Source organism: Streptococcus infantarius subsp. infantarius ATCC BAA-102 (assembly GCF_000154985.1).
GTDB classification, from domain to species: Bacteria; Bacillota; Bacilli; order Lactobacillales; family Streptococcaceae; genus Streptococcus; species Streptococcus infantarius.
The window spans coordinates 1-57,671 of sequence record NZ_DS572691.1 but is presented as its reverse complement, the minus strand read 5'-3'; the positions used below and the strand labels follow the sequence as shown (position 1 = coordinate 57,671).

The 57,671-nt window shown below is 37.5% G+C and carries 60 protein-coding genes, 2 tRNA genes and 3 pseudogenes (1 of these 65 running past the window's edge); 7 read left to right on the top strand and 58 right to left on the bottom strand.

Translation table 11 applies throughout. The features are described 5' to 3' along the window. On the top strand, positions 1-1,280 hold the 3' portion of the coding sequence (rnjA, locus tag STRINF_RS04810) for a ribonuclease J1 (RefSeq protein ID WP_006531913.1). Its footprint begins 403 nt before the window's first position; the window shows 1,280 of its 1,683 coding nt (coding positions 404-1,683); its start codon lies beyond the left edge, outside the window; it ends in the stop codon at positions 1,278-1,280. Positions 1,281-1,376: 96 nt separating this feature from the next. Here the strand turns inward: rnjA and STRINF_RS04805 are convergent. From STRINF_RS04805 to rsgA, 17 genes and pseudogenes are all read right to left on the bottom strand, one after another. Then, a pseudogene (locus STRINF_RS04805) lies at positions 1,377-2,039 on the bottom strand (CHAP domain-containing protein). Positions 2,040-2,225: 186 nt separating this feature from the next. Next, on the bottom strand, positions 2,226-3,665 hold the full coding sequence (locus STRINF_RS04800) for a glutamate synthase subunit beta (protein ID WP_006531910.1): 1,440 nt from the start codon (positions 3,663-3,665) through the stop codon (positions 2,226-2,228). 1 nt (position 3,666) lies between these two features. Beyond that, positions 3,667-8,184, bottom strand: coding sequence for a glutamate synthase large subunit (gltB, locus tag STRINF_RS04795; protein WP_043878347.1), 4,518 nt, complete (start codon positions 8,182-8,184; stop codon positions 3,667-3,669). 192 nt (positions 8,185-8,376) lie between these two features. After that, positions 8,377-9,723, bottom strand: a complete 1,347-nt coding sequence (glnA, locus tag STRINF_RS04790; RefSeq protein ID WP_006531908.1) for a type I glutamate--ammonia ligase — start codon at positions 9,721-9,723, stop codon at positions 8,377-8,379. A gap of 46 nt (positions 9,724-9,769) precedes the next feature. Beyond that, positions 9,770-10,141, bottom strand: coding sequence for a MerR family transcriptional regulator (locus STRINF_RS04785; RefSeq protein ID WP_015695674.1), 372 nt, complete (start codon positions 10,139-10,141; stop codon positions 9,770-9,772). Positions 10,142-10,222: 81 nt separating this feature from the next. Next, positions 10,223-10,768 carry an FUSC family protein gene (locus tag STRINF_RS04780; protein WP_006531906.1) on the bottom strand — a complete coding sequence of 182 codons (546 nt, stop codon included), beginning with the start codon at positions 10,766-10,768 and terminating at the stop codon, positions 10,223-10,225. 133 nt (positions 10,769-10,901) lie between these two features. Then, positions 10,902-12,098: a phosphoglycerate kinase gene (locus tag STRINF_RS04775; protein ID WP_006531905.1), complete on the bottom strand. Its 1,197-nt coding sequence runs from the start codon at positions 12,096-12,098 to the stop codon at positions 10,902-10,904. A 182-nt stretch (positions 12,099-12,280) separates the two neighbouring features. Continuing rightward, positions 12,281-13,291, bottom strand: a complete 1,011-nt coding sequence (gap, locus tag STRINF_RS04770) for a type I glyceraldehyde-3-phosphate dehydrogenase (protein WP_006531904.1) — start codon at positions 13,289-13,291, stop codon at positions 12,281-12,283. A 199-nt stretch (positions 13,292-13,490) separates the two neighbouring features. Beyond that, positions 13,491-15,569, bottom strand: coding sequence for an elongation factor G (gene fusA / locus STRINF_RS04765; protein ID WP_006531903.1), 2,079 nt, complete (start codon positions 15,567-15,569; stop codon positions 13,491-13,493). A 201-nt stretch (positions 15,570-15,770) separates the two neighbouring features. After that, a complete protein-coding gene (rpsG, locus tag STRINF_RS04760; RefSeq protein WP_004233289.1) occupies positions 15,771-16,241 on the bottom strand; it encodes a 30S ribosomal protein S7 in 471 nt (156 codons plus the stop codon). 21 nt (positions 16,242-16,262) lie between these two features. Further along, the gene (gene rpsL, locus STRINF_RS04755; RefSeq protein ID WP_003066537.1) at positions 16,263-16,676 is read right to left on the bottom strand and encodes a 30S ribosomal protein S12; all 414 of its coding nucleotides are present in this window, start codon (positions 16,674-16,676) and stop codon (positions 16,263-16,265) included. 245 nt (positions 16,677-16,921) lie between these two features. After that, positions 16,922-17,737, bottom strand: coding sequence for a pur operon repressor (purR, locus tag STRINF_RS04750; RefSeq protein WP_006531901.1), 816 nt, complete (start codon positions 17,735-17,737; stop codon positions 16,922-16,924). Between the two features lie 909 nt (positions 17,738-18,646). After that, a complete protein-coding gene (locus STRINF_RS04745; protein ID WP_006531898.1) occupies positions 18,647-19,585 on the bottom strand; it encodes a 3'-5' exoribonuclease YhaM family protein in 939 nt (312 codons plus the stop codon). Next, complete coding sequence (locus tag STRINF_RS04740; protein WP_006531897.1) at positions 19,575-20,849, bottom strand: DNA recombination protein RmuC; 1,275 nt, start codon at positions 20,847-20,849, stop codon at positions 19,575-19,577. The genes STRINF_RS04745 and STRINF_RS04740 overlap by 11 nt, the downstream gene beginning before the upstream one ends. 1 nt (position 20,850) lies before the next feature. Then, on the bottom strand, positions 20,851-21,483 hold the full coding sequence (locus STRINF_RS04735) for a thiamine diphosphokinase (protein WP_006531896.1): 633 nt from the start codon (positions 21,481-21,483) through the stop codon (positions 20,851-20,853). Then, a complete protein-coding gene (rpe, locus tag STRINF_RS04730) occupies positions 21,476-22,138 on the bottom strand; it encodes a ribulose-phosphate 3-epimerase (protein ID WP_006531895.1) in 663 nt (220 codons plus the stop codon). Before rpe ends, STRINF_RS04735 begins: the two co-directional genes overlap by 8 nt. A 6-nt stretch (positions 22,139-22,144) precedes the next feature. Continuing rightward, entirely contained in the window at positions 22,145-23,017 is an 873-nt protein-coding gene (gene rsgA / locus STRINF_RS04725; RefSeq protein ID WP_006531894.1) for a ribosome small subunit-dependent GTPase A, read from the bottom strand. Between the two features lie 127 nt (positions 23,018-23,144). Between rsgA and STRINF_RS04720 the strand changes: the two genes are divergently transcribed. From STRINF_RS04720 to STRINF_RS04710, 3 genes are all read left to right on the top strand, one after another. After that, positions 23,145-23,228: transfer RNA gene (locus STRINF_RS04720), tRNA-Leu, on the top strand. 56 nt (positions 23,229-23,284) lie between these two features. Beyond that, positions 23,285-23,373: transfer RNA gene (locus STRINF_RS04715), tRNA-Ser, on the top strand. A 269-nt stretch (positions 23,374-23,642) separates the two neighbouring features. Further along, positions 23,643-23,792, top strand: coding sequence for a ComC/BlpC family leader-containing pheromone/bacteriocin (locus STRINF_RS04710; RefSeq protein ID WP_006531893.1), 150 nt, complete (start codon positions 23,643-23,645; stop codon positions 23,790-23,792). A gap of 20 nt (positions 23,793-23,812) precedes the next feature. Here the strand turns inward: STRINF_RS04710 and STRINF_RS04705 are convergent, their stop codons facing one another. The 25 genes and pseudogenes from STRINF_RS04705 to STRINF_RS04595 form a co-directional block, all read right to left on the bottom strand. Then, on the bottom strand, positions 23,813-25,132 hold the full coding sequence (locus STRINF_RS04705; protein WP_006531892.1) for a sensor histidine kinase: 1,320 nt from the start codon (positions 25,130-25,132) through the stop codon (positions 23,813-23,815). A 12-nt stretch (positions 25,133-25,144) separates the two neighbouring features. Next, positions 25,145-25,870, bottom strand: coding sequence for a LytR/AlgR family response regulator transcription factor (locus STRINF_RS04700; RefSeq protein WP_006531891.1), 726 nt, complete (start codon positions 25,868-25,870; stop codon positions 25,145-25,147). A gap of 186 nt (positions 25,871-26,056) precedes the next feature. Continuing rightward, positions 26,057-26,722, bottom strand: a complete 666-nt coding sequence (locus STRINF_RS04695; RefSeq protein ID WP_006531890.1) for a DUF6261 family protein — start codon at positions 26,720-26,722, stop codon at positions 26,057-26,059. Between the two features lie 504 nt (positions 26,723-27,226). Beyond that, positions 27,227-28,273, bottom strand: a complete 1,047-nt coding sequence (locus STRINF_RS04690) for a thioredoxin fold domain-containing protein (protein ID WP_006531888.1) — start codon at positions 28,271-28,273, stop codon at positions 27,227-27,229. A gap of 180 nt (positions 28,274-28,453) precedes the next feature. Continuing rightward, entirely contained in the window at positions 28,454-28,858 is a 405-nt protein-coding gene (locus STRINF_RS04685; protein WP_018364981.1) for a hypothetical protein, read from the bottom strand. A gap of 57 nt (positions 28,859-28,915) precedes the next feature. Continuing rightward, a pseudogene (locus tag STRINF_RS04680) lies at positions 28,916-29,008 on the bottom strand (Blp family class II bacteriocin); the annotation flags it as partial. 213 nt (positions 29,009-29,221) lie between these two features. Then, positions 29,222-29,533, bottom strand: coding sequence for a hypothetical protein (locus tag STRINF_RS04675; protein ID WP_003066586.1), 312 nt, complete (start codon positions 29,531-29,533; stop codon positions 29,222-29,224). Between the two features lie 88 nt (positions 29,534-29,621). After that, on the bottom strand, positions 29,622-29,852 hold the full coding sequence (locus STRINF_RS04670; protein WP_043878356.1) for a bacteriocin: 231 nt from the start codon (positions 29,850-29,852) through the stop codon (positions 29,622-29,624). Positions 29,853-30,469: 617 nt separating this feature from the next. Continuing rightward, entirely contained in the window at positions 30,470-30,652 is a 183-nt protein-coding gene (locus STRINF_RS04665) for a Blp family class II bacteriocin (protein ID WP_006531883.1), read from the bottom strand. 25 nt (positions 30,653-30,677) lie between these two features. Further along, entirely contained in the window at positions 30,678-30,878 is a 201-nt protein-coding gene (locus tag STRINF_RS04660) for a bacteriocin class II family protein (RefSeq protein WP_006531882.1), read from the bottom strand. A 189-nt stretch (positions 30,879-31,067) separates the two neighbouring features. Then, positions 31,068-31,301: a Blp family class II bacteriocin gene (locus STRINF_RS04650; RefSeq protein WP_006531880.1), complete on the bottom strand. Its 234-nt coding sequence runs from the start codon at positions 31,299-31,301 to the stop codon at positions 31,068-31,070. A 168-nt stretch (positions 31,302-31,469) separates the two neighbouring features. After that, positions 31,470-31,766 (bottom strand): bacteriocin immunity protein, encoded by a 297-nt coding sequence (locus tag STRINF_RS04645; protein ID WP_006531879.1) that lies wholly within the window; start codon positions 31,764-31,766, stop codon positions 31,470-31,472. Beyond that, positions 31,766-31,984 carry a Blp family class II bacteriocin gene (locus STRINF_RS04640; RefSeq protein WP_006531878.1) on the bottom strand — a complete coding sequence of 73 codons (219 nt, stop codon included), beginning with the start codon at positions 31,982-31,984 and terminating at the stop codon, positions 31,766-31,768. Before STRINF_RS04640 ends, STRINF_RS04645 begins: the two co-directional genes overlap by 1 nt. Before the next feature lie 749 nt (positions 31,985-32,733). Further along, positions 32,734-32,922, bottom strand: a complete 189-nt coding sequence (locus STRINF_RS04635; protein ID WP_006531876.1) for a class IIb bacteriocin, lactobin A/cerein 7B family — start codon at positions 32,920-32,922, stop codon at positions 32,734-32,736. A 19-nt stretch (positions 32,923-32,941) separates the two neighbouring features. Continuing rightward, entirely contained in the window at positions 32,942-33,175 is a 234-nt protein-coding gene (locus tag STRINF_RS04630) for a Blp family class II bacteriocin (RefSeq protein ID WP_006531875.1), read from the bottom strand. 157 nt (positions 33,176-33,332) lie between these two features. After that, complete coding sequence (locus STRINF_RS04625; RefSeq protein WP_006531874.1) at positions 33,333-33,635, bottom strand: bacteriocin immunity protein; 303 nt, start codon at positions 33,633-33,635, stop codon at positions 33,333-33,335. Positions 33,636-33,646: 11 nt separating this feature from the next. After that, positions 33,647-33,850: a garvicin Q family class II bacteriocin gene (locus tag STRINF_RS09920; protein WP_081442276.1), complete on the bottom strand. Its 204-nt coding sequence runs from the start codon at positions 33,848-33,850 to the stop codon at positions 33,647-33,649. A 78-nt stretch (positions 33,851-33,928) separates the two neighbouring features. Then, entirely contained in the window at positions 33,929-34,231 is a 303-nt protein-coding gene (locus STRINF_RS04620; protein ID WP_006531872.1) for a hypothetical protein, read from the bottom strand. Between the two features lie 340 nt (positions 34,232-34,571). Continuing rightward, positions 34,572-35,246, bottom strand: coding sequence for a CPBP family intramembrane glutamic endopeptidase (locus STRINF_RS04615; protein WP_006531871.1), 675 nt, complete (start codon positions 35,244-35,246; stop codon positions 34,572-34,574). A 39-nt stretch (positions 35,247-35,285) separates the two neighbouring features. Further along, positions 35,286-35,441, bottom strand: coding sequence for a bacteriocin (locus tag STRINF_RS09915; protein ID WP_006531870.1), 156 nt, complete (start codon positions 35,439-35,441; stop codon positions 35,286-35,288). Positions 35,442-35,468: 27 nt separating this feature from the next. Further along, positions 35,469-35,627, bottom strand: a complete 159-nt coding sequence (locus tag STRINF_RS09910) for a ComC/BlpC family leader-containing pheromone/bacteriocin (protein ID WP_006531869.1) — start codon at positions 35,625-35,627, stop codon at positions 35,469-35,471. A gap of 468 nt (positions 35,628-36,095) precedes the next feature. Further along, positions 36,096-36,284, bottom strand: coding sequence for a class IIb bacteriocin, lactobin A/cerein 7B family (locus STRINF_RS04610; protein WP_115283782.1), 189 nt, complete (start codon positions 36,282-36,284; stop codon positions 36,096-36,098). 1 nt (position 36,285) lies between these two features. Beyond that, entirely contained in the window at positions 36,286-36,513 is a 228-nt protein-coding gene (locus STRINF_RS04605) for a Blp family class II bacteriocin (protein ID WP_006531867.1), read from the bottom strand. 195 nt (positions 36,514-36,708) lie between these two features. Then, positions 36,709-36,903, bottom strand: coding sequence for a class IIb bacteriocin, lactobin A/cerein 7B family (locus STRINF_RS04600; protein WP_043878345.1), 195 nt, complete (start codon positions 36,901-36,903; stop codon positions 36,709-36,711). A 17-nt stretch (positions 36,904-36,920) separates the two neighbouring features. Further along, positions 36,921-37,178 (bottom strand): bacteriocin class II family protein, encoded by a 258-nt coding sequence (locus STRINF_RS04595; protein WP_006531864.1) that lies wholly within the window; start codon positions 37,176-37,178, stop codon positions 36,921-36,923. A gap of 274 nt (positions 37,179-37,452) precedes the next feature. Between STRINF_RS04595 and STRINF_RS04590 the strand changes: the two genes are divergently transcribed. Further along, positions 37,453-39,600, top strand: coding sequence for a peptide cleavage/export ABC transporter (locus tag STRINF_RS04590; protein WP_043878344.1), 2,148 nt, complete (start codon positions 37,453-37,455; stop codon positions 39,598-39,600). Positions 39,601-39,611: 11 nt separating this feature from the next. After that, positions 39,612-41,006, top strand: a complete 1,395-nt coding sequence (locus STRINF_RS04585; protein WP_006531862.1) for a bacteriocin secretion accessory protein — start codon at positions 39,612-39,614, stop codon at positions 41,004-41,006. A 133-nt stretch (positions 41,007-41,139) separates the two neighbouring features. Here STRINF_RS04585 and rsmA read toward each other — a convergent pair whose 3' ends face one another. The 10 genes from rsmA to STRINF_RS04555 all read right to left on the bottom strand — a co-directional run bounded on the left by rsmA (position 41,140) and on the right by STRINF_RS04555 (position 48,305). Then, the gene (gene rsmA, locus STRINF_RS04580) at positions 41,140-42,012 is read right to left on the bottom strand and encodes a 16S rRNA (adenine(1518)-N(6)/adenine(1519)-N(6))-dimethyltransferase RsmA (protein WP_006531861.1); all 873 of its coding nucleotides are present in this window, start codon (positions 42,010-42,012) and stop codon (positions 41,140-41,142) included. Positions 42,013-42,100: 88 nt separating this feature from the next. After that, positions 42,101-42,625 (bottom strand): DUF1697 domain-containing protein, encoded by a 525-nt coding sequence (locus STRINF_RS04575; RefSeq protein WP_043878343.1) that lies wholly within the window; start codon positions 42,623-42,625, stop codon positions 42,101-42,103. Further along, a complete protein-coding gene (rnmV, locus tag STRINF_RS04570; protein WP_006531859.1) occupies positions 42,622-43,212 on the bottom strand; it encodes a ribonuclease M5 in 591 nt (196 codons plus the stop codon). The genes STRINF_RS04575 and rnmV overlap by 4 nt, the downstream gene beginning before the upstream one ends. Then, positions 43,184-43,954, bottom strand: coding sequence for a TatD family hydrolase (locus STRINF_RS04565; RefSeq protein ID WP_006531858.1), 771 nt, complete (start codon positions 43,952-43,954; stop codon positions 43,184-43,186). The genes rnmV and STRINF_RS04565 overlap by 29 nt, the downstream gene beginning before the upstream one ends. A 136-nt stretch (positions 43,955-44,090) precedes the next feature. Continuing rightward, a complete protein-coding gene (locus STRINF_RS10515; protein ID WP_223903583.1) occupies positions 44,091-44,168 on the bottom strand; it encodes a hypothetical protein in 78 nt (25 codons plus the stop codon). Between the two features lie 2 nt (positions 44,169-44,170). Beyond that, positions 44,171-44,761 (bottom strand): SpaA isopeptide-forming pilin-related protein, encoded by a 591-nt coding sequence (locus tag STRINF_RS10510; protein WP_006531857.1) that lies wholly within the window; start codon positions 44,759-44,761, stop codon positions 44,171-44,173. Further along, positions 44,758-44,853 (bottom strand): hypothetical protein, encoded by a 96-nt coding sequence (locus STRINF_RS10505; RefSeq protein ID WP_223903577.1) that lies wholly within the window; start codon positions 44,851-44,853, stop codon positions 44,758-44,760. Before STRINF_RS10505 ends, STRINF_RS10510 begins: the two co-directional genes overlap by 4 nt. Next, a complete protein-coding gene (locus STRINF_RS10875; RefSeq protein ID WP_223903576.1) occupies positions 44,850-45,722 on the bottom strand; it encodes a Cna B-type domain-containing protein in 873 nt (290 codons plus the stop codon). Before STRINF_RS10875 ends, STRINF_RS10505 begins: the two co-directional genes overlap by 4 nt. A 24-nt stretch (positions 45,723-45,746) precedes the next feature. Continuing rightward, positions 45,747-46,424, bottom strand: coding sequence for a thioester-forming surface-anchored protein (locus STRINF_RS10495; protein ID WP_223903575.1), 678 nt, complete (start codon positions 46,422-46,424; stop codon positions 45,747-45,749). 84 nt (positions 46,425-46,508) lie between these two features. Beyond that, a complete protein-coding gene (locus STRINF_RS04555) occupies positions 46,509-48,305 on the bottom strand; it encodes a heavy metal translocating P-type ATPase (RefSeq protein WP_043878341.1) in 1,797 nt (598 codons plus the stop codon). Positions 48,306-48,498: 193 nt separating this feature from the next. On the opposite strand from STRINF_RS04555, the pseudogene STRINF_RS09905 reads away from it, so the two are divergent. Continuing rightward, a pseudogene (locus STRINF_RS09905) lies at positions 48,499-48,869 on the top strand (transposase); the annotation flags it as partial. A 54-nt stretch (positions 48,870-48,923) separates the two neighbouring features. On the opposite strand, the gene STRINF_RS04550 reads toward STRINF_RS09905, so the two are convergent. From STRINF_RS04550 to STRINF_RS10490, 6 genes are all read right to left on the bottom strand, one after another. Then, on the bottom strand, positions 48,924-49,862 hold the full coding sequence (locus tag STRINF_RS04550; protein WP_006531852.1) for a class C sortase: 939 nt from the start codon (positions 49,860-49,862) through the stop codon (positions 48,924-48,926). Between the two features lie 144 nt (positions 49,863-50,006). Continuing rightward, on the bottom strand, positions 50,007-51,443 hold the full coding sequence (locus tag STRINF_RS04545) for a SpaH/EbpB family LPXTG-anchored major pilin (protein ID WP_043878340.1): 1,437 nt from the start codon (positions 51,441-51,443) through the stop codon (positions 50,007-50,009). A 90-nt stretch (positions 51,444-51,533) separates the two neighbouring features. Continuing rightward, entirely contained in the window at positions 51,534-56,591 is a 5,058-nt protein-coding gene (locus STRINF_RS04540; RefSeq protein ID WP_006531850.1) for an InlB B-repeat-containing protein, read from the bottom strand. Between the two features lie 40 nt (positions 56,592-56,631). Continuing rightward, positions 56,632-57,225 (bottom strand): signal peptidase I, encoded by a 594-nt coding sequence (gene lepB, locus STRINF_RS04535; RefSeq protein WP_012962534.1) that lies wholly within the window; start codon positions 57,223-57,225, stop codon positions 56,632-56,634. Continuing rightward, the gene (locus STRINF_RS04530) at positions 57,212-57,469 is read right to left on the bottom strand and encodes a hypothetical protein (RefSeq protein ID WP_012962535.1); all 258 of its coding nucleotides are present in this window, start codon (positions 57,467-57,469) and stop codon (positions 57,212-57,214) included. Before STRINF_RS04530 ends, lepB begins: the two co-directional genes overlap by 14 nt. A 16-nt stretch (positions 57,470-57,485) precedes the next feature. Further along, on the bottom strand, positions 57,486-57,671 hold a 186-nt coding region (locus STRINF_RS10490; RefSeq protein WP_006531847.1), incomplete at its 5' end, for a hypothetical protein.

Below are 57,671 nucleotides of genomic sequence, written 5' to 3'. Positions count from 1 at the left end.
TTAGCGTTACTTTCTTCCGCACAACCCACTCAATTCCAGAACCTCTTGGAATCGTTATCCACACACCACAAGGTAAAATTGTCTGCACAGGGGACTTCAAATTTGACTGGACACCAGTTGGTGAGCCAGCAGATATCCACCGCATGGCTGCCCTTGGTGAAGATGGCGTTCTCTGTTTATTATCAGACTCAACCAATGCTGAAATTCCAACCTTTACAAATTCAGAAAAAGTCGTTGGACAATCTATCATGAAGATTATTGAAGGCATTCATGGACGTATTATTTTTGCGTCATTTGCTTCAAATATCTACCGTCTCCAACAAGCTGCCGAAGCTGCCGTTAAAACAGGACGTAAAATTGTTGTTTTCGGACGTTCAATGGAAAAAGCCATTGTAAACGGTATTGAACTTGGTTACATCAAAGTTCCAAAAGGAACATTTATCGAACCAAGCGAAATCAAAGACTACCACGCTAGTGAAATCTTGATTATGTGTACAGGTAGCCAAGGTGAATCAATGGCTGCGCTAGCACGTATTGCTAATGGTACACACCGTCAAGTTACACTACAACCTGGCGATACTGTTATCTTCTCTTCTAGCCCAATTCCTGGTAATACAACAAGTGTTAACAAACTTATCAACACTATCCAAGAAGCTGGTGTAGAAGTTATCCACGGAAAAGTTAACAATATCCACACATCTGGTCACGGTGGACAACAAGAGCAAAAACTTATGCTCCGCTTGATGAAACCAAAATTCTTCATGCCAGTTCACGGTGAATACCGCATGCTTAAAATCCACGCTGGTTTAGCGGTGGACACAGGTGTGCCAAAAGACAATATCTTTATCATGGAAAATGGTGATGTGCTAGCTCTTACAGCCAACTCAGCTCGTCGTGCTGGACACTTTAACGCCCAGGATATCTATGTTGATGGTAATGGTATCGGAGATATCGGTGCTGCCGTACTTCGTGACCGCCGTGATTTATCTGAAGACGGTGTTGTTCTTGCCGTTGCTACTGTTGACTTTGATAGCCAAATGATTTTGGCGGGTCCAGACATTCTTAGTCGTGGATTTATCTACATGCGTGAATCTGGTAACCTTATTCGCGAAAGTCAACGTGTTCTCTTCAATGCTATCCGCATTGCTTTGAAAAACAAAGATGCAAGTATCCAATCTGTTAACGGTGCTATCGTTAACGCGCTTCGTCCATTCCTATACGAAAAAACTGAACGTGAACCAATCATTATTCCAATGATTCTCACACCAGATGATAAATAATCAAAAAGCTAGTTGATCACATCAACTAGCTTTTTATCAACAACTTATCCACAGAAATAAAAAAGCCTGGAATTTTTCCAGACTTATTCTATCTTGTTAATAACTTTCTGGATAGATATAGCTGACTGTTCCAGCAGTGTTACTCTTTGTTGGATCAAACCAACCACGATAATTATCAATCCATTGTTTATTGCCATAATTAGATTCTGAAACTTGAATTTGCCCACTAGCATTTACAGCTGTCACGTAAGCCACATGCCCATAACTATCTGGATCAGTCCAACAGACAATAGCTCCTACTTCAGCTTATGTCCCAATCACATAACCTTGTGAAGCGGCATTGGCTGCCCAGTCGCTAGCATTTCCCCACCAATTACTTGCCCAAGTAGCTACCTGCTTAACACCCCAAGTGCATTGCCCAACAGGGTAAGTATTAGTCGAGCTGTCCTGCTTTGATGCTGGCACATCAGTTTGGCTTGCCTCAGAATTCCTACTTGATGTTAACAAATTAGTCACAAATGGATCAATTGGTGTCTTATCAGGTATCTGTAGCACTTGCCCAGGAACAATAGTGTCATAAATCGACATACCATTTAAGGCTGCTAAATCATAAGCACTCAGTCCATACATCTGCGCCACACTATAAAATGAATCAGCACTTTGCAAGGTATAAGTATCTGCTTTTACATTTACTTGTGAAAATAGCAAAGCACCTGACAATGTCGCCGTAGCTAGAACTAATTTTGTTTTATAATTCATAAAAATCTTCCTCCCTTTATGAACACTAGTACAGCAAGCCAATATTACAAATGATATAAAGGATTGTAAGCGTTATATTTCACGAAATCTCAATTTGCAAAATGAACGTTACAAAAAAAACTGCCCAATGGACAGTTTTTTTATGATTGAAAACAAGAAAGTGTGTTAAACGCTTAGATTAATTCATTATTGAGCAACCATGACACGAAGGCCTTGGTCGATTTGTTCAGCAGCCTTACGTCCTTCACGGATTCCCCAAATGACAAGACTTGGACCACGACGAGCATCACCAGCAACAAAGACACGATCGTTGTTAGTTGAATAATCATCATAAACACTTTGGACACCAAATTGTTCAAAAAGTGATTTTTCAGCACCAGTGAATCCCATTGCTAACAAGACAAGGTCAGCTTTAATCGTTTCTTCGGTACCTTCGATTGGTTTGAAACCAGGACCAACTTTAACAGTTTTAGCAGCAATAACTTGCCCTCGATCAGCACCAATAAACTCAGTTGTTGAGGTTGCATAAGCTGTCAGTTCTGTATCTTGAACATAGTCGGCTTCCTCTTGCCCATAACCGACGCGTTTAATCATTGGATACTGAGGCCATGGATTTGTTGGTAAGCGTTTTTCTGGCGGTTCTGGAGTGATTTCAAGTTGTTTAACACTAGCCGCTCCCAAACGAACAGCAGTTCCGATACAGTCATTACCAGTATCTCCGCCACCGATAACAAGAACATGCTTACCTTCTAAGGTGCGACCAAGTTTTTTATTGCCTGAAGCAAGAACATTTTTTGTTGTCTCTGTTAAAAAATCAACAGCGAAACGAACACCACTAAGGTGACGACCCGGAACTTCCAAATCACGAGGCACACTAGCACCAGTTGCTAAAATCACACGATCATATTGCTCCAAAAGTTCGTCAGCAGTAATATCGCGACCAATTTCAGTATTTGCGACAAAGTTAACTCCCAACTTAGACATGACATCAATACGACGTTGAACAATTTCCTTATCCAATTTCATATTTGGGATACCGTACATGAGAAGACCACCAAATCTGTCACCACGCTCATAAACAGTCACACTATGACCAAGTTTATTAAGTCTCCATGCTGCCGATAAGCCAGCCGGACCTGAACCAACCACAGCAATTTTAAAACCTGTACGCTGAGAAGGACGACCCGATTCTTCGACCCAACCATTTTCAAAAGCAGTATCAATGATAAATCGTTCATTGTCATGAATGGTAACACCTGAGCCATTTAATCCTTCTGTACACCCTTTTTCACATGGTGCAGGACAGACACGACCTGTCATCTCAGGAAGTGGGTTGGTACGGCTCAATCGCTCAAAGGCACGCTTGAAGTCTCCTTTGTAAACCAAATCATTCCACTCAGGAATCAGGTTATCGTTAGGACATCCTGATACTGCTCGGCCTCCACCATAAAAGGCACCTGAATGACAGAAAGGAATCCCACAAGCCATACAACGTGCGGCTTGTTTTTGACGGTCCTCTTCTGACAACGGAACTTGTAATTCCTCAAAGTCCAAGATGCGTTCAGCAACAGGACGAAACGGATTATCTTTACGTTCATATTTCAAAAATCCAAATGGATCAGCCATTTTACTTACCTCCTGTTACTTGTGCGAGAAGTTCTTCTTTCTCGGCAGCAGTTTCTGCACCACCTGTGGCAATTTCGAAGGTACGCAATTCAAGTTCATCACCTTCTAAGCCAGTATTGGCAAGTGCGTATTCAATATTGTTAATTTCATGGAATTCAGTTGGATAAACTTTAATGAATTTATCAACTTCTTGTGCCCAGTTGTCAAGCAAGCGTTTTGCTTTAGCGCTACCTGTGTATTCATAGTGTTTTTGAATCATATCAACCAAGACATCATCCCCACGAGTTTCACCGACTTTGTAAAGATCAACCATTTCTTGGTTAACTTTTTCGGCAAAATCACCGTCCACATCATAAACATAGGCAATACCACCACTCATACCAGCAGCGAAGTTACGTCCTGTTGTTCCAAGGATAACAGCAACACCACCTGTCATATATTCACAACCGTGTGCTCCAACACCTTCAACAACAACTTTAGCACCAGAATTACGAACACAGAAACGTTCACCTGCGCGACCAGCGAAATAAGCTTCACCCTTAACCGCACCAAAGAGAGCAACGTTACCAACGATTGGTGAATTTTCAACATCATAAGCGGCATCATGTGGCGGCTTAACAATCAAACGTCCACCTGACATTGATTTGGCAATGTAGTCATTTGCTTCACCAACTAGTGTTAATTCCATACCTTGTGTGATAAAGCTTGCAAATGATTGACCAGCAATACCAGTATATTCATATTTAATCAAACCTGGTTCAACGGTATCATTTCCATAACGTTCAGCCATCCAGCCTGCCATTCGAGCACCGACTGCACGTTGAACATTGTTAATTGATTCTTTAACCGTCACGCTTGCGCCATTATCAACAGCAGCTTTGGCAAATCCGTCCAATTCTTTCCATTGACGTGCTTCAGCAAATGGATCTTCTGTCTTGCGGTCAATTGGATAAGCTGTACCAAGCATACGTGAAAAATCAAGCGATTTTGCTTTACCTTTTGGAATGAATTTCGCTTTCAAGATTTCTGAATGACCAACCATTTCGTCAACAGAACGGAAACCAAGTTCAGCCATATATTCACGCAATTCTTCTGCCATAAACATCATCATGTTAATCACATGTTCAGGTTTACCTGCAAAATGTTTACGAAGTTCTGGATTTTGAGTTGCTACACCAACAGGACAAGTATTCAATGAGCAAACACGCATCATCACACAACCAATAGAAATCAATGCTAGACTTGCAAATGAATATTCTTCCGCTCCAAGAAGAGTGGCAATGGCAACATCGCGACCAGTCATTAATTTACCATCAGTTTCAAGGGTCATACGTTGACGAAGGCGATTAAGTGACAATGTTTGATGAGCTTCAGCCAATCCCATTTCCCATGGAAGACCAGCATCACGAACAGAGTTACGAGGAGAAGCTCCTGTACCACCATCATAACCAGAGATAACAACCTTATCAGCACCAGCTTTTACACAACCTGTAGCGATTGTACCAACACCAGTACTTGAAACCAATTTAACATTGATTTTAGCATAAGGATTAATAGCTTTAAGGTCATAAATCAATTGAGCCAAATCTTCGATTGAGTAGATATCATGGTGAGGTGGTGGTGAAATCAAACGCACACCAGGGGTTGCACCACGAATTTCAGCAACCCATGGGAAGACTTTTTGACCAGGCAACTGACCACCTTCACCAGGTTTTGCACCTTGTGCCAACTTGATTTGGATTTCTTCAGCAGACATAAGGTATTCAGCATTGACACCAAAACGTCCTGAAGCGACTTGTTTAATCTTAGAGTTCAAGTTACGACCATCTGGTTGCACTTTGAAACGATTACGGTTTTCGCCACCTTCACCAGAGTTAGATTTAGCTCCAATTGAGTTCATTGCTTCAGCGATTGTTTCATGCGCTTCTTTAGAAAGTGAACCAAAACTCATGGCACCAACTTTGAAACGTTTAACAATTGCTTCTGCTGGTTCAACCTCAGAAAGGTCAACTTTTGGACGATCTGATTTAAATTCCCAGATTGAACGAAGTGTCGTCGGAGTTGACAAGGCTTCTTTATCCAATTCAGCAGTGTATTCTTTGAAGAGTTTGTAATCTCCTTTACGAACAGCTTGTTGGAAATTGTAGATTGTATGTGGATTGAAGAGGTGATATTCACCATCAGCTTTAAATTGATAAATACCGCCACTTTGCAAATAGTCTCCACGACGAGGTCCAAAGGCATCTTCCATACGTTGAAGATATTCTTTTTCAATTTGGTCAAGAGACAATCCACCGATACGTGTTACTGTACCTGTAAAGTATTTGTTAACAACTGAGTCTGAAAGACCAACTGCTTCAAATAATTGAGCCCCTTTGTAACCAAGGATTGTCGAAATCCCCATACGGCTCATAACTTTAACGATACCTTTTTCAGCTGCTTTACGATATTTTTCAAAGGTAGTTGCATCTTTTCCATATTCTTTCAATGTTGCATAAGCACCATAAGGGTGAACGGCTGCAGCACCATAACCAACCAAAGTAGCAAAATGATGAACTTCAATTGCTTCTGCCGTATCCACAACGATTGAGAATTGACTAGCTTTTCCTTTGACAACCATGTAGTTATTCAAACCAGAAACAGCCAAAAGCATTGGGATTGTTGTTTGGTTTTCTTTTACATTGCGGTCTGAAAGGATAATAATCTTGCTACCATTATCAACAGCTTTTTCAGCCGCTTTGAAAAGATTTTCTAACGCACGTTGCAAACGATTATGTGATGGTTCAACAACATCGTAAACTGTTGAGAGAGTTGTTGCACGATAACGTTCGTCTTGCAAGTTAGCGATTTTGGCAAAATCTTCGCTTGAAAGAACTGGACTATCAATTTTAAGTTTGACACAGTTATCAGCACCATCAGCTTTGAAGTTCCCATCACCACCAAGGTAAACACTTGTTGAAACGACAATTTGTTCACGAATCGCATCGATTGGTGGGTTTGTAACTTGGGCAAATTGTTGTTTAAAGAAAGTGAAAAGAGATTGACTCTTATTAGAAAGAACTGCTAGTGGGCTATCAAATCCCATAGAAATAACAGGTTCTTCACCTTTTTCAGACATTGGGAGGATAACTGTACGAATAACTTCTTCATTATATCCGTAAGCTTTCCACATTGTTTCAATGTCATTTGTTTCTTGAGTTAATTCTGAAGCTTCAAAGTCATTAAGATGTGCAATATTTTCTTCAACCCATTCTTTGTATGGATGTTGTGCAGCATAGTAGGCTTTGACTTCTTCATTACGCATCAATTTACCAGAAATTGTGTCAATCAACATCATGTTACCAGGTCCAAGCACACCTTTTTCGATAACGCGACTTGGTTCAAGGTCAACAACACCAGATTCACTTGAACAGATTAAGAAATTATCTTTTGTCAATGAGTAGCGGCTAGGACGCAAACCATTACGGTCCAAACGAGCACCAACCATGTCACCATCTGTAAAGACAAGAGCAGCTGGACCATCCCATGGAGCTACAAAACTTGATGCATATTCATAAAATGCTTTAAGGTCATCAGGAAGACCTGACTCGTTACCCCAAGCTTCTGGTACCATCATCAATAGACTTTGTGGAATATCACGACCATTACGATAAAGGTACTCTAAACAGTTTTCCAACTTGGCAGAATCTGAGTTTTCTTCATTATAAACTTCAATCTGGTGGCTGTGCATCCAGTTTTCTGCACCACGAAGGGTATTGATTTCACCATTGTGTGCCAAGAAACGGAATGGTTGAGCACGGTCCCAAGAAGGGAAAGTATTAGTAGAGAAACGTGAGTGTGTCAATGCAATGTGTGATTTAAAATGTTCATCTTGCAAGTCAGGGTAGAATAGCCCTACTTGAAAGGCATGAAGCATCCCTTTATACACAATTGTTTTGCTTGAAAGAGAACAGATGAAAAATTCATCAGATGAAAAGCTCTTTTCAAGTTGACGACGCAAGCGGAACAATTTGTCTTCAAAATCACGACCAGCTTTAGTATCATCAGGTTTTTTAACAAAAACTTGTACAAAACTTGGCATAATTTCTTGTGCCGCTGGACCACAATTGTCATAATTGAATGGCACATCACGAGTCATCAAGACATGGAAACCAGCTGATTTAATTTCTGCTTTAACTGCTTCTAGAAGGCTATCTTTAGCCTCAGTATCTTGAGGTAAAAATAGTTGTGCAACAGCGTAGTCACCTTTGTTAGGTAAATCATAACCTGCTTCTTTTGCTTTTACTTGGAAAAATTCATCTGGCAAAGCAAGCAACATTCCGGCACCATCACCAGTATCAGGCTCTGCACCTGTACCACCACGGTGATTCATACGTGTCAACATTGTCAAGGCATAATCAATCAAAGTATGACTTGCTTCACCATCGAGTTGTGCAACAAACCCCATCCCACAGGCATCTGATTCAAAAGATGGATCCCAAAGCGTTGTCTGCTGCGCCCTCAAAGCACTTTCATTCATAGCTCTTACTCCTATCATTAATACAAATAGTCTAAAATAGACTAAAATAGTCTAATTATTCAGAATATTTACTTCACATTATACCACATTCTCTCTAATTAGAATAGCTCTTATTTAAGCTTTCTATTTAGAATGTGGTATTTTTTAGGAAAAAAAAAGACAGCTAGAAGCTGTCTTACTTACTACTACTTCTTAGTAAAGATCTAGATAGTTGTCGATTTCCCATTGTGAAACAAAGGCCGCATAGCTTGACCATTCAATTTTCTTAGCTTCCACAAAGTTTGTAAAGATGTGATTTCCAAGAGCAGCTTTAACCACTTCATCATCTTGCAATGCTTTAACGGCATTGTGCAATGTTGATGGAAGATCACGAATTCCAGCTTCTTTACGTTCTTCTTGAGTCATGATGTAGATATTTGATTCAACTGGACCTGGTGCTTCAATTTTGTTTTCAATACCATCAAGACCTGCTTCAAGAAGGACAGCAAGAGCAAGATATGGGTTAGCAGTTGGGTCAACTGAACGAAGTTCCAAACGAGTACCCATTCCACGTGATGCAGGTACGCGGATAAGTGGTGAACGGTTACGTCCAGCCCATGCGATGTAAACTGGTGCTTCATAACCAGGAACCAAACGTTTGTATGAGTTTACAGTTGGGTTCATGATTGCAGTGTAGTTATAAGCGTGTTTCATCAAACCGCCAAGGAAGTAATATGCTGTTTCAGACAATTGCATACCTTTTGGATCTTCAGTATCAAAGAATGCATTATTTCCATCGTAGTCAAACAATGACATGTTACAGTGCATACCTGAACCGTTGATACCAAATTTAGGTTTAGCCATGAATGTAGCATAAAGACCGTGTTTACGAGCAATTGTTTTAACAACAAGTTTGAAAATTTGAATGTTATCACAAGCTTTCAAAACATCAGCATATTTAAAGTCGATTTCGTGTTGACCAATCGCAACTTCGTGGTGACTTGCTTCAACTTCAAATCCCATTTCAGTCAAAACATTAACGATTTCACGACGAGTGTTATCTGCAAGGTCAGTTGGTGCAAGGTCAAAGTAACCACCGCGGTCGTTTACTTCAAGAGTTGGATCACCTTTTTCATCCAATTTGAACAAGAAGAATTCTGGTTCTGGACCAAGGTTAAATGATTTGAAACCAACTTTTTCCATGTGACGAAGTGCACGTTTCAAGTTGCCACGTGGGTCACCTGCAAATGGTTCACCTTCTGGAGTGTAGATATCACAGATCAAACCTGCAACAGCACCATTTTCACCACCCCAAGGGAACACTATCCATGTATCAAGATCTGGGTGCAAGAACATATCAGATTCGTTGATACGTACAAAACCTTCGATTGAAGATCCATCAAACATTGCTTTGTTTGACAATACTTTGTCAAGTTGTTCGTCAGTTGCTGGGATTTCTACGTTTTTCAATGTTCCAGCGATATCTGAGAACATCAAGCGTAAAAATGTAACATTTTTTTCTTTGACTTCGCGACGGATGTCAGCTGCTGTAATAGTCATGAATTTAGGTCTCCTTTTAAAACCGAAATAACCGAGCGGCGCTTATTTAGATGCGCCAATTGCTAATATACTGTGATGGGGCCGAAAAACGACCTTGGTTTCGGAGTTCATCTTGTAAGATTCGACGAACATCAGCATCAGTTAAAGACTTCTGCTTTTGAAGTGCTTTATCTTGTCTATCCGCGTATTCACGCTTGATAGCCGCAATATTAAGCCCCTCGTCAAGGAAATCTTTAATTTCAAGCAATCGATCCATATCGTTCAATGAAAACATACGACGGTTACCTGAAGTACGTTCTGGGGTTATTAACCCTTGATCCTCATAATAACGAATCTGACGTGCTGTTAAATCGGTCAATTTCATTACTGTCCCAATGGGAAAAACCGCCATGGAACGTCTGAGTTCTTTTTCTTTCATGATGACCTCCTTCCGATAATTATTATAGTCTGAAAATTCTAAACTGTCAACCCTATATGTCAGGAAATATGACATTAAGACTCAATTTTTTTCATTTTTATTTTTCAACCACTCGCGAACCATGTCTACATCAGAATTAACGAGTATAGCAACAAAGACTCCGCAGAATGTTTCAAATACCCTTGCAAAGACATACAAAATCGTATCCCCAGCAGGGATTGATAGCGTAATAATTAAAAGTGCCGATGTTCCACCAATAATCCCTGCTTTATTATTAATCGAAACATTTATCATAATGCCAAGCATGGTAAATACTGGGACAAAAAACAGAGTCACCCAAAATTCGTTGTGAAAAAATTGATTAATTAAAAAGAAGAGCAAAGATAGAAAACCACCGACACTATTTCCAACAATACGTGAAAAGCCAAAGTGAACACTTTTATCCAAACTTTCACGTAAACTGAAAACAGCCGTCAGCGTTCCAATCTGCAGCCCTTCCCAACTAAATAAATGAAATAATAAAAGAACCAAAAAGACAGACAAACCTGTCTTCAACGTTCGCATCCCTAACTTAAACTTACTCGGATCAAATTTATAATTTGATAAAAGATCTTTCAAATACTTCATAACCCACAACCCAATATATTTTCTTTATTTTAACACATTTTAAATCGTTTTCGCTAGACTGGAATGCGTTTACTTTTTCAAGTGTAAATAAAAGAAGAGCCCCAAAGGGCTCTTCTATTCTCAAAGTTGAGAATTATTTTTCAGTCAATGCAGCAAGACCTGGAAGTACTTTACCTTCAAGAAGTTCCATAGATGCACCACCACCAGTAGAGATCCATGAGAATTTGTCTGCATATCCAAGGTTGATAGCTGCAGCAGCTGAGTCACCACCACCGATGATTGATTTAACACCTGGTTGTTTCACAATAGCGTCCATCACACCGATTGTACCAGCTTGGAAGTCAGGGTTTTCAAATACACCCATAGGACCATTCCATACAACTGTTTTAGCACCAGTCAAAGCTTCGTCGAATTTAGCGATAGATTTTGGACCAATATCAAGACCAAGGAAACCTGGGTCTACTGCTTCACCTTCAGTATATTTCACTTCAGTGTAGTCAGCAAATGCGTTTGCTTCTTTTGAGTCAACTGGCAAAATCAATTTACCATTTGATTTTTCAAGAAGAGCTTTCGCTACATCCAATTTGTCTTCTTCCACAAGTGAGTTACCGATTTCGATACCTTGCGCTTTGAAGAATGTGTAAGTCATCCCACCACCGATAAGAACTTTATCAGCTTTTTCAAGCAAGTTTTCGATAACACCGATCTTATCTGAAACTTTTGAACCACCAAGGATAGCCACGAATGGACAAACTGGTTTTTCAACAGCTTCTTGGATGTATGCAATTTCGTTTTCAAGAAGGAATCCAGCAACAGCTTTTTCAACGTTTGCTGAGATACCAACGTTAGATGCATGTGCACGGTGAGCTGTACCGAATGCATCGTTTACGAAGATACCATCTCCAAGTGATGCCCAGTATTTACCAAGTTCAGGATCGTTTTTAGATTCTTTTTTACCATCAACATCTTCAAAACGAGTGTTTTCAACAAGAAGAACTTCACCGTCTTTAAGGTTGTTGATAGCTTCTTCAAGTTCAGCACCACGTGTAACACCTGGGAAGACAACTTCTTGACCAAGTTTAGCTGCCAAATCAGCTGCTACTGGAGCAAGAGATTTACCTTCTTTATCAGCTTCTTCTTTAACACGTCCAAGGTGAGAGAAAAGAATTGCACGACCACCTTGTTCGATGATGTACTTGATTGTTGGAAGAGCCGCAGAAATACGGTTGTCGTTAGTGATAACGCCATCTTTCAAAGGCACGTTAAAGTCAACACGGACAAGAACTTTTTTGCCTTTCAAATCAACGTCTTTAACAGTCAATTTAGCCATTTGATAGGACTCCTTATAAATTTTTTATACATGCTAATTATATCACAAAACCTGTAAAAGAGGTAGTTAAATCAATAGAATTTGTCCCTCAGCCTCTACAAGCGCATGAAATCTAAAGAACATGTTTACAGAAAACAAAAAAGAGAGGAATAAATCCTCTCTTTAACTGATCAACTCAATGATTATTTAGCAATTTTTGCGAAGTATTCAAGAGTACGTACAAGTTGTGAAGTGTAAGACATTTCGTTGTCGTACCATGAAACAACTTTAACCAATTGTTTACCGTCAACGTCGAGAACTTTAGTTTGAGTTGCGTCAAACAATGAACCGTAAGACATACCTACGATATCTGAAGATACAATCGGATCTTCTGTGTATCCATATGATTCGTTGGAAGCTGCTTTCATAGCTGCGTTCACTTCATCAACAGTAACGTTCTTTTCACAAACTGCTACCAATTCAGTAACTGATCCAGTTGTAACTGGAACACGTTGTGCAGAACCGTCAAGTTTACCGTTCAATTCTGGGATTACAAGACCGATAGCTTTAGCAGCACCAGTTGAGTTAGGAACGATATTTGCAGCACCAGCACGTGCACGACGAAGGTCACCACCACGGTGTGGTCCGTCAAGGATCATTTGGTCACCAGTGTAAGCGTGGATAGTAGTCATCAACCCTTCAACAATACCAAAGTTGTCATGAAGTGCTTTAGCCATTGGAGCCAAACAGTTTGTAGTACATGAAGCGCCTGAGATAACTGTTTCAGTACCATCAAGGATATCGTGGTTAGTGTTAAATACAACTGTTTTAACATCATTTCCACCAGGAGCAGTAATAACAACTTTCTTAGCTCCACCAGGGTGCAAGTGCTTTTCAGCAGCATCTTTCTTAGCGAAGAAACCAGTTGCTTCAAGAACGATTTCTACACCATCATTAGCCCAGTCGATTTGTTCTGGATCACGTTCTGCAGAAACTTTAACGAATTTACCGTTAACTTCGAATCCACCATCTTTTACTTCAACAGTACCGTCGAAACGACCTTGAGTTGTGTCGTATTTCAACAAGTGTGCAAGCATAACCGGATCAGTAAGGTCGTTGATGCGTGTAACTTCAACACCTTCTACGTTTTGGATACGACGGAAAGCAAGACGACCGATACGGCCGAAACCGTTAATACCAACTTTAACTACCATTAGTGATTTCCTCCTTATGAAAATCGAATAAATATAATTTTGAGAGCAAACTCTCACTATTGTGAAAAGATTAACTTACGTAGGCACAAATCAACCTTTCAACGCTATTATTATATAACTATTTCGCTAAAATTGCAAATATTATTACCGTTTTCATTACAAAAAAGGACGCTCATTTGAGCATCCTTTTTAACAGTAATTATTCACCAGAATTTTTCTTGATGATTTCTTCTTGAACTGATTTAGGAACGTCTTCGTAGTGGTCAAATACCATCATGAATGTACCACGTCCTTGAGTTGCAGAACGAAGAACTGTTGCGTAACCGAACATTTCAGCAAGTGGAACGAAGGCACGAACGATTTGGCTGTTACCGTGAGCTTCCATACCATCAACACGTCCACGACGAGCTGTAACGTGACCCATAACGTCACCAAGGTTTTCTTCTGGAGCTGTGATTGTAACAAGCATCATTGGTTCAAGAATAACTGGGTGTGCAGTTTTAGCAGCTTCTTTAAGTGCAAGTGATGCAGCGATCTTGAAGGCTGTTTCAGATGAGTCGACATCGTGGTATGAACCATCGTAAAGTTTAGCTTTAATGTCAACCATTGGGTAACCAGCAAGAACACCGTTAGCCATAGATTCTTGAAGACCTTTTTCTACTGCAGGGATGAATTCACGAGGAACCACACCACCGACGATAGCATTTTCGAATTCGAATCCTTTACCTTCTTCATTTGGAGTAAATTCAATCCAAACATCACCGAATTGACCTTTACCACCAGATTGGCGTTTGAAGAATCCACGTGCTTGAGTAGCTTGACGGAATGTTTCACGGTATGATACTTGTGGAGCACCTACGTTAGCTTCAACTTTGAATTCACGTTTCATACGGTCAACAAGGACGTCAAGGTGAAGTTCACCCATACCAGAGATAACTGTTTCACCAGTTTCAGCGTTAGTTTCAACACGGAATGTTGGATCTTCTTCAGCAAGTTTTTGAAGAGCGATACCCATTTTATCTTGGTCAGCTTTAGATTTAGGTTCAACCATCAATTGGATAACTGGTTCTGGAACATCGATTGATTCAAGAATAACTTTAGCTTTTTCATCAGTCAATGAGTCACCAGTTGTCGTATCTTTCAAACCAACAGCAGCGGCGATATCACCAGCGTAAACTGTTTCGATTTCGTTACGGTGGTTAGCGTGCATTTGAAGGATACGTCCGATACGTTCACGTTTACCTTTAGAAGTGTTAAGAACGTAAGAACCGCTGTTCAATACACCTGAGTAAACACGGAAGAATGTCAAACGACCTACGAATGGGTCAGTCATGATCTTGAACGCAAGGGCTGCAAATGGTTCGTCATCTGAAGCTGGGCGTTCTTCTTCTTCATCTGTATCTGGGTTAACACCTTTGATTGCAGGGATGTCAAGTGGACTTGGAAGGTAATCGATAACCGCATCAAGCATCATTTGAACACCTTTGTTTTTGAAGGCAGAACCACAAAGAACTGGGAAGAATTCAACGTTGATAGTTGCTTTACGGATAGCAGCTTTCAATTCAGCTTCAGTGATTTCTTCACCTTCAAGGTATTTCATCATCAATTCTTCATCAGTTTCAGCAACTGCTTCGATCAATTTTTCACGGTATTCGTTAGCTTGATCTACGTATTCTGCTGGGATGTCTTCTTCAAGAATATCTGTACCAAGGTCGTTAGTGTAGATTTCAGCTTTCATACGAACCAAGTCAATGATACCACGGAAGCTATCTTCAGAACCGATTGGCAATTGAATTGGGTGAGCGTTAGCTTGAAGACGATCGTGAAGTGTGCTTACTGAGTAAAGGAAGTCAGCACCGATTTTATCCATTTTGTTTGAGAATACGATACGAGGAACACCGTATTCAGTAGCTTGACGCCAAACTGTTTCTGTTTGAGGTTCTACACCTGATTGTGAGTCAAGAACTGTAACCGCACCATCAAGAACACGAAGTGAACGTTGTACTTCGATTGTGAAGTCCACGTGCCCTGGTGTGTCGATAATGTTTACGCGGTAGTCTTTCCATTGTGCAGTTGTAGCGGCAGAAGTGATTGTGATACCACGTTCTTGCTCTTGTTCCATCCAGTCCATTTGTGAAGCACCTTCGTGTGTTTCACCGATTTTATGGATTTTACCAGTATAGTAAAGAATACGCTCAGTTGTTGTTGTTTTACCAGCATCGACGTGAGCCATGATACCGATGTTACGAGTTTTTTCAAGTGAAAATTCGCGAGCCATTTTTTTCTCCTATTATAAATTTAGTTTACTACTTTATTATAACATACTTTTAGAACGGATAGGCAGGACCTACCCGTTCTAAAGATGTTTCATTAAATTTGATACAACTTAAGCAAAAATAAATTCTGATTAAGCAAATTTCGAATGCCAGTAGTAAAACAAATTAAATGCATTCGAAGTGACGTATCATTATCTTGCAGATTACCAGCGGAAGTGTGCGAATGCACGGTTTGCTTCTGCCATACGGTGTGTATCTTCGCGTTTTTTAACTGAAGCACCAGTGTTATTAGCAGCATCAAGGATTTCTTTTGCAAGACGATCTTTCATAGTGTGTTCACCACGATCACGTGATGCGTTTACCAACCAACGAAGCCCAAGAGTTGTACGACGTTCTGGACGAACTTCAACTGGGACTTGGTAGTTAGAACCACCGACACGACGAGCACGTACTTCAAGAACAGGCATGATGTTTTCCATAGCTGTTTCAAATACTTCAAGTGCATCGTTTCCAGTAGCTTCTTTAATTTGTTCAAATGCATCATATACGATTGATGCAGCAGTACCACGTTTACCATCAAGCATAACACGGTTGATAAGACGTGTTACAAGTTGTGAATTGTATAATGGATCTGGCAATACTTCGCGTTTTGGCGCTCTATTTTTACGACTCATTCTTTCTTATCTCCCTTCTTATTATCCTTTAGGACGTTTAGCACCGTATTTAGAACGGCTTTGTTTACGGTCAGCAACACCTGCAGTATCAAGTGCACCACGAACGATGTGGTAACGTACCCCTGGAAGGTCTTTTACACGTCCACCACGGATAAGAACAACACTGTGTTCTTGAAGGTTGTGTCCGATACCTGGGATGTATGCAGTAACTTCGATAAGGTTGCTCAAACGTACACGAGCGAATTTACGAAGGGCTGAGTTAGGTTTTTTAGGTGTCATTGTTCCAACACGTGTTGCAACACCACGTTTTTGTGGTGAAGATACGTTAGTTTGAACTTTTTTGTGGCTGTTGTAACCAACGTTAAGAGCTGGTGATTTAGATTTTTCAACTTTAGATTTACGTGGTTTACGTACCAACTGGTTGATTGTAGGCATCTACTTTTCTCCTGTAAGATTTTTATTTTGGTTGATAGGGCGCTTGGTGACAGTCCCTATCTAAAATGTGTACTTTGCAACATTTGTCAGCACGTCTCTGTACACTCTGGAGAGACCAAAAGTAAAAAGTACCGTTCATAATAATACCATAAGACTGGCAACGTGTCAATTGATTTTGCTTGTTTTTCCTGTTTTGAAACATTATTTTCAGAGATACAAAAAAAGAGGCAATCGCCTCTTTCTGATTATTTGTCAAAGATATTACCAAGTTCTACTTTAACGTGGTTATTTTTAACGTCAATTTCTGAAACTTTTAGCAATGATTTGTAGTTCATGCGGTCACGTTTTTCTTGTGCATTTTCAGCAAAGACAGCAACACCAACTAATGTACTATCAAATTCTGTCAAAAGGCTAACCATACCAGAAATTGTACCACCACCTTTAAGGAAATCATCGACAATCAATACTCGGCTATTTGGTTTCAAGCTACGTTTTGACAAGAACATCTTTTCAATACGATCACTTGATCCGCTTACGTAATTGACAGAAACTGTAGAACCTTCAGTAATTTTAAGGTCTCGGCGAACAATAACAAAAGGTACATTTAAAATGTTAGCTACAGCATTGGCTAATGGCACACCTTTTGTGGCAACTGTCATAACAGCATCAATCTTTTGTCCTTTAAAGGCATTAGCAATAATACGCCCTACATTTTGTAGAATGCGTGGGGTACTTAGCAAGTCTGATAAATAAATATAACCACCTGGAAGGATACGATTACTTTCTGACATACTATCACGTAAATCTTCAATAACCGACCTTGCTTCTTCTTCAGAGATCCCTGGTGTAAAAATGACACCTCCACTTGCCCCTGTGACAGTTTCAATTTCACCAATGCCCGATTCTTCAAAAGCTTTTTTAATGATGGCAATGTCTTCAGAAATAGAAGATTTTGCTGCTTCGTATTTTTCAGCAAAAGTGTTTAAACTTGTCAACTTGTAAGGGTTGTTAATCAAATAGTTGGAGATGACAACCATGCGTTCACTACGTCGTAATTTCATAATTTCTCCATTTTTAGTATCTGTTTTTGTTATTATAACATAAGAAGACGAAAAAAACGGACATTTTAATAAAAAATGTACGTTTTTTATGTTTTTTCCTAATGTAAAGGGATCCTTGAGAGCGTAATATTAAAATGTTGAGTTATTTAACGTACTTTATAACTTTAATAAACTCTCTTAAAATGTGGAAAAAAGCTATCATAGCAACATAGTAAGCGTTATCCTTTGACAGTAAAAATCTTCAATAATATAACATCGGCGAGAAGAGACAGCTATAAATAATAAACCATAGATGATAAAGCAATTGATAATCTCGATTTGATACCGTAAAGTGAAATAATATTGTTTCTTGTTTAATTAATGGTCCTTAGTCTATTTGCACAACGATTCAATCAATGAAAAACGGAGGTCTGATTATGGAAAAACTGTTCAAATTAGCTGGTTTGATGCTAGCAACGATTTTTAGGAGCTTGTCGGGCGCAAAATAACGCTACTGCTTCAAATCAAACCGAAACAACTAGCTCTAATTATTCTAGCTCAGACATTGTTAATGTAGCATCTCAACTTTTTTGGATGGAACTTATGTTTTATAAAGATTTGATGAAGTTAAAACTTTAATCATCAAGGATGGAACTGGCCAACTAGAAACTAAGAAATACGACGAAAAAATTGATACTGATTCAGTAAAAGTCAATGTTGACAAACAGATTATCCTAATCGGTGATGATATGAAAACCTATCAATTAGACGATAATCAACTTACTTTGACTGAAGGTGATGGAAGCCAAGATATCTATACGAAGCAATAAATAATACAACTGTGCATCATTCAAAGGTATCCGTCTGGATAGCTTTTTTATATTAAAAAACCGTGGGCGAACCACGATTAGAATTTCTAAAATCGATTAATTATAGCTTTGGTTTATAGAAAGAACGGTTGTCCATAGCAAAGATACGATTTGTCATTTCGCCTTCATCAATACGGCTCAAAGCTGTTGTCATCATCATCATTTCAGCATCGATATTATCAATCATGTGAATAATTTCTGCTTCCATGACACGTGGACGAACTGGACTACCATATTCCAGTAAACCATGGTGACTTAAGACAACATGACGGAGAATAATAACATCTTCTTTCGTATCATCAATATTTAACTCTGTCAAAACTTTTGTAATTTCTTCATCAATCAAAGCAATATGACCGATTAGATTACCTCGAACTGTATACTCTGTATTGTCTGGACCTGTCAATTCAATAACTTTAGCCAAGTCATGAAGCATAATACCAGCGTAAAGCAAACTCTTATTAAGCTGCGGATAAACATCACCAATCGCATCTGCTAAACGAACCATAGTTGCTGTATGGTAGGCTAGGCCTGATTCAAAAGCATGGTGGTTGGTTTTAGCAGCTGGATATGTAAAGAATTCTTTGTCGTATTTGCGATAAAGTGCACGGACCACACGTTGCCAAACCGCATTTTCAATTTTAAACATCATCTGTTCAAGATATTCTTTAACATCAAGAACATCAACAGGTGATTTTTCTTTGAAATCGCGTGGGTCATTTGGCTCACCTTCTCGTGTATTACGTAGCGTAATTTGGTTCACTTGAGGTGTGCCGTTATAGACCTCACGACGTCCTTTCATATAAACAACTTTACCTGCAGTGTATTCTTCAACGTTATAAGGCTGAGCATCCCAAAGATTTCCTGAGATTTCACCACTATCATCTTGGAAGGTGAAGGCGATGTAATCTTTACCAGCTCTTGTCTTACGAAGTTCTGCAGATTTTATCAAGTAGAACCCTTCAAAGAGTTCGTCTTTTTTCATTTGACTAATTTTCATGATTGTCCTCTTCTTCTAATGGTGGGAGGTTAAGCAAGCTTTTTGTCGCTTGATCTTGGTAAGATTCTACTGTATTCAACGCACGGATAATTGCATTTGTTCGTGTGGAAATCAGGCTATCCAAGGTATTATTCGCAGTGTTAATTTGTTTTTGAGCTTTAACAAGCATGTTGCCAAATTTCTCAAATTCCACCTTAACATTCCCTAGAATCTTGCTGATATCGTTCGCATTTTTCTGAATATTAAGAGTTTTGAATCCGACAGCAAGCGAATTTAATAGAGCTGATAGCGTTGATGGGCCTGCCACAACAATATTCTCATCACGTCGCAAGCTATCAAAGAAGCTAGCATTGCGAACCACTTCTGAATATAATCCTTCTGTCGGTAAAAACATAATACCGAAATTAGTTGTCTCAGGTGGATTTAAGTATTTTTTATTGATATCTTTAGCAAAGCGCTTGATACTATTTAGAAGTGACTTACGATAAAGTTCAACTTGTTCCTTATCACCACTTTCATAAGCATCTTCTAAACGATAATAATCTTCCAACGGGAATTTTGAATCGATTGGCAAATAAACATAGCCATCGTCTTCAACTCCTGGGAGTTTGATGGCATATTCCACGCGTTCGCTTGAGCCAGAAACGGTCGGAACTTCACGTTCGTACTGACTTGGCGTCATGATATCTTCGATAATTTGCCCTAATTGCAATTCACCGAGAATACCACGCGTTTTCGTATTAGAAAGCACTTTGTTCAAGGTACCAACATCCTGAGCGACTGTTTTCATCTCACCCAAACCTTGATTAACAGATTCTAATTGTTTTGAAACTGTCTCAAAGGAAGCTTTCAAACGATTCTGCAAGGTCTGCTCTAGCTTTTCTTCAACGGTTTGACGCATCTCTTCTAAGCGTTTTTCATTAGACGCTTGCATTTCTTTGACAGAATTTGTCAAATTACGGTTAATGATTTCTAGGCGTTGGTCAGAACGGTCGCGGTTCTCGCTTAAACTTTTATGAAGCACATCGCGAATATCATTTAATTGTGTGTATAAATCATTTTGCAGACGATTAAGCTGATTATTCAAAGCCAAGACCTGATCTTTTTGAGCTAAATCAAGTTGATAAGAGACTTGGTCAGATAAATTATCTGCATTATCGTCCATTTTTTGTGATAAATCATCAGTTAGCTTTGCAATTTTTGATAAAAGGTATACCAACAAAGCAACTCCGATAACTCCTAACAATAAAGTTATTACTAACATATTACCTATCCTTACTCTGAATAACGATAAGATAACCCGATGCTAAGGTAACTGTAATAGGCTGCTGGTCTAGAAATTCGTTGCTAGAATAAATTTTCTTTTTAAAAAAATTTTTAGCATTCAAATTATATTTAGCTCCTTCAATGGTTAAATCCGCATCCCCATCAGCCATGAAAGACACATAGGTCATTTCGGCTTCAGGCAAAACTTGGCAAGTTCCCGCTGGATAAAACTGAATGCTGTTTTGCTTGTCTCGCAAAGTTATCTGACGCATAAATGGTGCTAAATCAGGATCCCCAGGCAAGAAGAGATTGGACATCATATGATCAATTCGACCACCAAAAGCTCCGAAAATAGTCACTTGGGCTTTCGGATACTGCTCAAAAACAGTTTTTAGAGCTAGTTCTGTGTCAGTGTCATCCTTTTCAGGATTAGCTTTTATAAAAACACCTGCCTCATGCTGAATCCCTTGCAATTCATCTTGACTAACTGAGTCAAAATCACCAACTGCAATATCCAGCGGGAGCTTATTTTCTAATAAAAACAAACTGCCTCGATCCACACCGACAAAGACATCAAATCCAGTGGAGAAATCTGATAATTGACCACCAGCAAATACAGCTACCTTAGTCATCTAAAGCCACGCGCAATGTTTCTACTTGTGCAGTCAAATCGCTTGCTTTAAAGAGATATGATCCTGCAACAAAGACGTTAGCTCCGGCTTGATAGCATGCTTTAATAGTCTTGTTATCTACACCACCGTCAACTTCAATATCAAAATCGTAACCTTTTTCGTCACGAATTTTAGCAACTTTTTGAACCTTTTCAAGCATTTCAGGAATGAAAGCTTGACCACCAAATCCTGGGTTAACTGTCATGATAAGCACTTGGTCAACCAAGCTCAAAACAGGTTCAATAGCTGAAACAGGTGTTCCTGGGTTGATAACAACACCAGCTTTCATGCCAGCTTTTTTAATTTTTTGAAGGGCACCATGAATGTGAAGGGTTGATTCTGCATGAATTGTCATGATATCAGCACCAGCTTGTGCAAAAGCATCAACAAAGCGTTCGGGATTGACAACCATCAAGTGGCAATCAAAGACAAGTTTGCTGTGTTTACGCATGCTAGCCACAACATCTGCACCAAAAGTAATGTTAGGTACAAATTGGCCATCCATAATATCGATGTGCACATATTCAGCACTTGTTTCTTCAATACGTTTTAATTCTGAAGCAAAGTTAGCATAATCAGCAGCTAAAATTGATGGAGCGATTTTATTGTTTGACATAAGTACCTACTTTCTTTTTACAACTTTCTTATATGTTTCGCGACGATTCTCAATTTCACTGAGAAATTGAAGATAGTTATCATAACGTGACTGCCAAAGTTCTCCAGACTCAACGGCGTCTTTGACCGCACACGATGGTTCATGAGTATGCGTACATGAACGGAATTTACACAAACGACTTAAACGACGGAGCTCTGGAAAAGCTTTGTTCAGGTCTTCTGCATTAGTTATTTCGTAATCCAGTGATGAAAATCCTGGCGTGTCAGCAATTTTACCACCGTTGACATTATAAAAACTAACAGCTCGTGTCGTGTGTCGACCACGCCCAAGACTATCTGAAATTTCACCTGTTTCTAGTTTCAAATCAGGAGCAATCTTGTTTAGCAATGTTGATTTTCCAACACCTGTCTGTCCCATAAAGACGGTTACTTTGTCCGTCAAGAGCGGAAGTAATTCGTCTAAAGATGTGCAAAATTGATAACCAATTTCTTGGTATTGTTTTTGAATCGCTGCAATCTCATCAGGACTTGTCAATAAATCCATTTTTGAAATATAAACAATTGGTTCAATCGCCTTATGCTCTAATAAAACCAAGAAACGGTCTAACAAATTGGCATTAAAATCAGGTTCCTTTGCTGACATGATAACCACCGCTTGGTCGATGTTGACAATTGGTGGGCGAACAAGACTGTTTTTTCTGTCATGAATTGCTAAAATATAACCTTCTGAATGGTCTTCTGCTGAAAAATCAACAAAATCACCGACGTAAGGTGTTTGACCTTTTTTTCTAAAATTTCCACGCGCACGTGTTTGATAAACAACTCCGTCAGATTCTACATAATAGAAACCTGCTAGAGACTTGATAATTCTACCTTGCAAATGTATTTCCTTTTTTTGATTGATAGTCCCATTATAGCAAAAAATGGGCGTTTATTCAGTAATCAAGCCAAAAGATTTCTCATGTTTGTCTTTTTTGATTAAAAGTCGTATAATGACTTTGTCTTTTGCGGAAGTGGTAGAACGGCAGACACGCATGCTTCAGGCGCATGTGCCCAGTATGGGCGTGAGGGTTCAAATCCCTTTTTCCGCATGGTATTTTGAGCAACATTATCATTTGAAATCAAACAACGCTTAAATACGACATTTGGAAAGGTGGCCCAGCTTGGTACGGCACCAGACTCGAAATCTGGCAAGTGGATGTTATTCACACGCGGGTTCAAATCCCGTCCTTTCCTTATAATAAAGGCTAATTTCAGAGATGAGGTTGGCTTTTTATGTGCACTCTTTATCTAAGAGCCTATGTTCATACAATCTTCGGATAATCCAATTGGCGCCAACCCGATTTTGACAATTTTAGTTCTCCATAAACGTTGAACTGTACTTATCCGAGGTATGAATGGTACATCAAGGACCGTTTACGACTTAAAAACGACTTTTTATGATTTCTGTCACCCTTTTCTTCTTATTGTGATATAATAGTTGCAAAAACAAGGAGACATTTACTATGAAAAATACATCAACTCACTTTTCAACACTTGACCAATTTTCTGAACTAAGTGCCGAAGAACTGGAAATGACAAAGGGTGGTGATACACACCTTCTAGCTGGATTATGGGATTGGTTTAAACGGCACGATCCTTATAAACAAGCTTAAAAATTTGAAGAGCCCAGAGTTTATCTCCGTGGCCCTTTTTTTATATGCACTGTCTGTCTAAACAGATGATTTTTACTAGATGTTTGAATAGTAAGGTTAGAATAAGTAGTAACCATGTGGTTGACTGTTGTTAGACCGACACCGCGCCCAATACCTTTGCTACTATAGTTCTTTTTAAAAATCAAATCTACAGGGATACGTTCGTCTTTAGTTGTATTTTCAATAACAAAAGTATAGCTGTCATCTTGATCAAAATAGGCTATTTTTATTTGAGGATGTTCTGCTTTAATCGCTGCCTCAATCGCATTGTCACAAAGAATAGACAGTAAACGAACATAATCCAATAAAGAAATATCCGGGGCACCAATAAGATTTTGAACTTCTACGCTAATGTCAATACCTAGTGAGTGAGCTTCCAACATTTTAGTGGATAAAATACTCTTGATAGCATCATTTTCAATATTAGACAGATGGCTTATCTCGAATTTACTATCATTAAAAAAATAACCAGATTCTTCTAAAACCGTTTCATAAGTTTTCCTAACCATTGCCATATCATCTCTATCAATACCTTCCTTCAAGCTTGTCAAAATATTGATATAGTCATGACGAAAGCCTCTTACCTCTTGGTAAAGGCTCTCCATTTGTTTACTGTAATCTGATAATGCTTGTAACTGCTTCTCCTTTCCCAAGACAATCTCATGCTCTAACCATGTCTGGTAACTACGATTAAGATAAAAAAGCATAAAGATAAAGAAAAAGAAATAGATCACCGTTAACCACTGACGATAAAGGAGGGTAGGTACCTGACCCTCAAACTCTGCTCCTGTCAAAAATTCAATAACTATGTTGTAGAATATCATAGTCACATTAGTAAAGATTAAAACTCTACGTAATTTTGTAACTTCAGTCATTTTTATAAAATCTTGAAAATTAACTTTTGATAGATTGACAAGCAAAAAGTAAATCATCAAAACCAGTAGCTCAACAATGAAAAATAGAGGTAAACTATTACTCATAACCATGTAGTTAACGCTAAAAATTGGCATTATAAAGAACACTACAAGGCGTTTCAAGGCACTTTCTAAAACAAAAGGAAAAATGCCATAAAAAATATGAACAACTATGGAAAGCTCTCTATTCTCATCCCCAAAATAAGATAGAAGAATTAAAAATAAAAATTTAATAACGATGAAGTAAAACCAGCCATGATCTGCTATAAAAATAACTAATATTGTCAATACAATTTCCAGTAATGTCATCTGTTTTTTTCTAACATTACTGTAGATTAGTAAAATAACAGTATCGTATATAAGCGATGTTATAACCCAATCTAACATTTTACCTCTCCATTATCCAATTTTCTCCTGTAATAATTTCACCTTAGCCCTAGCTACAGGACAGGTTTCTCCCATCTCAAAATAAATGAGCTTATACCTCATATCAAATCTAGCGATATTATCCACGTTAACCACAAAAGAACGATGACATCTAAAAAGACGTTCATCTGATTTTGCCACTTCTGCTATGGTCGCATAAAATTCTGTACGTTCGTTCTTAGTGTGCAAAATAACACGATGAGGTGCTGGTGACGTTTCAAAAAATAAAATATCATCATAAGCTACCCGCACTTTGGCTTGTGGGGTATGAAACAAGTAGGAATGTTCACCAAAGTTTCCCTCTTGGCGTTTGACAGCTTCTTTAAGACAAACGAATAAGCGTTCATTAAACGCTTCTTCGTTTAATCCTTTGTCAATAAAGTCAATAGCACCTACTAAAGATTGATAGGTTAAGAGCATGAATTCAGAATGTGTCGTCACAAAAACAATAATAGCTGTGCTATTTTTTTCACGAATAGCTTTAGCAACATCAATCCCTTGCTGCTCTTCACCTTTAATTTCTAAATCAAGAAAGAAAATTTGATGTTCACCATTACCTGCTACTGCGATGATTTCATCAGGATTAGATGAAATCTCCAAATACCGATAATGCCAGTTATTTGATTCCATCACAAGATTAATAGCACGCTCCATTCGGAATTGTTGGGGAATATCATCTTCGAGTACAAAAATATCCACGTCTTCCTCCTAACTATGTTGGCCTTATTTCTTGATACTATTATAAACTATTTTCCTCTCTCACAACCAGCAAAGTCGTAAATGGTTCAAAATAGGTCGTAAACGGTCATCGCGATACAAAAATCCCTGCCATTTTTGACAGGGTGAAAATAATTAAAAATAAAATTGTCATGACAAACACCTAACTTAGTCAGATGGTGGCACCACCTCCTCTTCTGATTGAATAGGTTTTTTACGCTTAGCTTGGGCTTTACGACGTTGTAACACTTCCGCAAAGTCTTTTTTGACTTTTTCAACCAGTGTATATAAAGAACTGTAAGACGTATCTTCATCATAATCAACAAGATTTTCCAAATGGCTACAGAAAAGACGATAACTTTTGTTCATGGTTTCTCTGATTTCTTTTTTATTTGATGATGATTTGACCAGTTCTTCTTGTTGTCGACTGAGATAGAGTTGATAGGTCTTTTGATGACTTTCTTGGAGATTTTGGACATATTCATCTACCCTCAGAGTTTCTACTGCTTGAGCATATTCTTCTGAAGCTAATTTCGTCAGAAGAGATTTTATCACCCCATTCGTTTTTTCTAGTCCTGAGCTTTGAGCATCATTATGCTTTTTCAATAATTCATTTAACAGCAGATAAGCATCCTTTTTCTCCACCAAACGACTAACCTTGGCAGGCTTAATGGCATCTTTAAGCGCTTGAAGATCTGCCCTACGTAGTTTTTGTGATTCTGCCAGTTGTTGGGAAATATCAGATTTACGTTTTTCCTTAATCGTTGCTGCCAGTTGTGGGAGTAATTTTCTTAGCTTATGCGCTTGACTAACGATGATTTCATCTGTTCCCAACGTCAAGTTTTCCCTATCAATGGCATCAAAAGTTGTTGAAATCTACTCTGTAAATTCAATACGTGGCAATGATTGTGGTTGAATATATTTTTGTGACATATTCTTGTCTCCTTATCCTAAAAAACAGTAGAAGATTTTCTTCTCTATCTATTTATTCGTAAGACAAATAAAAAATCTGAAAAAAGTTGGTTTTTTTGAGAAATTTTTTAATGTGCTGAGATAACTTTTGTTTAGATCGTTTGAATTTCTCATTAACTTCTCAAAACTTTTGATCGTACCTTTCAAGATGACTTCATCTGATCAAAAAAGTTGACCGCGCAGGACAACTTTTCGTTTTTCTCTTTTTCTGTCAACATCGCAAGGAGCAAGCTGTCTCCCTTCACTGAAATATCGTCTTTATAAACTGTCTTGGGCGTTATGGCATGGTAGTCAGCTCTTTGTCACCGTGTTTCTTTTGTGATTTTGATAATCTTTTCCGCTACGAAATAAGGAGATTAGTTGATTTTAGTCTTCTGATTTCATCATTTTTGATAAGCCAAGTGTGGCTAAGCTAAGTAGGATAAAAAGGATCTTTAAGCTGTAAAGATTGCTTTTTTCTTCACCAGTATTTGGAAGAGTTGTTGGCGTAGTTTTTGTGGATACTACGGTGCTTGTTGGAGCTGGAGTTGATAGAGAAACAGATTGTGCTGATGCTGGGCTTGTCTGCATGGTCGTTGGTCGTCCTTGATTAAAGGTGACTGTATCTTGCGAGGCAGGTCTTTCTTCTGTAATCTCATCTTTTGTGCTATTATCCTCATGATCATCTATTTGAGATTCTTCTGGGTTAATTCCTAAGAAAAGATAATCATAGAGCTGTTGAGCGCTAACGCCACCACCAACCCATCCTGATAAGAGTTGTCCATTTTGCAATCGTAAAATAGTAGGAGTTCCTGGAATTCCCACCGTTTCATAAAGGAAAGCACGCGCATTATCATCAAAATCTGCACTATCTGTATTATAATATGCCAAACCCTCATCTAGCAGCGTATTGAACTCTTTTAGTTCTGATGAAAATTGACGGCAGTAATAACAAGTCGGACGACCAATATAGAGGACATGCTCCTTATTGTCTTTGGTAAACATGTGATACACATCAGAAATACCAACAGCATTAAAATCAGCAACGTTTTCTTCATATTGTTTAACCGTTACATCATCAGTACCAGTTTCTTCTGCTTCATCAGCAGCAACTGGTGTGGTATCTTCTGAGGTTTGGGTAGTAGGTGTTGTCTGTACTTCTGGAGTCGTTTCAGCTGGGAGAGTATTATCCTCAGCTTTAGCAACAACTGCTTGATTTTCTTCCGAAGACGGTTCTGTTTCAATAGCCGTAACCGCTGATTCGATACTTGATGATGAAGTCTCTGTGCTAGTCACACTAGTTTCAGATTGATTAACAACTTCAATAGTTGAACTAGACGAAGTCGCCTCATCGTCAGCAAAAGCTGTCACTGCTACTATACTCAATAAAGCAGATGATAATAATACAACTGATTTCATACGTTTTAAGGTCATAAATAACTCCCTTTCTTTTTGAAAAAGGCTGATAGTGTTCCTAGCTATCAGCCAAAAGTAGTTTTACTTAGTCGTTACCAAAAGATATATTCCTGCTATCAAGAATAAAGTTTCTAACGATACTGCTTAATTAGGAATACTATAAGTTGGGTAGAAAAGTATTTATTAAAATCCTTAGGCTTAGTCTTTAATAAATTTCAACCCCCAAACTAATAAACCTGCTATAACAATACATATAAAAGCGCCTATATACCCTATAACTTGTTGGTACGTTTCTACTGCAGTTACGCCCCTATACAAGCCTATAAAACCAAAAATCAAGGCAATCACGATGAAAGAAATCTGCATAGCTTTAGCATGAAAATGAGTATTTTCTTTTGCCTGTTCTAGTTTAATTTCCTTTGTAAAGTAAATAGTGATTCCCATATTAGTTGTCAAAATTAGTATTATAACTACTTTAGTTAGTAAAGGAAGGGTAAAAAATTCCTGCGATAAGAATATACTAAGTATACCTATAATTGGTAACTGACCCATTAAACATCTGATAAGTAATAACTTATCTAACCTAGAAAGATGATATTTCATAGTTATACCTCTTTTCTTTGAAAAGTGGCACACCACCTAGCAAGTAAATGCTCCTCCTACTCCTGCAACACATTTCCAACCTCCACCTTCAACGGCTGAAAGTTCTACTTCATCCATTACATCAAATTGTTCAAATGCTTTTGTATTCATGATGACTACCTCCTTGTTAATTTATATTTTCGGAAACAAGTATAGTATAACCCTTTTTTTAGAAAAATGAACGCCTAAGTCGTAAAAGGGCATTTTGAGTTCCTAAACGGTAACATTTTGATTAAAACAAAAGCTGATAGGCAAAAAGTATGCCGCCAGTTTTATCGAACATTTAAAGCAGCTTTAAACTGTAGTTTTAGACATAAATGAGAATTATAGAGGGTCTTCTTCAATAATTTGATAATGTTTATGAAATTGTTTTTTTGAAACAACACGATGGTTAGTAATATCTAAAAAATCTCCGATATACCCCACAGGATAAGAGGCGTAACCAGGATAACTCAATAAGCTAATTTTCAAATTAAATTTCATAGACGGATTTATTCCGCTCATAGAAATTATTAATTTATTATCGTTCCATTTCAGATAATTTTGTTTAAAAGCTTGCTGAACCCATACTGGTTGAACATTCGTCTTACTTATTTCCCATACATCAGACAGACGACCATTATATAATGCTTTCATAATTTACATACCGTATTTCTTTTTTGCTAAAAAAACTTCTAAATTATCTTTAAAATAACATTATTTAGAAATTTCTACAGACAACTTATCAACAAGCATTAGGTGTTCCTCCAGTTCCTCCAGGAGGGCAAGAACGAACAGGACCACGACGTGGATACTTTCCATTTAATTGGTCTACCACTTGACGAGGGTTAACAGGATGCGCAGCATTACCTATAGCACCCAATACATCTCCAATCCATTCCATGCCTCCACCTTCAACTTTAGCAAGTTCTGCGTCTGTCATTACATCAAATTGTTCAAAAATTTTTGTATTCATTTGAATACCTCCCAATAATTTTTTGTCACCGCGATTGACCATTTCAGTTTAACAAATTCTCTTGGAAATAAACGTCCAAGTCATAATTTGTCATTTTTAGGTCATAAACGGTAAAATTTGATTAAAACAAAAGCTGATAGGCAATCTATCAGCTTGAAAATGTGTGACTATCACAATAGTAATACATTATAAATTATTCTTTCAGGCAATATTATTGCCGTAAAAATATGAATCTGATTATCAATAATAGTTATTATTTTTTATCTCTATTTTCATAATATATCAATAGCAAAATAAGCAAACAGACTATCGTCAGAAAACTAGTGTTAGCTTCCTTTTGACTTAAAACATAACAAGTCAAAAAAATGATATAAGATGAGGCTTTATTATTCTTCTTAATAAAGAAACCGTCAATAAAAATTATAGCTAAGATAATGCAGAATAAAATAACAAAAATAGAATAGTACATAGAAATTAATTTGCTTTATTTATACTATACAATATAAACATTGTGAAAAAAACGAGAATTCCTTTTACTAACATACCGTCTGTCGATAATACTGCCTTCACTCCCATTGCCAAAAACAGTATATTTTTTAGAATAATTCTCCAATTTTTCATCTACAAAAACTTCCAGCAGCCGCACCACCAACCGCCATAGCTAAACCTACACCAGCTGGTCCTGCTACTGCGAGTCCTCCATATATAGATGCTGCTACCAAAGCCGCACAGGTTGGACTAACTTTACCACCAACAATCATTTCTAGTTCGTTTTCTTCAATTATTTGAAATTGTTCCATACAGAATCCTCCTTGTAAAGTAAACTTATCTACAAACTCTTAGTGCGGTAGCACCGCCAAGTGCGGCAGCACCTGCTGGTCCTGCTACTAAAAAGCCTGCTCCTGCCATACCTGCAGTGCCAAGTATACATCCCATATTTCTTCCTTCTTTACTTTTCCCACCTTCAACAGTTGAAAGTTCTGCATCTGTCATTACATCAAATTGTTCAAATGCTTTTGTATTCATGATGACTACCTCCTTTATTTTTTCTTATTCTTTAGAAACAAAAGTTTAAAAATATCATCTGATAAACTTATGGCTGCATACATGCTTAATGCGTAAAATTGCCATGTTTTATCTTGTTTCCATAGTAAAGCAATGATGCTATAAACTAAGACTAGAAGTAAGAATTCCAAAATCCATCTTTTCATACTGTTATGTCCAACGGCAGGTTGCACCGTAAGCGACTCCTGCTTTAATTCCATATCCTACCGCCTTCAAAGCAGCCCCTTGCCATGAATATGTTGTTACTGCTCCTTTTATTGCACCACCAACAGCTCCTACAGCTACTGTAGCAGCTGCACCTTTCCAATTACATCCGCCACCTTCAACGGCTGAAAGTTCTGCGTCTGTCATTACATCAAATTGTTCAAAAATTTTTGTATTCATAATGACTGCCTCCTTGTTAATTTATATTTTCGGAAACAAGTATAGTATAACCTTTTTTTAAAAAAATGAACGCCCAAGTCGTAAACGGTCATTTTGAGTTCCTAAACGGTAACATTTGATTAATACAAAAGCTGATAGGACCTACCAGCTTGACGATAAATATTTTATCTAATAGCCATATCTAATATTTGATAAACTTCTTAACCTCTTTAATTGCTTTGATTGTGCATCAGATAGTTGAAGTTTATTTTCTACCAGAATGTTAGATAACTCTACATTCATCCTACTTAATACCAATGGCGTAGAAGTCCCACTTGACTCTAATTCCTTACGATAAAAAAGAAAAAATTTTTTAAGCGGTATATATTTTGAATCCTCACTCAAAGATACTAATAATTCGTCAATAATAACTACCGCTTCATTTTTTCTTTCTTTTCCACCTGAGAACCACTTTAAATCTACCATTAAGCTATTCCTCCAGAATGCCAGCCTGCATTTCCGCCTGTTAGGCCATTTATTACTGAATTATTTGCAATCGTTGTAGCTGTTTGTGACCAATTCACCCAACATTTATTTGCATTACAGTATAATCCATTACCATAATAAATTGTTTTCCCACCTTCCACAGTAGAAAGTGCTTCATCTGTCATTACATCAAATTGTTCAAAAGTTTTTGTATTCATTTGAATACCTCCCAATAATATTTTGTCGTTGCAACTGACAAATTTTATTCTAACAGATTGTGAGGTTAATGCACGCCCAAATCGTAATTTGTTGTTTTTAGGTCGTCAACGGTAAAATTTGATTAAAACAAAAGCTGATAGGCAATCTATTAGCTTAAAAATGCGTGACTATCACAATAGTAATACATTATAAACTATTCTTTCAGGCAATATTATTGCCATAAAAATATGAATCTGATTATCAATAATAGTTATTATTTTTTATTTCTATTTTCATAATATATCAATAGTAAAATAAGCAAACAGACTAACGTCAGAAAACTAGTGTTAGCTTCCTTTTGACTTAAAACATAACAAGTCAAAAAAATGATATAAGATGAGGCTTTATTATTCTTCTTAATAAAGAAACCGTCAATAAAAATTATAGCTAAGATAATGCAGAATAAAATAACAAAAATAGAATAGTACATAGAAATTAATTTGATTTATAACCTAAGTAAGCACCAGCTGCAGTAGTAACACCGAAATATACTAAATTAGCAACAATAATACTATGTTTTTCAAGAATAGATTATATAATAGCTAAACTATATATTTATGACGAAAAATATACAATTATTGTAAATAGTAGTGTTATTATAAATAATCTAGGGTACATCTCTCTATGTTTTTTGTCAAACAAATAGAATAGAACATATATAATGACTTGAGCTACTACAAGCCTAATTAATTCACTCCCCATCATTATATCAATTAAAATATGCTGCAGCTGCTCCTGCAGTACCACATACAACAGCATATCCTGTCGCGGTAACTGGACCGCCTGCCCATGCTAAAAGCATACCTCCGAGACAGCCACCAACTGCTGCTCCAACTTTTCCTCCACCAGAAACTAACTCTAAATCTGAGTTTGTCATTTCATGAAATTTATCATTCATCCTCAAATACCTCTTTATATCAAAGACTAGCACCTACACAATATAAGCCACCAGCTATTGCTCCAAAATGGGCTCCAACAAATGCTCCTGGAATTGAAGTAACACCAAGCGTTGCCATACCACCTACAAATCCTGATCCTGCACCTGTTAATGCGCCACCAAAAATTGCATTAACACATTTGTTTCCACCTTCAACTTTAGCAAGTTCTACGTCTGTCATTACATCAAATTGTTCAAATGCTTTTGTATTCATTTGAATACCTCTTTGTTAATTTATATTTCCGGAAACAAGTATAGTATAACCCTTTTTTAGAAAAATGAACGCCCAAGTCGTAAAAGGGCAATTTGAGTTCCTAAACGGTAACATTTGATTAATACAAAAGCTGATAGGCATCTATCAGCTTGATATTTTAAAACATAAAGCCGCTTACCGCTAATCCACGACCGAAGTTTTTCTTCAATTGACCATATGATGAAATATTTTTATAAAATTCTCTCACACCTATGCTCATTGTTGTTTTCTCAGAAATGTTTTTTACGCTAATTTCCCGTAAACTTTCTGCTAGCTTCATTAAATTTCTTTCAAATTCTTTCCCAGCTTCAATCTCATTTTTAAAATTGATAAGAGCTTCGCGCTCATTTTCCTTAGTTTCGACATTTAAAATAAGATTATAAACTTGATCCATAATGTATTCTTTAGTTATTTGAGACATAAAAAACTCCTCTATGGTTTTCCAAAATATCCCCCAGCAAGAGACGATACCCAACCGTTTGCGATTACATCTGTTGTTGCTTGAAAGACACCTTTAGTAACAACATAGCCCCATTCACCGTTGCTATATCGACATGAGTACCCGTTTGCTGCGTAATAAACAGGCTTACAATATCCCTTTCCTCCACCTTCAACATATCCTAAGTAAACGTTTATGTATGCCGTTTCTTCATAGGAACATTATTAGAAGCCATGATAAATCCTACGGTATAAAAAACAACTAGGGCATTCCACTCAAAGAAAATAGTAAGGATATTGTTTTTTTTGAAAAACACCAACTACGATAACCGCTACAACAATAATAGGGTAATAAATAGTTTTCCAAATAAATTGTTTAAAGTTAGTTAAGCTGGTTGCCAGAGAAATATCACTATGGTATTTCATGACACAACAGATATGAAGAATAGCTTCAACAGCTGTACTCAGCAACACAATTCCAATAATTTTAGGAATAGACAGCCCAATAAGATAACCTGGCCACTCAATAATTAACTGAGATAGTACCACTGCTGTCAATACTCGAATGTGATTAGTCATAATAGTTCTTTCATAAATTATTTTTTAGGGTTGCAACCTTTACAGTTTTAGTATAATACTTTTTTAGAAAAATGAATGTCCAAGTCGTAATTATCGTTTTTAGGTCGTAAATGGTAAAATTTTTGATTAAAACGTAAAAAGCTAAGATAAAAATTCAATATCAGCTATAAAAAGCAAACAAACAGAGCTTCCCTGACATTCACTGTTTTGTTCGCTTTTTATTAATTTAGCCTTTTAAATGACTTAGCAATAAAGCTTTCAAGAATCGAAGCCTTTTTTGTCCCAGACTCTTGAAATACTAAGTTGTTATACAATCAATTATCTTTTCTTTCACAACCTATCAAACTTTACAAACTAACACCAAAATAATTAGGTTATGTATTGAGTGTAAAATAATTGACGGATATAATTTCTTTGTTTTAAGAAAAGCAAGTCCATAAATTAATCCACCAATTAAATGAAAATTAATAACTTGCCGAAAATCGTAAACATGAATATAGCTAAAAACAAAACTACTCACTACTAAAGCTAAAATTTTAGAACAATTTTCTAAACTTCCTAAAAGTATGCCCCTATACAATAGTTCTTCAAGAATTGGTTGAGTACAAACCGTCGTAAGCAACGTTAAAAACAATATAAAAGGTTCGCTTTGCCATAACGTACTTTTAGGACTTCCATTAATGAAAATATAGACTAAAACTAATGCTAAATCTATTAGTCCCAGAATAAAGATAGATATAATATCACTTTTTGAACATTCTATATTTTTGATAGCCCCAACTATCCTTTGTTTTTCTGAAAAAATATTAATTGATTTATAGCATAGCATTGTAATCGGAATAACTGATAATAATAACAAAATTCTAATAGTGTTACCTATTGCAGAATTAACAATAGCGTTAGGTAATGATGATGCTGCTGGAATTTGAATTAAGAAGTGTAATATAAAAACAATCAAAATAATTCTAACATACTTCAATAATACTATTAAGTTCTGATAAATTCTACTTAGCATAATTTAAATTTAAGCCATTCTTCAATACTAGTTCACTTACTAGCATTTACCTCTGTATTTTTTTCCATTGAATCCATCAATAAACGAGCAGATTGCACCAAATCCTTGATTGACTAATTTATAAAGGTCATCTCCTCCAACAGTTTGTTCTAGTTCTTCATTTGTTAGTTCTTTAAAAGTTTTTTCTTTCTTCATCGCTTTTCTCCTATACTATCATATTTTTTAAAATAATTTTCCAACTGCTTTTCCAATTGCTTTTGCTGCTTGACGGGTTGCTTTTCCTAATTTATACGCACCCTTTGTGATGTTGTCTCCACCATTAATATTGGCAAGAGAAGTGTTGTCTAGTATTTCAAATTGTTCAAAACCTTTTGTATTCATTTGAATACCTCCTTGTTAATTTATATTTCCGGAAACAAGTATAGTATAACCCTTTTTTAGAAAAATGAACGCCCAAGGCGTAAAATGACCATAAACAGTCGCAAGAGATGCAGTTTGTATAAAAATAGCTAGCCCCAAAAGACTACCAGTTCAATTTTATCACTTTTCCTGAAGCCCTTTAATGCTCACACGGTTTGAGCAGATGATAATAATACCAATGATTTAAGATGTTTTGAGGTCATCAATAACTCCTTTTCTTTTTGAAAAAGGCTGATCGCTAGGAGAACTATCAGCCGAAATTAGTTTTACTTATTAAATATAGCATATGCCAATTCCGATAAGATTTGTAATAGAAAAAATATGATAGCAATCCTTACATATTGTTTAAAAAATTTGTTGCTCTTCCAATAGGAAATAATATACATAATTGGTGTCAACAAAATGTAAGGAAATAATATTCTTATGACATTACTTAAAAAGCCCATCTGATACTTCCTGTAAACCAGAGACTAGACAGCCCACTCCAGCTGAAATTGCTCCTCCTGCAGCGCCTATTAAAGCACCCGCAACACAATATCCAGCAGCTACACCCCAGTTCACTCCTCCTCTGTTAATACAAGCAAGATCATTTATGGTCAACTCTTTATAATCTTCCATTCTACTTTCCTCCAACATAACTTGTAATACATCTTACATTACCACCAATTTGTCCAAGAGCAACTCCGAGAGCAATTCCTGCAACACCACCAGCTACACCTGCAGCACCACCACCAACCATTCCTAATCCAATGTCAGTTAAACATGCACCTGCACTATACCCACCTTCTACAGCTGAAAGGTCTACTTCGTTCATTACATCAAATTGTTCAAATGCTAATGTATTCATATGAATTCATTAGCATTCCTAGTTGTTACAACATCCTAAGAATGCTAATGAAAATATCAACTAGAATATAAGAAATTAGTAAAATGATAGAGAAGCGTCTAACTGTTTTTTTTTCATCATCTTTTAGTCTTATCACAAACATTAATAACTGGGTGGCAATAAATATTAGGACAAGAAATGTATATTTTATTAACATTATAAGTACGCAGAAAGCCCTGAACCAACACAAACCAAAGCTGCCGCACCACCTGTCAATGGACCAGTAGCAGCCGCAAGGATTACTCCGCCTATGCAACCTCCGATAGCAGAGCCTAGATTTCCTTTCCCTCCTGAAATAACCTCTAAATCTGAAGCACTAATTTCTTCAATGTCTATCTTCTTTAAATTCATCGTTTTCCCCCATTTTATCAAAACTTATTTCCAATCATTCCGCCAACACATGTCAAACCACCACCAATAGCTCCAATGTGCGCACCAACAAAGGCACCTGCTAATCCTCCAACACCCAATGTTGCAAGTCCTGCTCCCGTGCCTCCAGCAATTATTCCACTTGCAATACCGGTCAGCATTGCATTTCGGCAATCTATTGCACTATACCCACCTTCAACCGCTGAAAGTTCTACTTCGTTCATGACACCAAATTGTTCAAATGCTTTTGTATTCATCTGAATACCTCCTTATTAATTTTTATATTTCCGGAAACAAGTATAGTATAACCCTTTTTTAGAAAAATGAACGCCCAAGTCGTAAAAGTTCATTTTGAGTTCCTAAACGGTAATTGAGTTACCATTCAAGAACTCAAAATGACCGTTTAGGACTTTGATAGTTCTAAACCTCTTTCTTATGGCATAATAAGTCTATCAAATGGTTAGAACCTACATTAACAATGGTCTATTTAGCATATCTATTGAAACTAGGTTCTTTAGAAGGAAATCTGTTATGAGGAGATACAAGTATGTTAGTCAGATTGATTTGCGAGATTGTGGTGTGGCAGCTTTGGCATCAGTTGCCAAGCATTATGGATCTGATTTCTCACTGGCACACCTAAGGGAATTAGCTAAAACAACTAAGGAAGGGACGACAGCGTTAGGGATAGTCGAGGCAGCTAAAGCCATTGGCTTTGAAACACGCGCCATTCAAGCTAACATGGAACTGTTTGATATGGCCGATATTCCCTATCCTTTTATTGTTCATGTTAACAAAGAAGGCAAACTGCAGCACTATTATGTCGTTTACAAAGCTAAGAAAAACCACCTTATCATCGGTGATCCAGACCCCAGTGTCAAAGTGACCAAAATGCCCAAGGAGCGCTTTAAAAAGGAATGGACAGGTGTCGCCATTTTCTTAGCACCTGCTCCGCATTATCAACCGCATAAAGATAAGAAAAATGGCTTAACAAGCTTTTTACCAATTATTTTCAAACAAAAGGCACTGCTAACTTATATCATTCTGGCAAGTTTGCTCGTGACCTTGATTAACATTGTTGGGTCTTACTATTTGCAAGGAATCTTAGACGATTATATTCCTAATCAATTGCAATCCACTCTTGGCATTGTCTCGGTTGGGTTGATTGTAACCTACATAATGCAACAAATCATGAGCTTTTCACAAAATTATTTACTTGTTGTGCTGAGCCAACGGTTAACAATTGACGTGATTTTGTCTTATATTCGTCACATTTTTGAATTGCCCATGTCTTTTTTTGCCACAAGGCGGACAGGTGAAGTGATCTCACGTTTCACCGATGCTAACTCGATTATTGATGCACTGGCATCAACGATTCTCTCTTTATTTTTAGATGTGAGTATTTTGTTTATTGTCGGAAGTGTCTTAATTCTGCAAAATACCAATCTCTTTTTCATCACCTTAATAGCATTGCCTATCTATGCTATTATTATTTTGGCTTTTATGAAGCCTTTTGAGCGAATGAATCACGATGTCATGCAAGCCAATTCTATGGTTAGCTCTGCGATTATCGAAGATATCAATGGTATTGAAACGATTAAATCTTTGACTAGTGAGGAAGTCCGTTATCAAAATATTGACCGTGAATTTGTGGATTATTTGGATAAAAGTTTTACGCTTAGTAAGTATGAAGCTGTGCAAACGTCGTTAAAACAGGGAGCACAGCTAATTTTAAACGTCGCCATTCTCTGGTATGGTTCACGTTTAGTCATGGCTGGGAACATTTCAGTAGGACAATTGATTACTTACAATACGCTTCTGTCGTACTTTACAACGCCAATGGAAAATATTATCAATCTGCAAACCAAACTACAATCTGCCAAAGTAGCTAATAATCGTCTCAACGAAGTTTACTTAGTGTCATCTGAATTTGATAGCAAACAACTCTTAAATGACAGCCATTTTCTACAAGGAGATATTGTTTTTGATGATGTTTCTTATAAATATGGTTTTGGTCGTGACACGCTGAGTCATGTGAATTTACACATTAAGAAAGGTGAAAAAATTAGCCTAGTTGGTATCAGCGGCTCTGGTAAGACAACCTTAGCTAAAATGATTGTCAATTTTTACACACCTAACCATGGACAGATTACCCTTGGTGGCTACGATTTAAAAACCATTGATAAAAAAGCCATTCGTCAATACATTAATTACCTACCACAACAGTCTTACGTCTTTTCAGGGACAATTTTAGAAAATTTAACCTTGGGAGCACCTGACAATATCACGCAAGAAGAAATTCTGAAAGCTTGTGAAATCGCTGAAATCCGTGCTGATATTGAATTGATGCCACTAGCATACCATACCGAACTTTCAGATGGTGCTGGGTTATCTGGTGGGCAAAAGCAACGTTTAGCTTTAGCACGCGCTTTACTGACACAAGCTCCCGTCTTGATTTTAGATGAAGCCACAAGTGGTCTTGATGTTCTAACGGAAAAACGTGTGATTAAAAATTTACTATCTCTCACAGACAAAACTATTATTTTTGTTGCCCACCGTTTGAGCATTGCTGAACAATCTGACCGTGTCATTGTTCTAGATAAAGGACACGTTATCGAAGAAGGGCATCATAAACAACTCATCCAAAATCAAGGTTTCTATGCACAGTTATTTCATGAATAAAAGGAGACCATATGAATCCTAAATTATTTCAATCTGCTGAATTTTATCATAGGCGTTATCATAATTTTGCGACTGTCTTAGTGATTCCAATGACACTCTTGGTCTTTTTTCTCCTTGCCTTTTCTCTCATTGGTAAAAAAGAAATTACCGTTACGACACTTGGTAGTATTAGACCAACAAAAGTCATCGCTGTTGTTCAATCAAGTAGTAATAACACCGTTTTAACCAATAATCTTAGTGAAAATAAGGCAGTCAAAAAGGGGGATTTACTCATCCAATACTCCGACAAATTGGAAGATAGTCAACTTAATGCCATTCAAACACAAATCGAAAGATATGAACGTCAACAAGAGGCACTCAATCAATTGAAAGAAAGTCTAAAGCAAGGACAAAACCTTTTTACAGGTGATGATGAGTTTGATTATTCAGCAACCGTTGAGCATTTTTTAAATCAATCTCAAACAATTACTGCTCAAGTTTCTCAATCAAACCAATCAGTTGCTAAACAAGAAGCTGGTGTCAACCAAGCAAATGCAGCTATCGCCAATCAGATTGCTAACCTACAAACCCAAGCCAGTCAATATCAAGAAGTTAAAGATGCTATTCAAACTGATAAAACAAATGTATCTGGCAATAATCCATATGCAACTACTCTTAATAGCTATCTTAGCCAAATTCAAACAATCGATACACAAAGCAGTTCAACTGACAACAATTCTGCTAGCAAAGAAAGTGTTAAAAATCAATTTTTAACAGACCTACAAGGGCAGATTGATAGCATTAATACCTCTATCTCTAGTTTGCAAACACAAGCTGCTTCCAATTATTCAACGGGAAGTTATGACACTAGTGCCACTAATCAAATTGAAAGCTTGCGTCAGCAGGAATTGACACAAGCTGAAACACAACTTACGCAAATTACTCAAGAAAAAGAAAATTTGCAAGCGCAGCTTGACCAGACAAATCTCTCCAAAGCTGACACCGTTTTAAAAGCTAGTCAAAGTGGCATTTTACATGTTTCTGATGAATTTGAAGGGCAAACGCTCTTGCCGCAAGGCAGTCAGATTGCAGAGATTTACCCAGAAATTGCCAAAACACAGCAAGTCGCTATCCGCTATTACGTTGACTCCACTCATGTTAGTCAATTGAAAAAAGGACAGACTGTTCGCCTAACCCTTGAAAAAATTAGCAATCACGCCATTGTTATCACTGGCAAAATCAGTAAAATTGCAAGTTCTGCCACACAAACCAAAGAAGGAAATGTCTTTGAGGTGACAGCACTAGCCACCGTTGATAAACAAGATAGCTCCAAATTAAAATATGGTTTACAAGGCAAAACAATCAGCACTATCGGCAAAAAAACTTTCTTTAATTATTACAAAGACAAGCTATTAAAAGATTTTTGATATTTTGAAAAGAATAGCTCATAATTACTATAAATAAATTCTCTTAAAATTCATAGTAATAAAGAATGGATTTTTATTTCAAATAAATAGTAGATTATTTAACCCCAGCCATAATAATGACTGGGGTTCATTTTTATAATCCGACTTCTTTTAGGGCGTCTGCTAGTTTGGCAAATTCGGCAATTGATAGGGCTTCTCCACGAATGGATGGTTTGATTTCTGCGATTTCAAGCGCTTGTTCAAGTTTGGCTTTGATTTCGTCTGCTTTTCCAAAATGGCTTGTTAGGTTGTTCCAAAGGGTTTTGCGGCGGTGAACAAAGCCAATTTTTGAAACACGGAAGAAGAAATCTTCGTCTTTGACTTGAACGAGTGGTTGTTCACGGCGAGTCATTTTTAAAATCGCTGAATCCACATTTGGTGCTGGTACAAAGACTGTACGTGGTACAACAAAAGCAACTTTAGCGGTCATATAATATTGCACCGCAATTGAAAGTGAACCGTAAGCTTTGGTATTTGGTTCTGCTGAGATACGGTCCGCTACTTCTTTTTGCATCATCACGACAAATTCTGCAAATGGAATTTTTGATTCAATCAAGTGCATCAAGATTGGTGTTGTGATGTAGTAAGGAAGATTTGCTACGACCTTGATTGGAAGGTCTGGGTTAGCAAATTCTTTGATACGGCTTTGAAGGTCTGATTTCAAGATATCTTCATTGATGACTTTGACATTGTCAAAATCACGAAGCGTATCAGCCAAAATCGGAATCAAACGGTCGTCAATTTCAAACGCCATGACTTCAGCAGCATTTTCAGCCAAAAATTCTGTCAATGCACCGATACCAGGACCAATTTCGATAACGTTGACATTCTTATCAATCTCAGCAGTATCCACAATTTTTTGTAGAATGTTAGTGTCTGTCAAAAAGTTCTGTCCAAATGATTTTTTAAATGTAAATCCATGACGCTCAAGGACAGCACGCGTCACACTGTAATCAGCAATTCTCATAATTTATTTAACTACCTTATCCACAAGTTATCCCCAAAATAAGGTTTTGTCATTCCTTTCATTTCTGTCAATGCAATTTACTATTGTATCACATCTGGCTTAAACGTGAAACACTTCTGAGCTTTCGCATGGTAGCTGTGATGTATAATTGTTTTTCTAAATAATTGGTATTCAGTCGTTTTTTCTTGGCTTCTCTTGGTAAATAGAGATAGAGGCATTCACTTCCTGCTCGCAAGATTTCATCACCAAAGTCAGTTTCTAACAGGTCAGCTAACTTATCCTGCGAAAACTGGTCATTTGTAAAAACAAGGTGAACACGTGAAACGTCATAGCTTTCATCAAAGAGACTTTCAGCAAGAGCCGTTGTAAACTGGGCTTGCGTTTTTAGGATAACCGATAAATCAGCACCGATTTTTGCCTGAATCGTGTCATGAATCAATGTACAAACGTCATCGTCAGATAAGGTTGTCTCAAAAACGATATTGCCACTTTGAATATATGTCTTAACATTTTCAAGACCTGCTTCTGTTAAAATCTCTGCCAGATAAGCCATTTTAGTAATACGATTCTGCCCAACTGGTGTAACTCCCCGTAAAAGCGCAACTTTTTTTATCCCTCATATCTCTCCATAGCTTCTTCTACTTCGGCTAAAGTGATGCCAAAGAGTTCTAAGCGTTTAAGGAGTTGTTTACCGTTGCTGTAACCAATGCGGAGCTTTTCGCCCAAATATTCACGGCGCCTGCGGCTATCATTTCCCATTAAAAGCCCCATGCGCATCAAGTCAGCTTTTGTGATGTCGAATTGATTATCATCATCAAAATTTCCTAATACGACAGAAAGAGCTTTTTGCAAATCTTCGAAACTTGCGTGCTCAACGCCGAGTGAACGACCTTTACTTTTTGATTTTGGTGCAGCTTCATCACGATTTAAAAAAGCGTGTTTAACATTTGGGATAGCATTCATGATGATTTTTCGAATGCGTTCTCCGTTATAATCTGGGTCCGTAAAGACAATGACCCCACGCAGGTCATTTAGTTTTTCAATGCGTTCAAGGTCATCGTCATTGATAGCTGAACCTCGTGTTTCGTAAGTGTCCACGTCGTAAAAGCGACGCAAATTTGCAGTATCGTCTTTCCCTTCAACGACTAAGACTTCTTGGATTTTAATTTTTTCAGTCACAGTTAAATAACCTCTTTGCATTGTCTGATGTTGCTTTTGCCACTTCTTCGCTTGTTAATGCACGAAGTTCAGCAATTTTATCTACAACATAGCGAGTATAAGCGGTGCGGTTTTCACAACCACGTTTTGGAACTGGGGCAAGATAAGGCGCATCCGTTTCAACTAGAATCTTATCAAGCGGTAATTTTTGCGCAGCTTCTTGAACATCAAGAGCTTTTTTAAAGGTCACAACACCTGAAAATGAAATCATCATGCCAAGCTCGATAAAACGCTCTGCCATTTCCAAAGAACCAGAAAATGAGTGAATAATCCCACCACATGGTCCAACACCGACCTCTTTGATAACTTTGTAAGTATCTTCCATAGCATCACGAGTGTGGACAATAAAAGGGAGGTTGTGGTCTTTTGAAAGCTGAATCTGACGTTTAAAAACCTCAATTTGGACGTCTTTTGGGTCTTCCATCCAGTAGTAATCAAGGCCAATCTCACCAAGACCAATCACTTTGGGGTGTGATAGATTGGCAACAATCATATCCTCAATTTCTTGAGTATATGAACCTGCTTCCGTTGGGTGCCAACCGATTGTGGCGTAGATTTCAGGGTATTTTTCAGCTAACTCAATAGCGCGTTTAATAGTTGGTGCATCAAATCCAACAACATTATGTCGAGTGACGCCCATTTCTTTTGCAAGTGCCAATTCTTCTGCTTCACGCCCAGCAAAATCATCAGCATTCAAATGCGTGTGTGTGTCAAATATTTCCATGATTTTATTATAACACAGACCACAAGAGAGACCAAAGCCAAGTACAAGTAAAGCGGTAAAATATCAAAGATAAACACAAAAAGAGAACCAAATTGGCTCTCTTTTTTAAAAGGTTCGATTCAATTACTAACTAATACTATGCTTTAGCTTTTTTTGCTTTATAAACAAAACCAAAGATAACTGATAATACAAGTACTAGACCAAGTATCATCAATCCTAGACCGCTGCTATCTCCTGTTGACGGAAGGAGTGATTTCTTTTCTTGTTTCTTCTCTGATTGTTTATCAGAATTACTTGACAGAGTTGTTGGATCATCAACTGTTGGGGTATTTGACTGTTTTTTTCTGGAATTACTGGTGTTTTAGCATCTTCCATTTTGATTATCGCATCGGCTTGGACTGTCCATGAACCGTCTGTTCCTTTTACCTCGACTTGACCGTCTGCTGTGACACGGAAAGTGATTGACTCTGCTAAGTCATAACCTGCTGGCGCTTGACTTTCCACCATAGTGTAGGCGCCCTCTGACAAGCTGAACACTTTGGCTGTATCACCTGAAGTCCACGCTAAGTTTTCACCCGTTTTTGCATCTGTGGCGATTTGACCGTCTGCGGTTTCACCTGAAACAACTTTGAGCGATGCACCTGGGAGTTCGGCGCTACCGTTAACTTCAACTTTGCTAAATGTCACATCTGTTGTCTTAGGGTCCTCTGGTTCTTCTGGAATTACTGGCACATGCGTATTCGTAATGGTTACATTTCCGTTCTCTACTTTTCCTTCAGTAGTTGTATAGTCATCAACTTCAGTCACTTTTTTGACAGAGTAAACAATATCTTTTTATTTGCTTTTTCAGCAAGATTTCTCCATGTATATGTCCACTTATTCGCTGCTGTTAACGTCACAACATCACCAGATTTTTTGCCATTAGCATATAATTGGACATCAATAGAATTAGGACAAAGCCATCTTGATCATCGCTATCATCCCAAACTTTTGTGACTGTCAAACTTGTTTTACCTGGAGTATAGTTATTTGTAATGTCATATCCATTAATTGTTACCGTGTAATTGTCAACACTATCTTCAGTTACTGCGTAAGTAATAGCACTACCATTTGCATATTTGGCAAGATTTAAAAACGTATATGTCCAATTCGTATCAGCTGTTACTTCTTGTGAAGCTACCTTAGTTCCATTGGCTAAAAGGTTAACTGTACTCGAATCTGGACGTTTACCATCTTGGTCATCATTGTCATTCCATGTCTTTGTTCCAAACACTTCTGTCGTGTCTGGGGTATGACTGTTTGTAATGTTAAATTCAGAAATGATAGTTTCATAACCACCAACACTGTCTTCTGAAACAGTATAAACAACTTCTTGACCATTTTGATATTTCGGTAAATTTTCAAATCGGTAAGTCCAGTTATCAGTTTGTGAAACTTCTTTAGTTTGACCAGTATCTACACCATTTGCAAGTAGATGAACAACAATTGATTCTGGACGGATACCATCTTGGTTATTATTGTCATCCCATGTCTTTGTTCCTGATAAACTAATTACCTCTGGAACATGAGTATTTGTAATAGTGTAGTTATTGTCACTTCCCGAAATCACAGATTGATAACCAGATAAATCTGTAACTTCTTTTACAGTGTAATCAATAAGAACATTGTCAGAGTCATATTTATCAAGATTTTCAAAAGTACCATTCCAACCATTGGCATCACTTAGCACTAATTGCTGACCAGAGACTTCCACTCCATTTGCTAACAATTGAACAGTAACTTCACTTGAACGTTATCCATCTTGATTGTTTGCATCATCCCAAACTTTATTGACAGATACACTTGTGTATTCAGTTTGATTTTCTGGCAACATTTCTGCTGCCAGAAAATTTTGTACATAAGGATTTGTACTTAGGTACAAATTTAATTTAAAATTTGAAGGATAAGTTAACTGTGAAACATTCCTTAATTCATTATAAACATTTTCTAAATTGTCAGAGCTAAACGAATACCCTGTATAGCTATCTGTGAATTTCCAAATAACTAGCTGAGTAATTCCTCTAAACTGATCATCAGTTAACTGATACTTTTGTTGAATGCTACTCCCATTATTTGGATAACCGTTATATAAAACTTTCATAACCGAATCGTATAACACCGCATCTTCCAATGTACTGCTACTGTTCTCTTTCATTTGCTCCACAGTTACATTAGTACATTTAGTATACCGATCTCCATACATACTAGAATACTGCTTTTTGATATTAAAACAGTACCCTACAATAGTCTGACTATTGTCATCTATATAAATATTATTAATACCTAATCGGCTTTCGCTACTCTTACCATCATTATTTACATAACCTCGAAAAGTCTCTAAACTATTAGATTCAGCTAATACTCCCTTTTCCCCACCTAAAAAACATAGCACTGATAATAAAACAACTAATATAGAAAATAACTTCTTCATAATTATCATCGGTAGTGTATCATCTAATCTAACATAGATTTTTATGTCTAATTTAATTGACAGATTGAATCTCAAGCAATTATATCACACATTTTTACGTGCTCGTAATTCTGAGAGAATTGAAACCGTATCAACAACTTCTTGGAGTATAGCTCCTAATAAAGTCGGGATGACACCTGTTGCTGCAATGACCATTAGCACTAAACAAACAAATAAGCCAATTAAAACAGATTGTTTAGCGATTTTCATGGTGTGTTTTGCAATAGCAATAACTTGTACGACCTTACTCAAATCATCTTTCATGATGACAACATCTGCGTTCTCGCTTGCTGCTGTTGATCCATGAGCACCCATAGCAATTCCGACATCTGCTGTTACAAGGGCTGGGGCATCATTTACACCATCTCCCACCATTAAAACTGGTCTATCTTGGATTCCAATATCTTTTAAGTGCTTAATTTTATCCTGTGGTAAACAATCTGCGAAGACTTTATTAATACCAACCTGCTCTGCTATTTCCTTAGCGACTGAATCTTTATCTCCAGTGAGCATAACTAGGTTTTCAACATCCATTTGTTGGAGTTTTTGCATTGTTTCCTTAGCTTCAGGTCGAACGGAGTCCTTAAAAGTAATATATCCGAGCAGATGATCGTTTTTACCAACATAAATGCTAGTTTCTTTTGAAAGATTTTCAGAACTAAAGTTTTTGATAAGGCTCGGTTTGCCTACTGAAACTTCATTACCTGAAATCTTTCCTATGATACCTTGAGCCGTTACTTCAGTTGCTGATGTGACAGGTAAAAATGTAATACCTTTACTTTTAGCGTATTGTACTAGTGAACGTGCTAAGATATGTGATGAATTTTGTTCAAGACTTGCTGCAAGCTGAATGAGTTCTTCTTCCGTGGTCCCTTCAACTGCGATGATTTGATTGACAGCTAGGTTTCCTTGTGTAATAGTACCCGTCTTATCAAAAGCTACAGATTTTGCACCAGACAACTTTTCTAGGGTTGTCCCTGTTCTAATAATAATCCCGTTCTTTGATGCTTGACTCATGCCAGCAACCAGTGCTACAGGGGCTGCTAATATTAGGGGGCATGGCGAAGCTACAACAAGGACTTGAGCAAAACGCACTGGATCTTTTGAGACAAACCAAGCAAATCCACCGATTACATAAGCAATGACTGTAAAAGGAATTGAATAGCGATCAGCAAGTCTAACAAATGGTGCAGGATTTGAAGTTGACTCTTTTACCAATCTCACCAATTGTTGGTATTGACTATCTTCAGCCAGTGAAGTAACTTCAAATTGGATAGAATTTGAACCATTCATAGAACCAGATAAAATATTATCTCCAACCTTCTTTTCAATTGGTTTAGATTCACCAGTCAGTGAGGCTTCATTAAAATCAGATTCTCCACGTAAAATACGTCCATCTACTGGCACCATCTCATCAGGTCTAACGACGACTACATCACCAATTTTTAAAGCTTCAACAGGAACATCTTCCAACTCGTGTCCAATCAAGCGATGTGCAATTTTGGGACTATTATCAAGAAGACTTCGTAATTCACGACTGGCCTGTTTACTGGCATAATCTTCAAGACTTTCCCCACCTGTAAGCATGATGAGAATCATAAGACTAGCCCAATAATCACCAACAAGTAAGGTAGCAATAATAGCTGAAATAGCTAGAATATCAACACCGTACTGACCAGATTTTAAAGTCTTAATCATATCAATAAGCATTGATAAAGACATAATACCGCCGGCAATAGCCACTAGAATGTAGGCCAAATCTGGTTTATGAAGAATAAAATTAATAACCAATGCACATAGTGCAATAGTTAGAGTTGTAAGTAATTTTTTGAAGTTTGACATTCTATTCACCTCTTTCATACTTCTATTATATTATAATAGTTCCAAAAAAACTACTTATTTATAATGATTATAAATAAAAATCAAATTATTAAGTGCAACAAATATTTTACTGAGCTAAGTCAATATATCTTATTATCATAGTGTGACTTTTATCTAACTTCATAGAATGCAGTAAGTGACTATTTATGGGCGTGAAAAAACTCTTGAATACCGTGTTCTAAAATATTACTGGAAACTCATTCAAAAGGATAGTCGAAAATTATCGCCCAATGCTTTTTATTCAAGGACTTTCAGAGAAACGTTAACGCCTAAAGAGTGTTTAGACAAGATTTTTAAACACGTTCCGCAACTTGAAAAATACTACAGCCTTTATCCGTTATCAGAAATACATCACTAATGCTACTCCCTTATTCTAACGTCAAACCTGAAGCTACTAACAAACTCATCAAAGATATTAAACGAAACACTTTTGGTTACAGGAACTTTGACAACTTTAAAAAACGCATTTACCTCGCTTTAAACATCAAAAAAGCGAGAACATCATTTGTTCTCGCTAGAGTTTAACTTTGACACCTATTACAGTTGACAAAGAGCGGTTATATAGCTTTCCTAATTCATTTAACTATCTTCAAAGAATTTTTTTAGTTGCTCAATAATACCTTTATAAACATTTCTATCAACTTGTGGACGATAATTAATTTCTTTTTGAGCTAAGTAATTCGCAACGCGGTTGGCGTGTTTTTTACGGTAGTGCTTACTTGTTATGATAAAGATATACATTAGTAAAACGACACAAATAGGAGTCGCAAGAAATGGTGCAATATAAATCGGCTTAATCTGCACAGCATCTGATATGACATTTGCATCACCATCAGAATTGGCAATACGATGCCCACGAACCAAGAGGCGGTGAGTATTGATTCCGTATGGGGTACAGGTAACTAAAGTCACGTAATCTTGGTCAGGATCAATGCTTAAATTAGATAAATCTGTTGGTTCTACCACACGAATCTGATCCACTTCATACGTTAAAGTTTCGTTGAGAACATGAATAGTAAAGGTATCCCCTTCACGTAACTGATCCAAATCTGAGAACAACTTAGCCGATGGCAAACCACGATGCCCTGATAGAACGCTATGTGTTCCTTTTCCACCGACAGGCAAGGAAGTTCCCTCCAAATGCCCAATAGACGTTTGCAAAACAGATTCATCTGTGCCGTGGAAAATGGTCAGCTTAACGTTAATTTTGGGAATATCAATGTAGCCCATAGAACCATCATTATTAAAATTAAGTTCTTTTTCATAGGCTGCCTTATCCTCATCTGAAAAATTCCAATCCATACCATGCGTTGCATTATACTGCTTGGCACTTGCCAAAATGCGTTTATAGTCTTCTGTTGACATCTTGGACACACTTTTAGTGTATGACATAATAGCTTCAGACTGATGAAAAGAATTCCAGTAGTCACTGATAGTCGGATAGGTCAGTAACCCTAAGCCCATAATAAAAATAAATGGCAAAGCGAATTTAGAAAGTTTTTGCTTTAGCCAGATCATCAGCTGACCACCTCCCTTCTCCGTGCTCTGTATGTTCCTCTCTTTAAACTTAGTCCCAATAAGTATGAGAACTAGATTTAAAGAGAAAATCTTCGGAAAAAGCGATTAAGCCAAACCTTCCGAAGATAACTCTATTTGATAAAATTACATATTATTCATGCGACGTTTTGAAATCATGAAAATTAAGGCACCAATGAGTAATATTGAACCAACAAGATAGAATACCTTAGTACCAAATGACCCTGTTGAAGGCAATTCTGCACCAGCTTTATTGATAACATTTGAAGTATTTGTTTCTGTTGATGAGATTGTTACTTCTTTACGTTCTGTCAGAATGTTGTAACCGTTAGGCGCTTTAGTTTCTTCAAGATAATATTTCGTATCATCCCCTTTAAGACCTTTGATAATAGCTGAACCAGCTTCAATTTCAGTACCTTCTTCACTTGCTTCTGCAACACGATAAACTCCATCAGATACTTTCACGACTTTAATTTCGTTACCATCTGTTGCAGCATCATAAAGTTTGAATGTTGCACCAGTCAATTGATTACTTGACGTATCAACTTTGTTTAAAGTAAACTGGTAAGTTTTAACCTCAGTCGTATCGGTTGGTTTGTCAGGATCGACTGGTGTAGGATCTTCATTAGGGTTATCAGCTGTATTATAGCCAATAGTTGCTGAGTTGGTTGCAGCAGCGTCAGCAGCACCTTTTGTAACAGTAGCGTTATAAGTAATGACAACATCAGCTGGTGAGTCATAAATGGTTTTACCACTTTTATCTGCCCATGTTAAGACGATAGTCATTTTACCAGCATCATCAAAAGTTGTTGAAACATTAGCAGCTTTAGCTTCTGTTCCTTTAACAAGGACTTTCACACTTGATTGATCAATGCTTAAATTTGTTGGTGTATCAATAATAGTATACTTCGTGATTTGTTTTGAATCTGTTTTAGTTGTAACATAGTTAGTTGCTTCAAATTTGATTTGATAATTTACTGTGTCACCAACTTTGGCAGTTGTGCTATCAACTGTTTCACCATTCACAAGGATATGTTTACCACCGCCATTATTGTCATCTGGGATATTTGGTGCAGTGGTATTTTTATCTTTGATTGTCGCATCTGGATTTGTGCTATCAACTGTGATCGTCGCACCGAGTGATGATTGCACATAGTAGTAACCATAGGCAAGGTTGGTAAATGTGACAGTGTTGTCTTCAGCTGTTGCTGTAGCTGCTTGGGTACCAAAGCTAGCTGCCCATGTTTTGAAGGCATCAGATGACACATCTGCATTTTCTTTAGCAGTGACATTGCCCTTGGCATCTACTTCAAACCAAGTTGAACCGTCTTCAAGGGAAGTTTTACCACTTGGTAATTTGTAAGAGATGGCACCATTGCCATCAACAGTTGCATCAAAGAGTTTATAAACCGTGTAGGTTTGCCCTTGAGAAGCATTATTGATAGTGATTGTTGCTGATCCACCAGCACCTGAGTCAACTGTTTGTGCACTTACTGCACCACACACAAAGACCAACGCGAGGACGGTCAAAAAGGGAGTTAAAATCTTTTTAAGGTTATTCATGAGAATCCTCTTTCTTTTCATAATGATAATTTTAGAAAAAAACTGTAAAAGTTAGGTTAGAATCAAGCCCTTAACGTATTTTAGGAGTTCTTAAGGCAAATCACTCCTTTCACGATGTTTCTGATATTGACGATAAGCCAGAGTAACCAACATCAGAGCTAGTCCGACTAACACGTAAAACATACGACCGCTACCACCCGTATGAGGTAGTGCCTTTCCAGTCTCATTAGCAATTTGAATACGTGTACTATAACTACTATTTCCCTCCAAGACTTTCACATTCTCTAAGCTAGAAATAGTATTCCCATTTTCATCTGTTAGGGAAATGGCAAAGCTAGACTGACCATTCTCTGCTTGGCTTTCTGTTACAGCAAAATAAACTGAGTTATCAAGGATAACATAGCCATCGGGCGCCGCTGTCTCTGTGATACGGTAACGACCAGTATTTAGACCAACAGGAATAGTCACACCATCAGTTGAAGTGATAGTCAAATCCGATACGCCATCAATAGATGTCCAAGTATTGCCGTTCCACTTGCTAATCTCAAACTTACCACCTGTCAAGGCTGTCCAATCCGTCTTGGTCTTTTGAATATTGACCGTTGGTGTCACAGTCAAGCGACCATAGACTGTGGCAATGTCATAGTTAGACAGTTTGGTAGCAGCATTCATAGCTGTATAAGTGAAAGTATTGTCAGACGAGCCAGTAGCTGTTTGACTACCTGTTACATCATAGAGCAGACCCTCACCCGTCACAAAACCTGTGTCAGCTGTTGGCTCACTAGCAGTTACTGTTTGGGCTGTTAAAGCCATGCCATCATAACCTTTTTCAGCAGTCGCCGAGGTCAAGATAACAGGACGTGGCTTAATCAGCAGGCGACCGTCACTTACTTGGAAAGTTACCTCAAAGTTAGCATTGCTATTGGTAAATTTACCTTGTAGAGTCAGATTATAGGTGCCAGCATCCGTTGCCGACAAGGTCTTGTCACCTGTAAATCTGATGTCGCTTTCTTTGTAAAGACCACTACTATCGTTAATGACCAAGTCGTCATAACTGATACTTTTTGCTACACCGTCGTAGGTCTTTTCCTTATCTTGACCATTGACGATAACGGTGACAGACTGTTTATTAACCGTTAAAGTACCCGCGACATAGATGATATTATAGTAATAATTCCGCGCCTTGCCAGTTGAACTGCTAACCAAGGCGATGCTTGGTGTCACCGCACTAGATCCCGCGTTTATCTGACTACCTGTGAAGGAAATCCCTGTCAAACTATCATCTGTTTCCAGTAGTTCTTTGTAGCTATCTTTGAGGTCAGTCAAGCCACTATTTTCCAAAGCGATGCCGTCATAATTTTTTTCCTTGCTGACAGCTTCGATGTAAAGATCTTTTTGATAATAGAGATTAATGGTGATGTTATCGCCCTTGTCAATCTTATAATTAACTTTGTTCTTATCACCATTGCTATCTTTAGACTGAGCATAAGTGTAGCCACTAATAGTCTTGTGAGTGACAGTATATTGACTTGGTTTCTTGCGTGTCGTGTTCAAAGGTTCTTGCCCCACAATCGGATTGCCATCCATATCTAGATAGTTAACCGTGATATGAGCCTTGTCGTAAGGTACGTAGTAGAAAGTGATAACGTTGTTATCTGAACTTGAGGTCAAGGTTAGGCTTTCAACATCTGTCAGAGCATAGTAATCATCCAGTTGTTCAGGCGTCGTGTCGAGTTGCTTAGCCAGATAACCTTTATCAACTGTGACCGCACTTTCTTTAACTGAAATCGTGCTACCGTCCACTGTCACCGACTTGCTCTCAGCGACTTTCACTGTCGGATTGTCCTTCAAAACATAGTCGACACGATAAGACACTTGAGCAGACTTCTTGGTGTAGTAGAAAGTGATGATATTGTTGTCGGCATCATAATCAAGCACAACGCTCTTGCTATTAGCATCTGGGTGGTAACCCGTAATAGCTAAAGCACTCTCACTAACCACTTGTTGGTAATTTAGCGCAGGACTGGTAACTGTTTTATCCGCTGCTAGTTGATTGTTATTATTGTCCGCGTCAAGATAACGCACTGTGTAGGTCAATGGTTTCAAGGACCAATGAGCGTAAAGTGTGGTATCTGAGGTTACCGGCTGTGACCAATCGTAGCGTTCACCACCTTCTTTTGCTGTGTACCAGCCATCAAAATTATAATATTGACGACTTGGATCTGCTACCGAAGTTGCTGTTTTGTATTTTTTAACTTTTTGTGTCGTAGGCGCTACTCCATCGCCACCATTCAAATCAAAAGTCACATTAAAAGTTGGCGAAACCCACTTGGCATAAAGGGCTAGGTTATGGGAAGGCATAGTATCAAAGGTATAAGGCACCGTCAAACCAGCATCCGTATACCAACCTCCCCAAGTGTAATCAGCATCAATACCTGACGGACGTTCAGGCGTATAGTTATAGGTTGGAAAGTTAATGTCAGCCTCATAAAGGACATTTTTAGTTTCCAATCGTTTACTACCATAGTAATAATCTATATTGTAGCTATTACGGTTATAGTAGAAACGGTAAACATACGGATTGGTAGTTGTTTGAGAAGGTTGATAGTTACCACTAGGTACTTGATTTAATCCCAAGTACGTGTAACCAAATAATTCTTTAGCAACTAATTTATTTGTTCGAATAAAAGATTGACTGTATGTGTCTGATTTCGTATAAGAGCCATCTGCCTGTTGAAGCCAATATTCTACACTAGCAATCGTTCCTGTTGGTGTCCAATAAGCTCGATAGGTAACAACATGGTTGTCGTTAGCATTTTCAACTAAATCTTCTGTCAACTCATAGCGCTTTGTCTTATTATTGCCATTGCCACTCGACCAGTAATCAAAATACAATGAATAATAATATGAACGCCCTTGGTATATAAAACTATGTTGAGATAGGCTATCATAAACTTCAGGAGATGTAGATGATGTATCCGAAGGCCAGAGGCCTGATATATCTTGACCAAGTACAACATCTTTTATACTGTAGGTAGAGCCGGAATAAATAACACCTTTTATTGAAATACGACCTGTTGTCATACTTCGTGTAATATTTGACCCCCGATAGTCTGTATAGCCAGTGGCAGTAGAGCTATTATCCAAATTAAACACTAGCGTATATCTTATCAAACTATAATACACTTTCAGCACCGATGTACCGTCAGCTGCAATCGTAACATTAGAGTTAGCATTCATACCATAGGCGCTTTCACGTTTGTATCCTGTTGGAACTGTTGTCAAGGCAGGAGCTTGATCAGCTTGAACGGTAGTACCAACCTTTCCACTAGCTGATACAGCACTATCATAAACATAACTCGTTTTTCTCGTAGCATTATTATAAACTTCTTTATAGTATTTTATGGTGTAATTAACAGTATTAGCTTTCCATTCTGCATAGAGTGTCTTATCACTATCCAGCGTAATCGTTCCACTGGTTTTAGCAGTGTCTGATAAATCTTCCTTTTCATGCCAACCAACAAAGGTGTAGCCCGTTTTTGTCGGCACATTATCGGTCAGACTAACTTTACTTTCGTATAGACCTGTCAGATAAGGGATATAAGAGCCACCGTTGGTATTATAGGAAAGCGTGTAGCTGTTGCGTGTGTAATAAACATAGAGATTTTGTCCCTGTGATTGTGTCAATTTTGTCGCTTCTGTTTTTTCAAAAGTAGCATAATCATAAGACAAAACTTGAGGTCTTACTGTAGAACCTAGAACACCGTGATTGGTAACACTCTGAATCTCAGTATAGTCATCATCTGTTAAATTTTTCAACATATAATGTACTGTATACTCGGCGGTATAAGGCACGTACTGTAAATTGATGGTCACCTTACCATCAATATTTCCATCTAACTCATCCTTAATTGCCAAATCACCTGACTTGAGTTCAATAACTGCTTCTTGTGAGTAATAAATTGCATCAGCGGTTAAAGTACTATCTTCTTCTCTTTTAACTTCAGTTGAGGTAGGTGGAGTAATTTGATAGGGAGTATCCCGTTCTTCCAATTGGAAGATTTCCTTATCAAAGGTGACGTCCTGATTGGCACTATTATTGTGATAATAGTAATTTACGGTAACCGTATAAATTGAAATCTCCGTAAAAACTGCTTTAACCGTCAAATCACTCGTCACAATCGTATCTGCTGTGACAGTTTCATGCGTCTCTGCATTTTCCCAATGATCAAAACGATACCCTGATTTGAAAGGAGTTTCTGGCAGAATTGTTAATGCTGTCCCAGCCTCAATTTGCGTTGAAGTGATTTCGCTATCGTCATTGTAGAAGGTCACGGTGTAACTCTGTGACGTCGTCTCTGTTTCTGTTGTGCTCTCCACGGAAGCGTCAACATCCGTTCCTGTTGATGAACTATTTAATATTGAATCATCAGATGTACTAGTATCAACTAAAGCAAAATCAGAAAAACTATCACTATTAAATGTAACTGTTGTTACCTGATTACCATCACCTGCCACTTCAGCATCCAATACTTCTGTTGAACCATCCGTTTTGATATGAACAACTTTTAGATTATCTTTATTAGCCTCAAAATTATCCTTTTGAGTAATGGTCACCTTCACAGAAGCAGACGGCTCCACTTCAGCATCACCTTGCATGAAAGCAATATCATAAAGCCTAATATTTGCCACAGTATTTAAAGACAAAGTGTCTTGTATTTTTTGTAGTTTACTCTGGTAAGTATCTTCCTCTGGCTTAACTTGGTTAACCTCAAGTGCCACACTTTCTGGTAATTTAGCCTCAGCTGTTATATCAGCTGTTACTTGATAATTTTTATCATCTGCAATCAAAGTCGTATCTGTAGTAACTAGCTGTTCATCTCGGCTAGACACATTCGTTTCAGAAACAGCCTGCGAATCTGAATTTTCTGTGCTCAAGGAAGTGCTTGTTGTATTGTCATCTACACTGCCAGACTGTTCCGTATTAATACCAGGCGTTTGATTGGCAGCATTACTATCTAAAGTCAATGTTGGCAATATCAAAGCATAGGTCGTCACAAAGAAGACAATTACAGCAATAGCACCAATTACTTTCTTATACTTAGCCTTGAACTGAGCTAAATATTCTCTCCTAAAAAATTTCTTCATAAATTTTCATCCTCCTTTCTCATATTAACTAATAAAGCCACTATTCAATGATTCCCATTTCTGAAAGAGGCCAAACTTTAAAAACTAAACGTCCAACAATTTGCTCATCTGAAACTGCTCCGATAGAAGTATTTCGTGAATCAATCGACACTTCACGGTTATCCCCCATAACAAAAATACGATCTTCTGGTACTTGATAAGGAAAGGTAATATTGGTTTTACCATAGGCTTTCTTACTCAAGTAGGGCTCATTTAGTTTTTTTCCATTAACATAAACATTTCCTTTTTCATCCATATCAACCCAATCACCAGACTCTGCAATTACGCGCTTCACCAAAATATTATTATTATAATAAAAGGCAACAACATCACCAGTCTCAAAATTACCACTCTTGACAGAGACAACTATATCTCCGCTATTCAAGGTTCCCTTCATAGACTTGCCGTAAATACGTAAAATTGGTAAAAATAGTATTGCAACCAGTACAGCAAAGGCAGCAACCACAATTAACATAAAAGTAGTGCTTCTAAACATTTCCAAAAAGTTTTTACGGTATTGTGCTGATTTATAAGCTTGTTCAATAACAGTCGTCTCAGGGAGAGGATGTGGTTTAGTGGATTTATTTTTCTTCATCATCATTCTCCGTAATATTTTTAAGATAAATATCAGCAGCTTTCTGCGCCTCCTCAAAAATTTTAGTTAATTTGAGAGCGGCGTCTGCCAATGATCCTGCTTCTTGGATGATAATCTGCTTATTTTCTAACTTTTGTTGAGTTTCTATTAACTCTTGTTTTAATCTGTCAATTTCTTTACTTTGTGCCAACAAAATCTCATAGAGTTCTATCTTTTTTAATTGTTTCAGTGTACGTTCATTCATAGAGTTTTTTACCTTTTTATATAAAATCATTGCTATTTAAGAGACACAAAAAGTCACTTTTTCGTATAACTATTATATAGATACACGAAAAAGTGACTTTTAAAATAAATAACTGTACGCCAAAAAAAGCCTTTTTAGGCTCTGCTCTGCTCTGCTCTGCTCTGCTCTGCTCTGCTCTGCTCTGCTCTGCTCTGCTCTGCTC

Excerpts from the sequence above, each read along its gene's own strand:
- STRINF_RS04635 (WP_006531876.1), bottom strand. The coding sequence starts at position 32,922 with ATGAATGATAAATTTCATGAAATGACAAACTCAGATTTAGAGTTAGTT.
- STRINF_RS04545 (WP_043878340.1), bottom strand. The coding sequence starts at position 51,443 with ATGAATAACCTTAAAAAGATTTTAACTCCCTTTTTGACCGTCCTCGCG.
- STRINF_RS04710 (WP_006531893.1), top strand. The coding sequence starts at position 23,643 with ATGAAAAATACATCAACTCACTTTTCAACACTTGACCAATTTTCTGAA.
- purR (WP_006531901.1), bottom strand. The coding sequence starts at position 17,737 with ATGAAATTACGACGTAGTGAACGCATGGTTGTCATCTCCAACTATTTG.
- STRINF_RS04690 (WP_006531888.1), bottom strand. The coding sequence starts at position 28,273 with ATGACCTTAAAACGTATGAAATCAGTTGTATTATTATCATCTGCTTTA.
- STRINF_RS09915 (WP_006531870.1), bottom strand. The coding sequence starts at position 35,441 with ATGAAGAAAGAAAAAACTTTTAAAGAACTAACAAATGAAGAACTAGAA.
- STRINF_RS09910 (WP_006531869.1), bottom strand. The coding sequence starts at position 35,627 with ATGAATACAAAAGGTTTTGAACAATTTGAAATACTAGACAACACTTCT.
- STRINF_RS04745 (WP_006531898.1), bottom strand. The coding sequence starts at position 19,585 with ATGAAAATTAGTCAAATGAAAAAAGACGAACTCTTTGAAGGGTTCTAC.
- rnmV (WP_006531859.1), bottom strand. The coding sequence starts at position 43,212 with ATGCAAAGAGGTTATTTAACTGTGACTGAAAAAATTAAAATCCAAGAA.
- STRINF_RS04625 (WP_006531874.1), bottom strand. The coding sequence starts at position 33,635 with ATGTCTCAAATAACTAAAGAATACATTATGGATCAAGTTTATAATCTT.
- rpe (WP_006531895.1), bottom strand. The coding sequence starts at position 22,138 with ATGTCAAACAATAAAATCGCTCCATCAATTTTAGCTGCTGATTATGCT.
- STRINF_RS04705 (WP_006531892.1), bottom strand. The coding sequence starts at position 25,132 with ATGTTAGATTGGGTTATAACATCGCTTATATACGATACTGTTATTTTA.
- STRINF_RS04630 (WP_006531875.1), bottom strand. The coding sequence starts at position 33,175 with ATGAATACAAAAGCATTTGAACAATTTGATGTAATGACAGACGTAGAA.
- glnA (WP_006531908.1), bottom strand. The coding sequence starts at position 9,723 with ATGACTATTACAGCAGCTGACATCCGTCGCGAAGTCAAAGAAAAAAAT.
- STRINF_RS04600 (WP_043878345.1), bottom strand. The coding sequence starts at position 36,903 with ATGAATTTAAAGAAGATAGACATTGAAGAAATTAGTGCTTCAGATTTA.
- STRINF_RS04555 (WP_043878341.1), bottom strand. The coding sequence starts at position 48,305 with ATGTCAAACTTCAAAAAATTACTTACAACTCTAACTATTGCACTATGT.
- gltB (WP_043878347.1), bottom strand. The coding sequence starts at position 8,184 with ATGAATGAAAGTGCTTTGAGGGCGCAGCAGACAACGCTTTGGGATCCA.
- STRINF_RS04610 (WP_115283782.1), bottom strand. The coding sequence starts at position 36,284 with ATGGAAGATTATAAAGAGTTGACCATAAATGATCTTGCTTGTATTAAC.
- STRINF_RS04605 (WP_006531867.1), bottom strand. The coding sequence starts at position 36,513 with ATGAATACATTAGCATTTGAACAATTTGATGTAATGAACGAAGTAGAC.
- STRINF_RS04585 (WP_006531862.1), top strand. The coding sequence starts at position 39,612 with ATGAATCCTAAATTATTTCAATCTGCTGAATTTTATCATAGGCGTTAT.
- STRINF_RS04780 (WP_006531906.1), bottom strand. The coding sequence starts at position 10,768 with ATGAAGTATTTGAAAGATCTTTTATCAAATTATAAATTTGATCCGAGT.
- rpsG (WP_004233289.1), bottom strand. The coding sequence starts at position 16,241 with ATGAGTCGTAAAAATAGAGCGCCAAAACGCGAAGTATTGCCAGATCCA.
- STRINF_RS04590 (WP_043878344.1), top strand. The coding sequence starts at position 37,453 with ATGAGGAGATACAAGTATGTTAGTCAGATTGATTTGCGAGATTGTGGT.
- gap (WP_006531904.1), bottom strand. The coding sequence starts at position 13,291 with ATGGTAGTTAAAGTTGGTATTAACGGTTTCGGCCGTATCGGTCGTCTT.
- STRINF_RS04685 (WP_018364981.1), bottom strand. The coding sequence starts at position 28,858 with ATGAAATATCATCTTTCTAGGTTAGATAAGTTATTACTTATCAGATGT.
- STRINF_RS04800 (WP_006531910.1), bottom strand. The coding sequence starts at position 3,665 with ATGGCTGATCCATTTGGATTTTTGAAATATGAACGTAAAGATAATCCG.
- STRINF_RS04615 (WP_006531871.1), bottom strand. The coding sequence starts at position 35,246 with ATGCTAAGTAGAATTTATCAGAACTTAATAGTATTATTGAAGTATGTT.
- STRINF_RS04775 (WP_006531905.1), bottom strand. The coding sequence starts at position 12,098 with ATGGCTAAATTGACTGTTAAAGACGTTGATTTGAAAGGCAAAAAAGTT.
- STRINF_RS04670 (WP_043878356.1), bottom strand. The coding sequence starts at position 29,852 with ATGAATACAAAAATTTTTGAACAATTTGATGTAATGACAGACGCAGAA.
- STRINF_RS04645 (WP_006531879.1), bottom strand. The coding sequence starts at position 31,766 with ATGGTAGATTTAAAGTGGTTCTCAGGTGGAAAAGAAAGAAAAAATGAA.
- STRINF_RS04540 (WP_006531850.1), bottom strand. The coding sequence starts at position 56,591 with ATGAAGAAATTTTTTAGGAGAGAATATTTAGCTCAGTTCAAGGCTAAG.
- STRINF_RS04565 (WP_006531858.1), bottom strand. The coding sequence starts at position 43,954 with ATGGAAATATTTGACACACACACGCATTTGAATGCTGATGATTTTGCT.
- STRINF_RS04550 (WP_006531852.1), bottom strand. The coding sequence starts at position 49,862 with ATGATCTGGCTAAAGCAAAAACTTTCTAAATTCGCTTTGCCATTTATT.
- STRINF_RS04620 (WP_006531872.1), bottom strand. The coding sequence starts at position 34,231 with ATGACTAATCACATTCGAGTATTGACAGCAGTGGTACTATCTCAGTTA.
- STRINF_RS04530 (WP_012962535.1), bottom strand. The coding sequence starts at position 57,469 with ATGAATGAACGTACACTGAAACAATTAAAAAAGATAGAACTCTATGAG.
- fusA (WP_006531903.1), bottom strand. The coding sequence starts at position 15,569 with ATGGCTCGCGAATTTTCACTTGAAAAAACTCGTAACATCGGTATCATG.
- STRINF_RS04675 (WP_003066586.1), bottom strand. The coding sequence starts at position 29,533 with ATGAAAGCATTATATAATGGTCGTCTGTCTGATGTATGGGAAATAAGT.
- rpsL (WP_003066537.1), bottom strand. The coding sequence starts at position 16,676 with ATGCCTACAATCAACCAGTTGGTACGTAAACCACGTAAATCTAAAGTT.
- rsmA (WP_006531861.1), bottom strand. The coding sequence starts at position 42,012 with ATGAGAATTGCTGATTACAGTGTGACGCGTGCTGTCCTTGAGCGTCAT.
- STRINF_RS04785 (WP_015695674.1), bottom strand. The coding sequence starts at position 10,141 with ATGAAAGAAAAAGAACTCAGACGTTCCATGGCGGTTTTTCCCATTGGG.
- STRINF_RS04665 (WP_006531883.1), bottom strand. The coding sequence starts at position 30,652 with ATGGAACAATTTCAAATAATTGAAGAAAACGAACTAGAAATGATTGTT.
- lepB (WP_012962534.1), bottom strand. The coding sequence starts at position 57,225 with ATGAAGAAAAATAAATCCACTAAACCACATCCTCTCCCTGAGACGACT.
- STRINF_RS04660 (WP_006531882.1), bottom strand. The coding sequence starts at position 30,878 with ATGAATACAAAAGCATTTGAACAATTTGATGTAATGACAGATGCAGAA.
- STRINF_RS10495 (WP_223903575.1), bottom strand. The coding sequence starts at position 46,424 with ATGAAGAAGTTATTTTCTATATTAGTTGTTTTATTATCAGTGCTATGT.
- STRINF_RS04735 (WP_006531896.1), bottom strand. The coding sequence starts at position 21,483 with ATGACTAAGGTAGCTGTATTTGCTGGTGGTCAATTATCAGATTTCTCC.
- STRINF_RS04640 (WP_006531878.1), bottom strand. The coding sequence starts at position 31,984 with ATGAATACAAAAACTTTTGAACAATTTGATGTAATGACAGATGAAGCA.
- STRINF_RS04595 (WP_006531864.1), bottom strand. The coding sequence starts at position 37,178 with ATGAATACAAAAGCATTTGAACAATTTGGTGTCATGAACGAAGTAGAA.
- STRINF_RS04650 (WP_006531880.1), bottom strand. The coding sequence starts at position 31,301 with ATGAATACAAAAATTTTTGAACAATTTGATGTAATGACAGACGCAGAA.
- STRINF_RS04740 (WP_006531897.1), bottom strand. The coding sequence starts at position 20,849 with ATGTTAGTAATAACTTTATTGTTAGGAGTTATCGGAGTTGCTTTGTTG.